The sequence below is a fragment of the Shewanella denitrificans OS217 genome, from assembly GCF_000013765.1.
Taxonomy (GTDB): Bacteria; Pseudomonadota; Gammaproteobacteria; order Enterobacterales; family Shewanellaceae; genus Shewanella; species Shewanella denitrificans.
In genome coordinates this window covers 2075242-2132912 of the sequence record NC_007954.1, presented here as the reverse complement: position 1 = coordinate 2132912, position 57671 = coordinate 2075242, and the positions used below count along the sequence as shown (strand labels likewise).

Here is a 57671-nt window from a genome sequence, read left to right as displayed (position 1 = left end):
CACTTTACGCCCAGAAGCAAGGAAGTGGCCAGAGGCGTAATATTGATCTATGTATGCCATGTGAGCTTGGATATGTTGTTCAACTTCAGCTAATTCTACTTTGTAGCTTAAGGTTATGATGAACATAAAAACTCCTGAAAGAGGTATTGATGAAATAACTGTGGGCGTTAACTTTTCTATTCAAACTCAAACTCAAACTCAAACTCAAACTCAAACTCAAACTCAAATTAGCCTACCTCTGCTATCCCCTTGAAGTAAAGCTCTGTTTCTCATAAATTTAGTTAATGGTTATACTGGCTTATGCATAGATGAATACAGCTTTCCTTATGCCATAATAAAACCAGCCTTTGTGACATGCTGGTGTAAGAAAACTCAATCCAATCCTATTGGGCCAATGAACCACTCATGCCGGATACGCCGCCAAACACTGGCGCGGTATAGTCATTTTTTTGCACCGTAAAGGGAAGTTTTGGCACGCCTACTGACAGGTGAATTCGCCCACTAAATGCCGCGGCCCAAGTACCTAAGGTTGGTATATTGCTAGTGTTAATCGCGCCTAAATTCAGTATTAAATTGCAGCCAACACCTACAGGAATGCCCCAGTCGGCCCATGGCAGTGGATAGTTTTCTGCAATGCTCTGCTGTGCTTTTGTTGGCAATTCATTCATAACGGGGAAAGTTTTTGCTGCTTGCTTGTTGTCCTAAATCGACATTATCTGCGGCATAAAATTGCTATCAAATAATAAAAGGTGTCTTGGGTACCTGAAACCTGCCCTACGACATAAATATAGACCGATGTTGTCGCTGCCAAATCCGTTTGATAAATCGATAATCAATTGCGCTTCAGGGACGCCTGAATTGCTGGGTTTCATATTGTTGGAACTTATAGTGCTGGAACTCATAGTTAACTCCATGTTGAACGTAGTAAATACATTGAAATATCATGAGCCTGTCCTAGCACTGCACTAAATTAGCATCCATTTCTAAATGTCTCTTGCCGAGTGCGTCTGAGGGCTATGGCTAGTTTTGCTTGTCTTTCACTTCATATATAACCTCAGCTCGGGATAATAAATGTATACCAAACAGCCCTTTTCACCGCTAACTGTGTTGAATTCACTTGCAATAGACTAGCTATTGACGCGTAAATTCGCCTTGTTATCGGCGCAAAGTTCAAGTTTGAACCTAAGCACTTAAAGTTTAACGGTTTTAATAACGTTTATTCATCTCTTAACCCGAGTTGAGGTTATATACGTAAATGTATTGTGCTGACCTCTCTTTGTTGCGCCTTGCTAGGCTTGCGCCGGCTGACGAGACTGCTGTTTTCTAAGGCTGACTTTGATTTCTTTTCCCGAGGTATCTTTTGTCATCAATACAATGGGGGTTGCTTCAACGGGCTTACTCATCAGATCTTTTTGCACCACCACTTGATTGTTATAAAATTCTTGTGGAACTTCCTCGTCAGTCACCTCGAACACTGGATAGTCTTCATTGCTCAATGGCCAGTCGATGACATCATTACCCGAATCGTAGGATTGCCAGTCCTTTGAAAAAACTGCTGGGCGATTGATGGTAAACACCTCTTCCAATGCTTCGAAACTGTGAGCCACACCTGGTGGAATGATTAAGTAATGTAAGGGGCTGGGGCTAAACTCCAACCGCTCTTTGGCGTGTAACGTGGCCGAGCCTTTTCTACAATCAACCAGATTAAGGATTATTTTCTTATTCACGTCACCGACAAAGGTTAACCTGTCTTGTTGATGCAAATGAATGCCATAGGCATCATGGGTATAGTTATCGCCGCCATGATCTACGATATAAAACGCGTGGGGGTCTAACATAGGAACTATCCCTGAGGCTGTGCCCGTTTGTAGTGCTAAATGGGCTTGCCATTGCAAACCTTGAATAGCCGATTGTGGCATTTTCTCTGTTTGCTGTGATTTTGATGGTTCTCTGAACGAAATCAGTGCACTGCTGCCGTCATCAAAATCGACATTTTCCGTCTCTGCATGCATAAAGTGATTATTTTGTAATGCATTTCGTTGCTGAGCCGAAATAATTTGGTAAAACAGATCTGAGGCGGGACATGAATTGGGAATAAGCTCAGGTATGTCATCATCATTAATATCCGTTGGGATATTAATGATATCGCCATCCATATCCCAGCGAGTCTTGTCTTCTAGCCAATCTTCTGGCTTTGGCAGATACAAGTTGTAATGATTGATGGTATTGATGTTTTCTAACCCTTCAAAGGTATGAGCTATGCCGGGAGGTATGCACAGCATTCTCTTTGAGCTGGGTTCAATTTCTAATATGAAGCGTGATTTAAAGGTGCGAGAGTTCACTCTGCAATCGATGAACATGGCGGTGACTGTATTACTCTTATTACCTAAAAAGACTAACCTATCCTCTTGGCCTAAATGTATTCCATAATGGCCATAATCGAATTTTCCAGAGCCATGATACACAAGATTTACTGGGTGAGTGGTGGCAAAAGGAATAACAAAAGAGTCTCCACCATTGTAGGCGAACCAGTTAGACAACAGGCATAGGCCTTCAATTTCTGCAAAGTAGATATCATTATCCATTTTATCTCTCCTTATAAACGGGTCCCCAAGAGGTCTCGAGGACCCAACTTTGCTTAGAACACAGCATGCTTAGATCACAGCACTTTTACATCATATCCAGCTGCCGTAGCAGCACAGATGAGCTCCTCAATATTGGCTTTGGGGAAGGACTTAGCGATGGAACTAATCGCCATTTGCTTAATTCCAGCCAGCGCCGCTCTCAAATTTTTGACCTCTTCGAGGGTGGTCGCATTTTCAGTCACAAAGTTCACCAACAAACTCTGCAGGGCTTGATCGCCAAACATGGTATTGCTGCCTGCCTTAACGGCTAATCTAGAGACGACGCGATCATATTCTGCAGATGGCATAACCTGCTCTTGTTCATACAAACTGGCAAAAAAATCCTTGCCACAAACATTAGATTTAGACATAAATTTCTCCTTTTTATGTATAAATGACGCCACATAGAACGACTTAGGTCTATGTACTTCGGCAATATTACTCAGCAGCCAATTCATTTAACTACTCAGTAAACACTTGATTAAATGTATGTTTCTGTATTTTTTATTGTGGGCATTCGTCTTTTTTAACCGACGAAAGCCGCACAGAGAATTATCTGTAGTGAAATTAGATGCTTAGAGTCTATTTACTGATTGATAAGCAATGGATGGCGGTTAAATTAATCTGCCAAGGGTTTGTTGAGGAAGGGACTCAGTCAGTTCCATCTGATGTGTTGCAGGGTTAATAACACAGCCACCGTGTATAACCATAGTTGTAGATTATGATTTTCGCTTTTGTCGATATAGGCGAACAATGAACAAAAATACTCAGTGAAAATGCGCATTTCACTGCATTTATCAGCGTAAAATTTCGAAGGATTAACTCACACATGTTGGTGAGTTGTTAAGATTTAATGAGTTGCGGCACAAGCTTAAGTGTCATTCGATGATGTTGAAATGAGATTAATATATTCGCAATCGTCAGTTTGAGTCACAATTTAATTGTTAATATACCACTTATGACTTACACCATAAGTGGGGTTAACCTTTCACTTGATTGTAAATTTGTGTTGTGTCAAAAACTCGCACTCGTGCTACCCACACCGCTACTTGGCGTGGTATAGGTATTATTGCCGCCACCTTGCCAAACCACCTCTGTTGCGGATTTTTTAATGCATTTCCACTCTATAGCCTTACTCATGGGTAGATTGATTGTCCCGCTCCAGCTGGGATAGCCTGTGGGTGATAATTTTATTGCTGCTGCCGTATTCCAATTGCCTAAATTGGCTTGATTACCCACTACATACACATCTTGGCCTGCATAGGTCACCCCATTATTGCAATTAAAGGTCACAGCTACTGTGCTTGTTGATGTTGCTTGCTCTACCCACACGGAATAAGAGCCGCCATTAACCGGAAATTGCCCCCATCCATCGGCATTAGTCGTCACGGTTTCACTGCGATGGCCTGTAATATCCATAAAACGGGTTGACGTTCGATTTACATTCATCCATTTAGTGCCGCTTGCGCCATCACTCATTATCACCGCCATGGCCTTGGGGTGGCTAGTATCGCCAAGACGCGTCCAACCTATGATGTCCCAATGATCCAGATAATCAATTTGCGGCCCATAGGCATAATCTTTACGGGCTTTTAGCAGTTGATCGATTTTCGTTTTATGGGACACCATAGTTATCACACTATTATTGCAACTATTGTCTGAGCTGGTGTAATTGGCGCCATAGTAGTCGGCATAAAACACATTGGGGTAGCCTTGGCTTCGAAGCAGAATAAAGGCATAGGCCAAAGGTTTGAACCAATCATTGACTGGAGAAGCCAGCGCCTGACAGGCTTGAGTATCATGGTTTTCCACTAAGGTTACCGCTAAATTGGGCTGCTCTTTCATCAAGCTGTTATCCCAAATACGGCGCATATCGTAATTGCCATTGGCGGTTGAGGCTTGATGAAAGTTTAAATGCAATGGCGCATCAAACAAGGACATACGCCCCGAGGTCTTGTTTATGTAATTATGCAGTTTTGCTGTGTCATAGCTCCAAAATTCGCCCACAGTAAACAGGGTTTTACCACTATTGGCGCGCATATAATCGAGCCAATCATTAAAAAATTCATAGCGAATATGCTTTATGGCATCCAGCCTAAAGCCATCCACTTGAGTTTGCGATAGATACCAATCGCCCCAATCTTTTAATTCTTGCACCACTTCTGGGTGATTAAAGTCGAGATCGGCGTACATCAGATAGTCATAATTAACATTCTCTGTATCGACTTCCCAGTCCCAGCCCTTGCCCGTACCGCGAAACTTAAAAATGTTACTCTCAGTCAGGTTCTGTGCCCAATCAACCCCATCAAAATGATACCAACGCCACTTAAATGCAGAATGCTGATTTTGCCTAGCGGTAAAATCGAATCGTGTCCAGGCATCGATTTGCACATCGGCGCCAAATTCCCTATCACGGTTATCCCGCGCCACCCTCACCGCCGTGACAGATTCGGTGGCATCCGCGCCGCCTCTGTGATTAAACACCAGATCGCCATACACTTGCAGCCCCTGTGTGTGGGCTGTATTAATGGCACTGACGTACTGAGATTTAGTGCCGTATTTTGTCCGTACAGCGCCTTTTTGATTAAATTCGCCTAAGTCGTACATATCGTATACACCGTAGCCCACATCTAAGGCGCCGGATGCGCCCTTGTAGGCTGGCGGCAGCCATAATGCGGTGAATCCCGCCGCGGCTAGTGCGCTGGATTCTTGTTGAACTTGAGTCCAAAGCTTGCCATCGGCTGGGGTGTACCAGTGAAAATACTGCATCATGACGCCGTTTTCGGCGCTGCTCGCACTGCTGCTAAGCCCTAAGGCAGACAAACCCGCCACGAGGGCGAAGGTTAGCCTAAAGCTTGTGCGTTTCTTGATTATTATTTTTGTATTTGAAGCCGCCATCAGGGATCCTTGCAAGTGTTGCTGTAATGTTAAAAGTTGATAATTAAATTAGCACAGGCTGAGGAATGACGAAGCTTAAGCACAATTTTTGAGGTATGAATACGTATGCATATCATGCTGAGCTCAAACTCAAGGCGTATTAATGCGGCAAGGATCATCTCGTGTTAACACTGTCAATCACAGGAAGGTAATGCTTATGTGGAAGGTTAGCAGCAACGCATTGGCGACTGTAAAACCTCAGTCGCCAGCGAATAGGCTTACTCGGCAGCTCGCCCCAACTGAGCAATAGCCTTAATCCATTTATCTCTTGCGGCCTCGCTTGAGTTAATGATTGGCCCAAGCATGTTGCTTTTAACCGATTTAAATCCACAAAACGCCAAGGTGGCTGTTTTTAATTGCTTGAGCGCTGGCGCGCCCTGCACTAGCCAATAATACCAAGGCGGGGTGTCCATGGTCATGATAAGTCTTGAGGTTTTCCCCTTGAGTAACTTTATCGGGATTGATTTACCCGCTTGATACTTAAAGGCAAAATTAGGTAACAATGTTCTATCGAAGAGCCCCTTCAGCTTGGCCGGAATTGCGCCCCACCAAATGGGGGTGATGATAACCAGATGTTCTGACCACACTAATGCCTGTTGGAACGCCAGCAGGCAAGGCTCTAACGCTTGTTTATCATGGTAACCAACGGCTAAATCTGGGTTGAACTGCATGTCGCAGAGTCGAAATAAACGCACTTCACAGTGTTTTTCAGCCGCGTTTACATACACCTTCGCAAGATGATTTGAAAAACTCTTATCCTTTGGGTTACCAACTAACACCAGCACACGTTTTGACATTATTGATCCTTGATTAAATGACACTAAGTCGAGTCTAGTGTCTCCCCTTAAGGGCAGAGTCAAGGGCCATATTCATTAACGACAGTTGGCAAGTGTTAATCAGTCACTCAGGCTGTGCTCAGTGTCTATTTGACGGCTACATTCATCAATATTGGCTATATTTGCCGTTAAATCAGCAATTTTTGCCTGCAACTGCACTCTAAGCTCCGCCAAAAACAGTTTTATTCTCAACCAATCAAGCTTACCGTCTTGGTAGACTATGACCCCCTTTAACTGAGATAAGCTAACCCCTAATTGCTTCGCTTGTTTAATCAGTATAAGCAGATCAACATCGGCGGCTTGGTAAACCCGATAACGCCCTAGCCGCTGGGGGGGATTGATCAAGCCTTTGGCCTCATAGAAGCGGATGGCCTTAATGGACAGAGACGTTTTTTTTGATACTTCACCTATGTACATAGGACTAATCTTCTATTAATGAATGCAAAGTGGATGAAAACAAAGTAAGCCATTAGCTTAGCTTATCTTGATGATCCGCTCCCTCAGGGCATGGACTTCATCTCGAAGCGCTGCGGCTTGTTCAAACTCCAGATCTCTTGCGTGTTGTAGCATCTGCTTTTCAAGCTTTTCAATGGCACGGCTCAGCTCAGAAATGCTGTTAAGATCGTCATATTGACCTGGTTTGCTGGCTACTTTGCCTGGCATAGGCGCGGTTTTCCGATAGCCTGTAGTGGAGTTTTCATCACCCACATCCATGACATCGGTAATGGATTTCACCACCCCCTTGGGAGTAATGCCATTGGCAAGATTATGCTGGTGCTGCTTTTCACGGCGTCGGTCAGTTTCTTCGATGGCCTTGGCCATAGACTTGGTCACCCTGTCGGCATAGAGAATAACCTTGCCGTTAATGTTGCGGGCAGCGCGGCCTATGGTCTGAATGAGTGAACGTTCTGAGCGCAAAAAGCCTTCTTTATCCGCATCTAAAATACACACCAGTGACACTTCCGGCATGTCTAATCCTTCACGCAACAAGTTGATACCCACTAGCACATCAAATTTGCCTAAGCGTAAATCGCGAATGATTTCCACTCGCTCCACTGTGTCTATGTCTGAGTGTAAGTAGCGTACCTTGACCCCGTGCTCATCGAGATAATCGGTAAGATCTTCAGACATTTTTTTGGTGAGTGTGGTGACCAAAACACGCTCATTAACTGCCACTCGTTTAGCAATTTCTGATAATAAATCATCCACTTGTATCGCTACAGGTCTTATCTCCAACACAGGATCTAACAGTCCTGTGGGGCGCACCACTTGCTCGGCAATCTCCCCTGCACTCTTATCGAACTCATATTGGCTTGGGGTCGCCGACACAAACACGGTTTGCGGCATCAGCTGTTCAAATTCTTCAAATTTAAGCGGCCGATTATCCAATGCACTGGGTAAGCGAAAGCCATATTCCACTAAGGTGGTTTTACGGCTGCGATCGCCCTTATACATGGCGCCAATTTGCGGCACTGTGACATGGGACTCGTCAATAATCAGCAAGCCGTCACTGGGTAAATAATCCAGCAAAGTCGGCGGTGCACTGCCAGGAGTCCGACCCGAGAGATAGCGGGAGTAGTTTTCAATGCCTGAGCAATAACCTAGCTCCACCATCATTTCCACATCGTATTGCACCCGCTCAGTGATCCTTTGGGCTTCAATTAATTTATTGTTATCTAGCAAATGCTGACGCCGCTCCCGCAGCTCTTCCTTGATGAACTCGGTGGCAGCAATTATTTTTTCCCTTGGGGTCACGTAATGAGTCTTAGGGTAAACCGTGGTGCGGGCTAGACGTTTTTTAATCTGACCCGTTAAGGGATCAAATTCGCTTAGCCGCTCAATTTCATCATCGAAGAGCTCTACCCTGATGGCATCACGCTCGGAATCTGCAGGAAAAATATCTATCACTTCACCGCGCACACGATAGGTGCCGCGGGATAACTCAATGTCATTGCGCTTATATTGCAACTCACTCAAACGGTGCAAGATATCACGCTGCCCCATGGGATCCCCTTGGCGCAGATGCAGCAGCATTTTCAAGTAAGAGTCTGGGTCTCCCAAACCGTAAATAGCAGAAACAGACGCAATTAACACCACATCTTTGCGTTCTAGCAGGGCTTTTGTGGCAGACAAACGCATTTGTTCAATGTGAGCGTTAACCGAGGCATCTTTCTCGATAAAGGTATTGGAGGCTGGCACGTAAGCTTCGGGCTGATAGTAGTCATAATAAGACACGAAATATTCGACGGCGTTATTGGGGAAAAATTCCTTCATCTCGCCATAAAGCTGGGCCGCTAATGTCTTGTTCGGGGCCATGATGATGGTGGGCCGCCCCATGGTTTTAATGACATTGGCTATGGTGTAAGTCTTACCCGAACCTGTCACCCCAAGCAAGGTTTGGCAGGCAAGTCCCGCCTCTAAGCCTTCGACTAATTTACGAATAGCGGTAGGCTGATCCCCAGCGGGTGGGAATGGGAAATGAAGATCGAATTTGGCGCTAGACACAGTAAAAATTCCTTACACAAGCAAAAGAAATAATCGATTCGTTGTTAAACCCAGCAAGCAATTTATCAATAAGGTTCGGTTGGAAATCGAGCCTGAGTATCCTAGCGTATTTAGCAGAAAAAGGCTGCATTTGACAGTATAAAAGCGGGATTGATTGAAAGTTTTCAACACTGCTCACTTTTAGCTTAAATGCACAAATTTCAAGCGAAATATCAGGGTTTCAGCCAATTTAATACACAAAAAGGCCACAACAGTACTGTTTGTAAGTCAAGTAAAATAATTGTCAGTAATAAAACTTGTTGCATTTAGTATCACATTGATAAATAAGTAAATAATTTTCCTTAGTTGAAATTATCAAATCTAAGTCCGAGCCAAGGATTACAGGGGTTTGCAGCCGATAAACAGGAGTAATTCACAGGTTTATCCACAGAAATAGTGGATAACTCATGCTAAGTCAATCAGGGTGCGGGATTTGGGCCAGAAGAAAATGACGCATGTTAATTATGCCGCAAGTAATAAACTTTCTTTTTGAGTTTTTTCAGGCAGTTTATTTGCTAGGGTGTAGCGCGTCACCGAGTTTGAGAAACGGATTCACCTAAAGTGAGAAATTTAATTTTGAGCTTAACGGCTGCAAACTCGCTAGTCCTATCTTTATAGGATAATTTTGCTAGCCAATTCATCCAAAATGAAAACTTATCGGCACAAGCTGCCTTTATATAGCGCTATGCTCTCGCGATCTTCGTTTACAGCCTAGTTGACTGTATAGGTATACCCTAACCTACCTATTAAACCAAAATCGTTTAAAAATTGCATTTTGAGCCCCTTAGTAAATGCTCATTAAACATCAGTTAATAGTCTAGGAATTTTGATAGCTATCTAGGTAGCACTTTTCTAAATAGTTATTTCTGAAAAAGGTAAATCAGCGGCCTGGCCTTGGATTTGGCCATCCAATATGTACACCTTTCCGCTGGGTATACTATCCCCCAACACCACTTGGTGGCTGCCATCGGCATGCTGTACTGCCGTGGTGCCATTGTTCACTGAAACCACAGTAGCAACCGCTCGTTGAGCCTTAGGGTTTAGGTTTGCTAAACGCTGATAAATATTACTCATATTGTGTTCTCATTTCGCAATAAACTGATGGTCTGATTAACCGTTACTTGACCATTAGCGCTATTAACATTGGCGGTAATGGTTGAGGCATCACAGACGGATTTAAACACTTCAGCGCCCTTCCTTACCCCTATTAACATGCCTGGCCGGATTGGTGGCAAGTCATGCAGAATTTTAGTGCGAATACTGCTTTGTATTTTGTTACCCGCATTGGCTAATTCAGTCGTGCCACGCATTCTAGCGGCTTGGTTATCTGTGATTAACTTATCGACTATATCAGCAGCAAAGTTATCGCCAGCGGTCCCGAAGCGTTTCACTTTCACTGCTACGCCTTGCTGCTCGCCACGAACAAACACCGCATTGGCTTCAGGGCGAATATCTAGGTGCTCAGTAAACTCTAAAATCACGCTGTCATGTAAGATAACATCAGGGATAGCACTGCTTGTATCCCACGGCACCACAGGCCATTGTGGAATGACATTTATGGTCCGAGTCTCATCATTTATATCGAGCATGGCTCCTATGGCACTTGCCATGAAATTAATTGCTTCAGCGGGCGTTTTGTTTGCATAGCTGAAGCTATTTGCAGGCACTGGATAGTCTGTTATCACGCCGGTTACTGTCCAGCCAGAGTTAGCAATGATATCGGCCATCAACCCCAGAAAGCTCCTTGTCTCATGGTTTACGAAGTTAACTAACTTCTTATAAGGGGTTGCAAGTTCGGCTAACCGGCCTCTTCCTGTTGCACTGTAGGTTTCTGCATTGAATATTTTTGATGATGAAGATGCCTCGCATAGCAAAAAGAACTCATAACCGTTAATGGACACTTTCAATAGCTCATTATTTGCATGCATAGCATCTAACCTAGAAGAAAACGAAAGACTGCAGGTACTGGTCCATTGACTTCTAGATGTAGAGATTGAAACAGAGTTTAATACCACAACCAAACCGTCTCGAACTCGAATACAACTCACCTGAGGTTCCATGAGATAGCTCCTTCTAATCTGGGGTTCAATGGGGATCTTAAAATCTATAGTGGGCAAGTTTGGATGTGCATCGATTAGGCCGCCGCCATCGTCAAAACGGCACACTTTGGGTTCAATGGTAAAGCTCAGCGCTAAAGGGCTCTGTGAGTTAGCCCACGGCTCACCAAAGCGCATAGTTATCTTGCCTGTTTGCGGAATATAGCGAGTCGAACAAATCCACTGCGGCTGATGCGGCCCCCAAGGCAGTGAATATTCAAACCCCCGTTGACCCTTATAACTGTATGCTATCCCTTGGCAAATTTGAGTGCCTGGGACTTGGCGCCATAGTAAGCTTGCTAGCTGCTCCTTTGGCTGTGATTGCGACCACCTGGCCACATTGACATTCATGCGCTGCAGCGGGGTACACCAATCAAGCTGAGTGTACATTAAGCTAATCACAGCCAATATCCTCAGCCTTCAGATCCTAATTTGGGTTATTCTCCATCTAGCTTGGTTAAAAAAACTCAAGCCTATGTTTTGATTATGTTGCAAATCTGCGATACCTCTTGTAATTTAATCAACCTAGATTAATAACAAAAATAATATCGAGTCTTCATATGTCAGTAAATCCGTTATTTAAAGTCATACTTCATCCCTTTATCAAAGAATCTATTGCCAGCCTTAAGGCCATGACAAATTTAACCGGAGTGGCCGGCGATCCTTTTATGGACAAGGTTGAAGATTTTCGCTTCAAGGGTTACGCCGTCTGTTCAGATGTCACCGGTAGCCTTGATGGTGTGATCATGATGCATCACTACCCAGAAACGGCGATAGCGATTGGTAATTCAGTTTGCCAAAACATGTTTAATGAAACCTATGCCTTTGATGCTATTAACGACGATTTACGTAATGCCTTAGCCGAATGGGGCAATACCATAGTGGGGCGTTCCACAGATTTACACAGTCGCCACAAATTAGAATATGGTTTCTCTAGCCCCTATTTTGTTGAAGACTTAACAGAAATGGACAAATATTTAGTTGGAGTAAAACAAGTTATCACTGTGCCTATTATGGTTGAAGGTATTGGCCGTTATTACTTTAACTTACTCATCAGAGATGTTGTTGAGCAGGTTGCTAATGTTGATATTGATGCCCAAAGTATTGATGTGGAAAATACCCACACAACTCCCCTGCCGTTAACCAGTACAGTGCTGGTTGTTGATGACAGTGCCATGATAAGAAAGGCAATCAGTCGCTTCCTCAATAACTTAGGTTATCACAATGTCATCGAAGCCGATGATGGCATAGGCGCCATTGAAGCAGTTAAAGCGGGTAAAGTGGATTTCATCTTCATGGACGTAGTCATGACCCGATTAAATGGCGACGCCGCGTTAGCCGAACTGCGCAATATGGGCTCACAGGTTCCTGTCGTCATGCTGTCTTCGGTTACAGACAACATCTTAGTTAAGCAATGCCAAAAACATGGCATTTCAGGCTTTATCTTCAAGCCAATCAACGCCAACAATGGTGCTGAAACCATAGCTAAGTACTTAAAAATCGCGGCAGCAGTAGCAATTTAGTTACAAACTAGAGCAACTTACCCGCTTTGAACACAAGCTTAAAGTGGGATTTTATTGCTCTATGTAAATTACAGATATAAAAAAGCCTCGATATAATCGAGGCTTTTTTGTATTAACATCATACAAGATGAATAATGGTACCCGAGGCCAGACTTGAACTGGCACGCTTATTCAGCGAGGGATTTTAAATCCCTTGTGTCTACCGATTCCACCACTCGGGCAAAAGTGTCGCCAATCTGTTAGCAGCGCTAACAAATCAACAAAATTGTGGAGGCGCGACCCGGAGTCGAACCGAGGTCGACGGATTTGCAATCCGCAGCATAGCCATTCTGCCATCGCGCCATGCTTTCCAAATATCAATAAAGATAGTTGGAGCGACATATCGGGTTCGAACCGATGACCTATACCTTGGCAAGGTATCGCTCTACCAACTGAGCTAATGTCGCCTATATTTTTAACATAAAACTTTGGTGCAACCGTTTCGAATAAAAAGCGGTTCGAACCGGTGACGCCGTTATCACTTCTAGCTTGGCAAAGTATCCCTCTACCAACTGAGTTAATGTCGCCTATCTTACTTTTAAAAAATCAAGGTAATAGACTTACTGTTCCTCCTTGACTTCGGATTGGCATTCTACCGTTTTAGCCCCTTCTGTCAATGCTGGCAGGTGAGTTTTTTACCTCACAGCATACGACTGCCGATAAAGCGATCAAATAGCCAAAAAAAAGAGCAGCTTAAGCTGCTCTGATTAATTTTATCTCAAACCTTTAGATTATGCTTTAGGCAATGACAAGGTAGTTAGACCAAGCATTTTCTGCATGACACCGACAACCTGGCAGCTATAGCCAAATTCATTATCATACCAAACATAAAGAATCGCACGTTTGCCTTCTGCAATCGTTGCTTGTGAATCAATCACGCCCGCATAGCGAGAGCCGACTAAGTCACTGGATACAATTTCTGTAGACTCAGTGAAGTCGATTTGATTTTGTAGCTCCGATAATAACGCCACATCTTTTAAGTATTCATTAAGCTCATCACGATTCGTCTCAGCATTTAAATTAACGCTGATGATGGCCATGGACACGTTAGGCGTGGGAACACGTATCGCATTACCGGTAAGCTTACCCGCCAATACTGGCAGTGCTTTAGCCACAGCTTTAGCTGCACCCGTTTCAGTGATCACCATGTTTAGCGGTGCACTGCGACCACGTCGGTCGGCACTGTGATAATTATCAATCAAGTTTTGGTCATTCGTATAAGAGTGAATCGTCTCAACATGGCCATTTTCGATACCATACTTGTCATTGACCGCTTTTAATACTGGGGTAATAGCATTAGTAGTACAGCTTGCCGCTGAGACTATAATGTCCTCAGCTAAAATATCGTTCTCGTTAACACCATAAACAATATTCTTGATGGCACCTTTAGCGGGTGCGGTTAACAATACCTTGCTGGCGCCAGGGCTCTTAAGGTGCAATCCTAAACCGTCTTCGTCTTTCCAAATCCCAGTATTGTCGACGATTAACGCATCATTGATCCCATATTGAGTGTAATCAACTTGATCAGGAGAGTTTGCGTAAATCACTTGAATATACGTACCGTTGGCGATAATGGCATTATTATCTTCATCAACTTCCACAGAACCATTAAATGGACCATGAACTGAATCGCGACGCAGTAAGCTGGCTCGTTTCTCTAAATCGCCCTTCTTACCACCACGTAATACGATGGCCCGAAGGCGTAATTTATTACTCTTACCGGTTTTTTCAATTAACAAACGGGCTAATAATCGACCGATACGGCCAAAACCGTATAACACCACATCCCGCGCGGGTGTATCATCACCATAATTGATACCGGCTGCTAATTCTTGCGCCATGTAGGCAGCAATGCCTGATTCATCATTATGATCGCGCCAATAGTTAACCGCTAACTTACCTATGTCCACTTTACAATGCTTAACAGCAAGCTTGCTAAGGGCAACAACGAATGGGAAGCTCTCACGTAATCTTAGTTTCTCGCCCACATGACGGCGGACTAAACGATGGGATTTAATAATTTCAATGGTAGATGCATTTAACAAAGGCTTGCCGTAAACTACGACCTCAACGCCTTGATTTCGATACAATTTACCAAGTAAAGGCTGCATAGCCTCGGCCATTTCGAAACGTTCTTGCCAACTTTGTAGGTGTTTATCAGCGCTCATTAACAAATCCTTTATCTCACTTTTTAGTAATTCTGACTAAAATGTTTGAGTAACAAAAAGAAAAGACCAATAATTAGAATCGGTGTGCAGGCTTACCTGCTTTTGGTCAGCGACATTGTAATGAAAAGCGAACAGTTAAGCCAGTGAGTTTCAGGCTTGTAAATATGTAATTTTATTAGATAAATCACCTCGCCGGAGTCCTTTTTGAACAAAAAATCAGTAATGTTTACATCATTTTGTTTCTGGATAGCTATTTTTGGTCTATTTGGCTGTGAAAATGACCGAAATACCGACGTGATATGTAAAAATAATCCTGAACTTTGTGTAGATTTACACAGAGACAGTTGGTGTTTGTACGAAAAGGCATCACTTATAAGACACAGATATGCGCTTAAACAAACAGAAGTGCATACTGGCAAACAGTTATACCAACAATTAATCATGCTAGAAAATTACAGCAAGTGCATCGAACTGGCGGCCGGTGTACAGCATATTATTCATACGGAGCGGACCTTAGACAGAAAAAGGGCCTTTGCTGTGAGCACACAAAATTTAGCCCAGCTGCAGGAGTTCACCAAGGACAATCAGGACATCTACCTCGCCTTTTATCGATGGATGCGTTTTGGTGAACAAGCCGCTTTTATGTTAGTGAACAATGCATTCAAACAAGGCGAAATACAAGAAGTCGAAATTTTGCAGCAATTAGCGGTGCACTATTTAAAAATTGATGCCAATATTTCCAAAGATATATATCGACAAATGTTTGCCGCAATTACTTCTGAGGATCTCATCCATAGTGACGACAACGAAATATCCATGGACTTAACTCATGAGTTCAATCCCGACTGGTTATTGGGACTTGCCAACGTGCATCAACAGCAGCAAAACTTTGCCAAAGTCTACTTGCTTACCAAGGTAAATTTGGCCATCACCCAAAAAAATGCCTCAGATGAGCAATTACTAGCATTGATAAACAGCGACAAAAAGTTAGCTATAAAGTTTGATGCTGAGGCTAAAGCTATCGCGCAAGCTATTATCAATGGCCATATTACCAAGCGTCAATTAGACGCGCTCTTTGGTTAATAATGCTGAGTTATTCGGTAAATAATCGACACATAGATGTTTTCAAACTCTAATGTCATTAGCATACCGATTAATCCCTAAAAAATTGCTGAAACGCGACTTATGTAGAAATAATACGAAATAAATGCCGTTCAAAGCCAAATTCAGGCGATAAAACTTGACTGCCGCTGTCAATTTGGTAATTTTACAACTAGATGAGGTTTCCCATCACCAAATTACAATTACCTGAGGGATATGAGATGACTATCCGCGTTGCTATTAACGGCTATGGCCGTATCGGTCGAAATGTTTTACGCGCACTATATGAAAGTGAAAAAGATTACCCCATTGAAATCGTCGCCCTAAACGATTTAGGTGATGCTTCAATTAATGCCCACCTCACTAAGTATGACTCTGTTCACGGACGTTTTAATGCCAAAGTCGATCACGATGAAGAAGCTATCTATGTCAATGGCGATAAAATACTCACCTTCCAAGAACGCGATCCATCGAAGTTACCTTGGGCTGAGTTAAAGGTTGATGTGGTATTTGAATGTACCGGTATATTCACTTCAAAAGCGGCGGTTCAGCCACATTTAGAGGCTGGCGCGAAGAAAGTTATCATTTCGGCTCCAGGTAAAAATGTCGATGCAACTGTGGTATACGGCGTTAACCAAGAAGTATTAACATCAGAGATGACTGTAATTTCAAATGCGTCATGTACCACTAACTGTTTAGCCCCTATCGCTAAACCGTTAAATGATGCCATTGGTATTGAATCAGGTTTAATGACGACTATTCATGCTTATACCAACGATCAACGTTTATCAGACGTGTACCACACTGATTTACGTCGTGCCCGTGCTGCTGCTATGTCAATGATCCCAACTCAAACCGGTGCAGCAGCTGCTGTAGGGTTAGTGGTACCTGAATTACAAGGTAAATTTGATGGTTTAGCGGTACGAGTGCCAACCGTTAACGTATCCTTAGTGGATTTAACCTTCTTAGCATCTCGTGACACTACGGTTGAAGAAATTAATGAGATTGTGACTCGTGCTTCAAAGCAAGGACCAATGTCAGAAGTATTAGCCATTAATGAAGAGCCATTAGTGTCTATCGACTTCAACCACAATGCTTTCTCTTCTAATTTTGACGCAACACAAACACGTGTCAACGGCCGTTTAGTGAAAGTCATGTCATGGTATGACAACGAATGGGGTTTCAGTAATCGCATGCTAGATAACGCTGTTGCATTGATGAACGCTAAATAAGCGTACAGCTACTCGTTGTACATTAAAGCCTCGTAATTGCGAGGCTTTTTGTTGAGTCTTTGAATAAGGTTTTTAGATTAACACTGATAAAGCTAGCTTAGATACACGTCCTGCTAATTAAGTCCGTCTGCACTTCAATTTGTGCTTCATTGTTATCGGTAAGTGCCATGGCTAAATCAACTTTCGCTTTCATGCATTGATCGGTTAATTCTTTTTTCATCAAGTAACTCTGATCTTTTTGCAACTGCACCAAACCTTCAGCCCCACTGTATTGGTCCCTGTCTTCGGGTTGTCTGTCTTCTTGAAAAGCAGGGCTTTGACTATTACTGCAAGCCGATAGCAAAAGAATAAGGGCGGAAGGAATTAATTTAGTAAACAATGCTTGATACTCCTTGTATCTGTATGTCTGTCACGGGCCAACTGACCACAATCATAAACTACAACATATTGATTATTTTATATTGCTTCGTAAGATCCTACATTTCATTCATTGCCGCTGTAAAGCTGTTTGTCCTTATCATGTGTTAGCAATGAATAATAATGATCACTTGGCGGCGTTATTGGATCCTCTACCATAAAAAAACCTCGCTAATGCGAGGATTTTTAGACTATTCACAATAAATCAATATATTACGAGCTTGCCTACTAGGCATTGCCCTTCACTTTCATGTTCAAGTCTTTGGCAAAATCCAGCATACGGGTTAATGGAATAAGGGCTTTTACCCTCAAGTCATCATCCACAAAAATTTCATGCTTAGATTTATCTACATCAGTAAGGGATGCGGCAATCGCTTGTAAGCCGTTCATTGCCATCCAAGGGCAGTGTGCACAGCTCTTACACGTGGCTCCATTGCCACCTGTAGGTGCTTCAATTAAGGTTTTACCGGGCGCCGCTTGTTGCATTTTATAAAAAATACCGCGGTCGGTGGCAACGATAAAGGTATCGTTTTCCATGGTCTGCGCCGCTTTTATTAATTGACTGGTTGAGCCTACGGCATCGGCCAGTTCTACCACACTTGCCGGAGATTCTGGGTGCACTAAGATGGCTGCATTGGGATGAATTTTCTTAAGTTCGCGTAATGCCTTAGCCTGGAACTCGTCATGAACAATACACTCCCCCTGCCATAACAACATATCGGCACCAGTTTGATTGTTGATGTATGAGCCTAAATGCCTGTCTGGCGCCCAAATAATTTTTTTATCTTGGCTATCCAAATGCTCAACAATCTCAAGGGCGATACTTGAGGTAACAACCCAGTCAGCACGGGCTTTTACTGCTGCTGACGTATTGGCATATACCACCACAGTATGATCGGGATGCGCATCACAAAACGCACTGAATTCTTCTATGGGGCAACCTAAATCCAACGAGCAGGTCGCTTCAAGCGTTGGCATCAGAATGGTTTTCTCAGGGCTTAAAATTTTTGCTGTTTCGCCCATAAACTTAACCCCAGCGACAATCAGGGTCTTAGCTGGGTGGTCACGGCCGAAACGTGCCATTTCTAGCGAGTCAGAAACGCAGCCGCCAGTTTCTTCTGCAAGGGCCTGAATTTCAGGATCAGTATAATAGTGCGCCACGAGTACGGCATTCTTTTCTATCAATAACTGCTTGATTTTATCCTTATACGCGCTTTTTTCAGACTCAGACAATAATGCTGGTTTCGCAGGAAATGGATATTCAATGGTTTCTATCTTAGGTGCAGCTAGGCTCATAGTACTTCCAGTGGTATCACTCTATTCGGGGGATTATACGAAATCAAAGCAAAAAACAAAAGGACGCATAAGACGTCCTTTTGTTGTTTTTACTCAAACTATGACTTTTATAACATCAAAGCTTAACGCATAGCCAACAGCATGTGTTCTGGCTGCTCAAGATAGTGCTTCCACAGATTACAGAATCGGGCTATGGTGCCGCCATCTATGACCCTGTGATCCCCTGACCAACTGACTTGCATTATTTTGCGTGCTTCAACCTCACCTTTCTCATTGAAACGTGGCAATACTTGTAGCTTACCTAACGCAACAATTGCCACTTCAGGCTTACTGATGATAGGCGTGGCCACAGTACCACCAAGGGCACCAATATTAGAGATGGAAATAGTGCCTTCTTTAAGGTCTGCAGGACTCACACGGCCGCTGCGAGCAGCCGCCGTTAAGCGAGTAATTTCAGCGGCTATCTCTAAAATACTCTTATCTTGCACATCTTTAACGTTAGGGACTAATAAGCCCATCTTTGAATCAACCGCCATGCCTATGTTATGACGCGACATATAAGTCAGCTCGGTACAATCGGCGTTGACTTGGCTATTCAAAATCGGGAACTCAGTGATAGCCAGGGACATGGCCTTCATAAAGAAAGGCATCATAGTCAATTTTACTTCATCGTTTGAGTACCGCTGTTTCATGCTTTCACGTAATGTGACTAATGCCGTTAAGTCAAACTCTTCACAATAAGTAAAGTGCGGTATGGTCGATACCGACTCCTGCATTAATTTGGCCATTACAGCCTTAACACCCTTAATCGGCTCTACTCTATCTGCTGCCATTACCTGGTTTGCGAGCGTAGTCGTAGATGCGGCACTAACTTGTGGGCAAACAGCTTGAGTGGAAGCAACGGGTTGAGACTGTTCAACATGCTGATAACGCTCTATATCTTCCTTATAAACTCGACCGTTTTTACCACTACCTGGTACTAGAGCAATATTAATATCCAGCGCCCTTGCCATACGTCTTACCGCAGGGCTTGCTAAGGCTTTACCTTGAGCCACAGGTGTATCAGCAGCACTCGCTCCCCCACTCACCGCTTCATTTACTGTAGCCTTCTCTGTATTAGGGCTTGCTTGTACAACTTCTTGACTGCTTTGCACTTCGATTGCAAATAATGGTGAGTGCACTCTTGCAAGCTGCCCTTTACGATAATATTGCTTAACGATGCGCCCGGCTTTCATGGCTGGTATTTGCACTAGGGCTTTATCTGTCATCACATCGGCAATGGGTTGATCTTCCACCACCATGTCGCCTTCATTGACTAACCAGTCGACCAACTCACATTCGACAATGCCTTCACCGATATCTGGCAATAAGAAGTCTTCAATTTCAACTCCTGATCCTTGACTAACTTGAGCACCCTGAGGGGCTTGGGTTAACTGCATGGTTTCAGGGCTAACGTCAGGACCTGGTGCTTTCGAGTCAGCGGCTTGGACTTCAGCTGAAGCTGTTTCACCTTGCACCTCAACGGCATACAAGGGAGCATGCACTAAGGCAATTTCACCTTTAGCATAATATAACTTAGTGATAACCCCAGGATGGGGCGCAGGAATTTGCACCAGCGCCTTGTCGGTCATCACATCGGCGATGGGTTGGTCTTCAACCACCACGTCGCCTACCTGCACTAACCAATCCACTAACTCACACTCAACCACGCCTTCGCCAATATCGGGCAATATAAAATCTTTAATCATACCTAACTCCTAAAATGCCATTGAGGCCTTGATGGCTTCAAAGGTCTTTAGCTCATCTGGCATGTATTCTTTTTCGTGAATAAGTGGGTAAGGCGTATCTAGACCACACACTCGGCTAATGGGAGATTCTAAGTGTAAGAAACAGGACTCTTGTATCGTGGCCGCTATTTCACCAGCGAAACCGCCGGTTAATGGCGCTTCATGATTAATCAACAAACGCCCTGTTTTCTTGACCGATGCCGCTATTGTGTCTTCATCCCATGGGGATAAGGTACGAAGGTCGATAATTTCACAGGAAATCCCTTCGGCTTCAGCCCGTGCGGCAGCTTTCTCGACGATTTCCATCTGTGCGCCCCAGGCCACTAAGGTAATATCCTTACCTTGTTTGACAACTTCGGCTTTACCTAGCTCAATTTCGTAATCCCCCGCAGGTACTTCGCCCACTGAAGCACGATAAAGGCGCTTAGGTTCGAAGAATATCACTGGATTTGGGTCGCGAATTGCGGCTAATAGCAAACCTTTTGCCTGCTGTGGATTACGCGGCACCACCACTTTAAGGCCTGGTGTTTGGGTAAAATAAGCTTCAGGAGATTGAGAGTGATAATGACCACCGGCAATACCTCCACCATAGGGCGTTCTAAAGGTTAAACCACCTACATCGAATTCATTACCACTGCGGTACCTGAATTTGGCAGATTCATTAACGATTTGATCGAATGCTGGAAAGATATAATCGGCAAACTGGATTTCAGCCACTGCGTTCATGCCATTTGACGCTAAACCGTTGGCAAAACCTGCAATACCTTGCTCCGTTAATGGCGTGTTAAAACAACGATCACGGCCAAACTTTTCTTGTAAGCCAGACGTCGCCCTAAAAACGCCACCAAAATGGCCCACATCTTCTCCGAAGATCACTGTGCGCTCATTAGTCTGCATGGCAATGGATAACGCCTCATTGATGGCGTGTAACATGTTCATTTCTGGCACGATTTATAATCTCCCAGCACTTTTAGGATAAGACGTTGGATACTTGGCAATATGCTGTTTAAGTTCAGCGAGTTGCTTCTTGAGGATAGGCGTTGGCTTGTCGTACACATCTTCAATGATTTCATCTAAATGTGGTACAGGGATCTTTTCAGCAACTTTCACCGCAGCGAGTACTTCTTCGCGATACTTTTCGTACATCTTGACGTCGGCGGCCTCGTTTATCCAACCCTTGTTTATCATCCACAACTTAAAACGCTGCACAGGATCGTGTTGTTTCCACTTAGCTTCTTCTTCTTTTGAGCGGTAACCCGATGGATCGTCCGACGATGAATGCGCACCTAAACGATAGGTCATGGCTTCAATCAGTACTGGCGCGTTATTGGCAAGTGCAAATGCACGGGCCTGTTGAGTCGCAGCCAATACGGCTAACATATCATTGCCGTCAACACGAATAGTGTGCATGCCGTAACCCACACCACGACTGGCAATACCATTACCTGCGTATTGCTCTTCCGTAGGGGTAGAGATAGCGTAGCCATTGTTTCGACAGAAGAAAATGGTAGGAGATTTTAACACTGCAGCCATGTTCATACCGGCGTGGAAGTCCCCTTCCGAGGCGGCGCCTTCACCAAAATAACAGATAGCCACATTGTGTTTTTTCTGTAATTTAAGGCTGTAACCAACACCGGTTGCCTGAGGTATTTGAGTCGCCAAAGGCGACGAGACTGTCTGGTAATGAAGTGCCTTGCTGCCATAATGAATGGGCATTTGGCGACCTTTGCCTAAATCTTTTTCGTTGCTGAACATCTGGTTCATAAACTGTTCAGTGGTGAAACCGCGATAACGCAGCGCCGCATGTTCACGGTACTGAGCTAAGATCACATCTTCATCATCTAAAGCGGCGGCGCTACCAATCACAGCGGCCTCTTCACCGGTACAAGTCATATAGAAGCTTATCCGGCCCTGACGCTGCGCACCCAACATACGCTCATCTAACACTCGGGTAAACACACAGGTGTCGTACATTTTCTCGGCCAGTGCTTTATCTATCACAGGTAACACCGCCTTTTCATAGGTGGTACCATCGGCTTGTAAAATGCGCAAAATTGGAATGTGCAATGACGCTTTGTCTAGGAAGCTGACACTGTGCACTGTCTCGTTGTTCAGCGGTGCTTTGCTCATATTATGCTCTTGTTGTGTGTGACCAGTATCGAGACTAGTCAATTTATTATTTATATGCCAATGAACATTACGTTAACGTAAACTACCTATCAACTCTTGTTCATGCTCCTAGGTGAAATTGCCTTGTGGTTACTTGTATAATTTGCTTTACGCTTAGCGAATGTTTTCGTTAGGCGCAGGCACTAAACACAGGACTGTGCGTTGGCCAACGGGGACTTTGGCATTCGGGAAAACAATGGCTTCCTGAGGCTGCTCTACCAAGACTTGCTCGCCGCCTTCAGTGGCTAGCACCTCACCTTTTGTAAAGGCACTGAAGTTTTCGGCTTGATCTGCGAAATTAAACGCAAAATCCTCGAAGCGTTTGTTAATAGAGCGGCACACCTTATACAAATTCACTTTTTCTGCTGAAAACGCACTTAAACCGAGCGCTTCACCGCTAACGAGTTTAGTGAGCATAGTTTGCGTTTGCTCAAAGCGGCTCATGTCATTCTGTCCAAAGGGCATCACCTTACCTAGCTCGACCGTGAAGGCATCGGCGTTAAATTGTTCAGAAGAATAATAACTAAAGGTAGTGGTCGGCTCATGGTGGAATAAAATAGTATCGACGCCGCAAGCGGCTAGAAACATGATCTGCTCGCCACTGTAAGCGCGCCCTGGGCGATAAGGATAAATGGCAAACTTCTCATGCTTTGATGGGCGAATGGCTGTGTGTAAATCATAATGAATACGCTGTTCGTTGGACGGTGCCCCCAGATAAAACTCGGCAACATAGTCTTCTAAGGCTTTAGCCCTAATACGCTCAGCATGAGTTAAGCCTTCCCCTTTAGAATGGGCGCCGCTAAAGAGACGATTCATATTTTCTTCGATGAAACGAGTTTGATTGTGAATCGCGGGCGGATTGCCAATTAAAAATAAGGTTCTGTGTTTAGCCTGAACTTTTTCAGTCAGTAACTCAGTGATCAATCTATTACAAATTTCTATGGGCGCGGTTTCATTGCCGTGAACCGCACAAGATAAAATGACCTGTTTCGGTGCTTGAGCGGTATACTTTTCTTTTGGTAAGAAGGCAATCACACCTGTATCCCATACTTCAACCTGAGTGTGTTGCCCCAGCTCGAAACTAAAGCGCTGCGCTATTCCATGGGGATGGGCCAGAGTAAAAGCCAAAAAATCATGATTGTCCATAAGCTCGTGTTGCACGGGGTACTCCTTAAACAGGCAAAAAAGGATTGGATAACATAAGGGTACTGATTCTAACACAAGTGGCAAAGAAGTAACTTCAACCAAGAAAATAGTAATAATTTTAAAATGACCACTTAATCCACTTGCAATTCAGAGTTTGACATATCAGAATAACAGACGTCTAGACTTCTACTAAATGCGTATTGGATTTCCATATTAGGGCATAGAAGCAGTGATAGCAGTCCAGAGTCCCATTTATAAAATCAATCAGTGAAGGAATAGTCATGGCGTTAGCAACATTTGGTGCAGGTTGTTTTTGGGGTGTAGAGCATTTCTTCCGTGAAGTCGAGGGAGTCACTCAGGCGACTTGTGGTTACATGGGGGGGAAAGACACAGCAGTCACCTATAAAGAAGTAAAAACCGGCACCACAGGCCACGCCGAAGTGGTGCAAGTGGAATTCGATCCCGAACGTGTAAGCTTCAATGCACTGCTTGAATTTTTTTGGAAAAATCACAACCCGACTATGCTTAACATGCAAGGGGGTGACATAGGCTCACAATACCGCAGTACTATCTTTTTTCATGACAAAGAACAAAAACAGCAGGCAGAAGCTTCTAAGCTTGCCCTAGCCCGCAGTGGCAAATGGGGACTTAGGCCAATAGTCACTGAAATAGTGCCCGTACAAACCTTTCATATCGCCGAAGAGTATCACCAAAATTATTTAGAAAAGAACAACCTACCTAGTTGCCATTTAACTTATTAATCAAGCTGAAGGGGTACCTTGTTAACCCTGAGAGGAATAATCAGGGTTAACAGCGCCTTAATCTAACGACCTGCATGACTTCTATTTGCATTCCTGCAAGTGATTCTGTAGCGGGATAGTAGCTGATGTTGACCCTTTGATCATTGAGGTTTTTGAACCGTTTTGTGCGCTTATATTTAAAAGGAACATCATAGCCTTTTAACATGAGGGTATTCAAAAACCATTCACCTTGTTCGCGCTGAACATGGGACACAACCTGCAAGCCTTCACTGTGGATAAGATCTGGGTGTTTTTTGAGCAACTCGTTGGCTGAAATATCCATCTATTCCTCATTATAAGTCATTGATTGCACATCTAACTTGATGAAAGCCTTGCTCTGAACAGAAACCAAAACCTGCAAGTTTTGTAATGCCACTACGGCTAAATGCAGGCATGCTCAGTCCCATCAAATACTTAGTCTGCATACTAACAGATAAGGCGTGAGAAAAACCTTGTCCCTCGGCCCAAATTTGCAAGTCTTTTAAATGAGCAGCCAGTACCTCCTTGGGTGGCATAGGTGTAATTGAGCTTGCGGTTAACTGAACACTTTTTCCAAGACAGACACTGCAATTCATGCAGTATGCTGGGCTGTTCATATCATCAAAATATCGTGCCAAGGCGTGGCTTAAGCAAGTGTTTAATTCAAAAAAGCGAATTAACTGTGCAATTCTGGCGATTTCTTTAGTTTCTTTATCCTCAAAATAGCCAAGCAATTGTGATGTTAAGGCCTCAATATCAATCTCATTGACTGTAAGCTCAAAAACTTGCGTGAGTTGCTTAGTCTCAAGTTGAATATGTCCCTGTTCACTGAGATAGTCCAGTGCTTTAAGCCCCCTTTGCCTTTCATGCCCGAACGCTTGATAGAGGCCATCAAAATCCACTGTGCCCCACACTTTTTTAAAATGAGTATGGGCAAACACTTGCTTGAGAAACTCACGTCGCTCCTCGGTGAATAAGGCCAACACTTCAGCTTCTGTACTAATAAATTTAAAGCGGCAATCGGCATAGTAGGCATGACTGGGTTTAAGCAGCCCAAGTAGCTCTAACTGCACCAGTAAGGTTTTTAGAGGGAGCACACGTATGTTAGTGAGCTTGGACAAGCTTAACTCTTGCATTTCCCAGCGGTTACCTTGCCGTGTGCTCTGCATATGCTGCAATAAGATCCTAATACTGCCGGCTTCAGGGGTATCACCGTAAACAAAATTTTCTACTGTACTTAGGCCATCAAGGTTTGCAAGGGTAATGCATTGGGAAGGCAAGTTGTCGCGCCCCGCACGGCCAATCTCCTGACTGTAATTTTCGATGGATTTAGGTAAGTCATAATGGATAACAAAGCGAATATCGCCTTTATCTATGCCCATGCCAAAGGCAATAGTGGCAACTATGATGTTCACAAGACCTGACATAAAGTCCTGTTGAACTTGTTGGCGTACTTCTTGATCCATCCCCGCATGATAGGCTTTAGCATTAAAACCCTGGCGCTGTAAAAAATAGGCTATGTCATCAGCGGTATGCTGCAAGGTGACGTAAACAATCCCTGCACCTGCCAATCCCTGTAATTGCTTTACTAACTCAGTATTTTTCTGTGCTTGCGGGATGCTAAGCACGGTTAATGCTAAGTTGTCACGATAAAAGCCTGTCTGAACGATATGAGTCTCTGCTATCGCAAAACGCTCAGTCATATCTTGCTTAACTTTTCTGGTTGCTGTCGCTGTCAGCAATAGTACCTTGTCGATAGCAAAGTCTTGACAGTACTGAGGGATTTTTAAGTAATCGGGTCTAAAATTATGGCCCCACTCAGAAATACAGTGGGCTTCATCGACCACTAATAATGAAATCTCTATTCCTTGCAGAAAATGGCGAAAACGCTCGTTATTAAACCGCTCTACTGACACCATTAAGATTTTTATTTTGCCTTGTCGTATATCCTGCATCACTTGGCGGGATCCTGCCGCAGTCAAACTCGAGTCTATGCTTGCTGCCGCTATGCCTTTACCATGTAGAAACGCCAGTTGATCTTTCATCAAGGCCAGTAAAGGAGATATCACTAAGGTCACATGGGGTAATTGCAGGGCGCAAAATTGATAGCATAGAGACTTGCCAGAACCCGTTGGGAAAATGGCCAATGCGCTGTTGTTTGATAAGATGGAATCGATGACCTGCTGCTGTCCATCACGAAATGCATCGAAACCAAACTGGGCCTTAAGCTGGGGTAGATAACTGCTCTGTATCACGAAAACCTTCTTTGCTTATCCATCCATGGCTTAGGCAGGCGAAGAAAACTCACGTTGAACAAGCTCATGTCTATTGCGACTAATGCTTACGCGCAATATATAAATTAATTAATTGTGTGAGTTTATCTTCAAATTTTTCTTCGAAGTTACCCCACTCTCTGTGTGCAAGGAGTAAATACTTTTTCGCCTGTTCCTTAGTCAATAACTTTCCCTTCAAACCATACTGGAATTCTTCAAGACTTTTATTAAACCTTGGCTCTAACAACCAGTGACAGACGTCTGACTCGTGGGTGACTAACGCTTTTTGGGCCATAACACAAAAGGTTTCAATATGTTCAATACCATCAGGCCCTAGGCATCCAGGCTCTAAACGGCATAAAATAACTAACTTATTGTCTATTATTTTGGTCGGATCTTGACTCATTAATAACACCCTATCAGGAAAGCCCCTTAGCGGGAAAAGTAATGACCGCTCAAATGCCACTCGGACAATGATGATCCCTAAATCGCTCTGTTGGAGAAAACATAATGCTTACCTTATCTTAGCCTTATCGCATTTTTTTTCAATCACAGAAAGATAAAGTTAGTCGCTTTGGGCCATTTGCGCTTGGTATGAATTCGCTAACGCCGTTGTGAATTTTTGTTGGAATGCCTCAATGGGAATAATGTCTTCCTTACAACGACGATTACGGCCCAACAGTGACGACTCAACAAATAAATCAAACCAGGTGCTTAATACCAGTCCATTTAACGCTTCCCCAGCGGCTTCAATCGCAAGTGCTGCCACTTCCGCTGTCCCTAACTGAAAATCATGGCTGCCCTTACGTAATGCGTAAGTGGCAAGGACTTTAGGATCAAAGGACAGCAACGGCAAGTGATGTAAATAAGGGCTTTTTCTAAACATCTTAATCGCTTCTCGCCAACTGCCATCGAGCATGATAAGTAACGGCCGTTTAGCTTTGGCATCTGCAATGCCATTGCTTAGGTCAGAGCCATAACCCGTCTTAGCATCCCGTACTTGCGAGAGGATTTCTTGCCCAGGATTGGCGTATTGACCAGGAAAAACCAAATAAGGCTGATAATCGTCATGGGCCAACAAGGCTAACATATCCGCATCTGTTTGTGTTCGGGACCAGATATAGGCATGAGTATCAGGCACAAGATCAGCAATCAAGCGGCCACTGTTGGTGGGTTTTAACACTTCATCATCATACATGATCAGTAAAAAACTGACATTCGTCTTTAACTGTCGACGAAATTCACAGGTGCAAAATTGTTGCCCCAATAAGCAGGCATGGCAACGAACAAGCTTCTTTCCCCTAGCACCAAAAGGCTTTGTCGATAAAGCTTTACGCTGAACATATAATTTATGGACAGCGTGAGGGCCTAGCTTATTACCACTTTCAGCCAAAAGTACTTTTTCTTGTGATTTTTTTTCATCAAAGACTTCAGCCACTAGAGTATACGCCTTAACAGGAAATCGGCCTTTAAACGACGAATGCGTGTCATGACCTTTTTCACAGGTGCTGGATATTTTTGTAAGGTCTCTATTTGGCTATAGTGATACAAGCGCTCAGTGTGCTGTAAAATATGGGCTTGCTCCTGCTGGAATTTTTCTTGCCAAGCACCTGACTCATCTTGCAATAACAAACCGTTTTCTAAATCCAGCGCCCACGCTCTTGGATTTAAATTAGAACCTGTGATTAAGTGACACTTGTTGTCAGCGCTTATGCCTTTTAAGTGATAGCTGTTTCTGTCATGTTGCCATAAATAGATATTCAGTTGGCCACTATCTATGGCCCATTGCTGACGTTTAGCAAAGGCTCTCAATGATTGCTCATACATGTAAGGCAAGGCGCCAATGGTAGAAAAATCTTGCTCTGGGGGAATATAAAAGTCATTGGCTTTTTTATCACCCACTACAATATCGATTTTCTTGCCGTTGCGTAAATGCTTAGCCAATGCGCGTGTCAAAGGATTAGGCGGATTGAAATAGGGAGTACAGATAAACAATGATTTTTGAGAGGAATCCACCAGCTTAAGTACGGTCTGATTGAGAAGATTTTTCTTGCGGCCAAGACCGACTATAGGCGTAACCCTGTTACCAATGCGAGTCGAGGTAAATTCATATTGTGCCTGACTCAGTCTATGCTTAAAACTGCGTATATCGCTCTTTTCAGGGTTTACATCGCACTCTGCTAGCTGCGTGAGTGAGCACACAGCGGGATCCGCCACTAAATGTTGCTTTATGTATTCACGCATACTGCGGGCAAGCTCAACTGATTCAATGAGATGGTAACGGTCAAATCGATATTTGTCTTGCTGCTGCAAATAAATATTATTGATGCTGGCGCCACTAAAAATCACTGCGTCATCGAAGATAAACCCTTTAAGGTGCAATACCCCCATAAATTCACGGGACTTAACGGGTACACCTAAGATCTCAATGGCGATTTGAGCTTGTTCCATGGCTCGGCGGTACATCCTGTCGTTACCGCCATCATCTTTTTTGCCTATGAGTCCACGGCGAGCCCTGTGATAATCCACCAGCAGCTTGATATCTAACTCAGGCCTCGCCGCTTTAGCGTCCAATAAGGCCTGCAAGATTTCTCGTCCAGCTTCGTCATCTTCTAAATACAAGGCAGTGATGTAGATACTGTGGGCTGCATTGCGGATCCGACTAAGGAGTTCTTCTTTAAAGCGCACAGGATTAAGTAACCAAGTCAGCGCATCGGCATTGAGTGCAATACCACCTAGCTTATCGAGCAAGGCATCCTCCTAAAATTTGTTGGCCCATTTGGGTAATATGCTTGAAGTCCAAGCCATCTAAAACTAACTGCCATGGATAGAGTTGTTATTATTTAAAACATGCAGCTTTGTCATCATAGGTATTCTATGCTTCCAGTAATCTTTACTGCGCATTCGCCCAAGTTTAGCAATTGCATTGATTTTCTCACATTGCTGTCGATTTGGAATGATGTTTTATCATTAATTCAGCATTTGAGGCGGTTTAACTGAGGTAATAGCTGAAAAAAACACCGAATGAAATGATTTCGCTGACTTAATTGTCCTATTAAGGCTTATGTTTGGTTATCAGTTCATGCTTTTAAATCTGAAATAGCGTAATTTAGTCTGGACTTATTCATTCTCTTAGTAAAAGCCATGAGTTCATTATCAACAATGAAGTTTTATTTCGGCTCTCTCTCAATGCCGATTATTTCAACCCTCAAATTTTGCGTCATTATGATGACCTTGAGCACATTTCAAGCTTTTTCTGCTAACAGTCACCTCGATAGTGGTGATACCAAAATTGCGTCAACAACCACAGCCAATGTAACGCAATCCCAGCAAGTAATGGCACCCACTGAAATAAATAAGCTGAATAAAAAGATAGCAAAAGCCGTACAGTCTTTAGTCTCGCCCTACTCTCAGCTTGCTATTGCTATATGGGATCCTCAGCAGCAACGAAGTTTATTTGAGTTAAATACTCAAAAATTAATGCAACCTGCCAGTGTGATGAAGCTTTTTACCGCGGTAACCGCCATTGCAGAGCTTGGCCATGACTACCGCTACCGAAGCCAAGTTTTTATCAAAGGGCCTATCATTAACAAGGCATTAGAAGGCGATGTTTGGATTAATTTATCTGGCGATCCTAAGTTAACCACCCAAGACTTATCTCGACTCATTGCGCAATTTAAATATGCAGGCATAGAGAAGATAAATGGCCAGGTACAGCTGCTCACTACAGCTAATGAGCAAGTCAGAGCACCAGGTTGGGTGTGGGATGATTTAGGTATTTGCTACGCAGCGCCAGTATCACGGCTTATTCTTGATGGGAACTGCATCTTGGCAAAGCTTATTCCGAGTCAAAACGGCATTAAAGGTGAAACTCGACTCTCAATCAGTACATCTTCACCCATTAAGGTTTTCAATCAAGCACGTTTCATCCCAACAAGCAGTAACAAGCAAAGCCGCGACCTGTGTCAATTATCCTTAGCGCGTTTCGATAATAATCAATACAAATTGAGTGGCTGCTATCCCAGCGATGGTGGTATTAATCTTGCTATCGCCGTCAATGATGTTGAACCCTATATGTTAGCTAAACTTGAGGCACTTTTTAAGCAACACCAAATAGTGCTCAAACATGCCATTAACTTGCTCACTGATGATGACTCTGCATTAAGCGCACAATTCAATGAGGCGTCATCCTCAAAAGATGAGCCCTCTCTTGTCTCTGATGATGAAGAATTACGCCTTATAGCCAGTCACAGTTCAGAATCGCTAATGGCTATGCTAGATACTATGTTAAAGGATTCCAACAATCTGATTGCCGATCGTGTATTTAAAACCATAGGGCGTTCCTTTTATCAGACTACTCACCCTCAGGTTTCAGATAATTTTACACATGCGTCCAAGGCACAATTGGCAAGGCTTAATGAAATGGGAATAAAGCTTGATTCCGCTAACCTAGTGGATGGCTCTGGACTTTCCCGCTATAACGCCATTTCTGCAGCCCAGCTAATGTCGCTGATTAAATTAATTTACTCTGACGAGCGATTTACGTCCCTAGACTCGGCATTACCTGAGGCGGGTGTCAGTGGCACCTTAGCCTACAAACGTGGTTTTCAAACGAAATTACGAGCAAAAGTTAAGGCAAAGACTGGCACTATGCTAGGTGTCGCAAATTTTGCTGGCCGCATGCAGACAAGTCAAGGCGACTTGTACTTTGTGATCTTAGAAAATGGCATCAATCCCCACCAACAAGCTCAGCATCAAGTGAGCAGTGAACTGCTTACAGCGATAATGGCAATCTATGAGACAAATGAGGAACTACAAGCAGATTAAGTCATTGAGGAGGGAGTGGTCAAATTAGATAAACGTTTGATTATTTAACGATTGAGAAGCTATCAATAGATACATCAGAAAGCACACTTATGCAAACACAAGGCTTAAACATAAGCGTTAATATTGCTCGCTTGTTGCCCTTGGCGGGTAACACCTGCATTAAAAGCTTGATAGGCTAACGTTGCATTCGATTGAACATTGGCGTTTGTGACGCTGCCAGTTGATGTGTCTGAAATTTTCTCAATGCCATCGACACTGATGTTAGCTTCGTTTGCACTACGCTTAAAAGGCTCAAGTTGTGACACTTGATTGTCATCCTGAGCGTTTTTGATTTTAGCACCTAGACCAATAATATGATCGGCATCATCCAGTTGTACCACCCCTTGCTGACGCTCGATAGATAGCGCTTCTCGGGCTTCATTCATTTTTTGTAATGCTTCGGCCGCCACACGAATGTCGGCCATGGAAGGCTGTACCGGTGCCATTGCGGCTGCATACACTTTCATCATTTTATTCAGTGTGGCTTGGGCATCGCCATTCACCACCGACACATCGATTTGTACCTCTCCATCGACTGCATAACGTCGACCATCGGGGCCTTTTTCATAGGTAAAACTGGGGCTTTGGGCATGGGCGCCACCAACTGAGGCATGTGCCTGCTCATGGCTTTTCACTTCTGCATCACGCTTACTTAGCTGATTGATCTGAGCCGCTTGAGCTAGTTCGGCTTTTTGTGCGCTCTGTTGCTCTTGTTGTCTGATGGCATCTTGACGTTGCTGTTTAGCGATGTCTTGTTCAGTTTGTGCTTGCTTTGCATTGGACTCATCAGTGGTAGAGGCGTCTACTTGAGATTGCCCGCTTTCTTGAACCTGCACTTCCCCCTCATCAGTACTTTCCTCTGTCGCAGTCCGTTGCTCTGACGCGTCATCACCAAAAATACTGGCAAAGTTTTCCGCAACCGAGGGTTTAATGGTATCGCTAACATTACCTTGTTCTGGCTGCGCTGCACTTGCTTGAGTATTGATTGCCGTACTCGTTTGCGAATTCGTACTAGGCGCATCAGCTATCGAAGCCGTTACCGTATTCGAGATTGGTGTGCTGGAAACGCTAGCAATAGAGTTGGTCCCTGACGATACCGTCTCTAGCTTATTACTGCTGAAACTTTCATGGCCAAGAAGGCCTTGAACACTCATCGCGCCTTGTTTCAAACTGAATTGCGGACTTTCAACCGATGCTGGGTTAGGCAAGGATGGAGCTTGCGCTACCTTGGGAGATATCGGGGTAGAAACCTGAATCACTGTCGATGAGGATGAAACAGATATCGGAGTAGCAGAAGATGCTGATGAAATTTGTGGGGCAGGAGTCGCTGACACAGTTTGGCTACTAACCGAAGCTCTATTGACAGCACTAGGGCGACTTGAGGCCGTAAGCCCCGAGCTGGTATTGTTAGCCTGCGACGTCTTTGGAGAAAAAGACGTCATCATAGCTGTCGCTGACGTCATTTCCATAATTAGACTTCAATATCAATCAAGCTGCCTATTGTTTCATTCGCCGCTTCAATAACCTTTACCGACGCTTCGCCTTGTTGCTCAGATTGAACTGCAGACACTAACGCTGAAGTTTTATCTGTCTGAGCCGTGGCATTTGCGCTTAAGGTCACTGTATCTTGAGTGGCTTGAGCCTGTGCAGGCTTAGGTTGCTCAGGTGCGGCGACGGCGGTAGTGGCTTGTGCCAAACCAGATTGTGCGCTACTTAAGCCTTGTAAGCCTGATGCATGAGCGGATTGGATTTGCATAGATAAACCCCTTGGGTTAATAGGTACAAGCGTGCTGCACCGAAACGGAACTAGATTAATTATTAATCAAGCTGGCCATAATGTACAGCAGTAAATCATTAATATCTGCCGTCAAGCTCAGAGTTTGCCTGATGTCGTGGCCATTAATGCCAACCCGCCTCCCAGTCTTTCCACACTGGGTTCAATCCCTGTTGTTGTATTTGTGCAACAACGGCATCCACGGGACGGCCATCGCTAATTTCAAATTGATCCAGCTGAGTTTGAGGTGCTTGATACCCCCCTGGTTGTGTCGAGCTCCCCGCACTTAAATGTGTCACCCCAAGGGGCAATAAACTGTCCCGTAAGCTGGGGGTTTCACGGGTAGACAAGCTAATTTCCAGCTGAGGATTAAACAATCTAAAGGCACAAATCAATTGCACTAAACCAAGATCAGTCAGCGGTACTTTAGGATTAACGCCTCCAGTGCAAGGGCGCAGCCTAGGTAAAGAAATACTGTAACGGCTTCGCCAATAATTTTTTTCCAAATAATCAATATGATGCCCCATTAACAAGGCATCTAATCGCCAATCATCTAAACCCAATAATACGCCTAGGCCCACTTTATCGATACCCGCTTTTGCGGCTCTGTCAGGGGTTGTTAGCCTATGATGAAAATCCTTCTTCTGACCTCGGGTATGATGCTTAGCGTAAGTTACTGGCCGATACGTTTCCTGATAGACCATCACGGCATCGACACCCAACTCTTTCAGATGACTATAATCAGCTTCACTTAATGGCTGCACTTCTATGGCTACATAGCTAAAATGGGCCTTAACTATAGGGATCGCCCAAGAAAAATAACCCATACCCACTTTGCTTTCATGTTCACCGGAAACCAGCAAGATAGAATCGAATCCTCTGGCCTTGATAATGCTTATTTCTGCCAGTAACTCAGACTCGTTTAATGTTTTGCGCTTTATTTTATTGCTCATGGTAAAGCCGCAGTAATCACACTCATTGGCGCACAAATTTGACAAATACAGTGGCAAGTAGAGGCCTAAGTTATTGCCAAAACGCTGCCGAGTTAACCTCACCGACTCTGTAGCCATCGTTTCGATAAATGGCTCTGCTGCAGGTGACAATAGTGTCATTAGGCTTTCAAGCTTGCCTTGTGGGGCGATTAACGCCCGTTCTACATCGGCAGTATTTTTACTGTAAAGCTGCAACAACAAATCATCTTGTGAAATTGCTGAGAAAACATCAGTGAAACTCATAGCGGCTCCACTGTATTGGTGTTCTCAGCCGGCATTTGCTGTAAAAAACCCGTTAAAGGACTGGTGTGACTGGCATGGGGTTGTACTTGACCTAAACCAGCAAGATAAGCTTCACGCCCCGCTTTGACGGCATCGGCAAAGCATTTTGCCATTATGATGGGCGAGCGACTGCTAGCAATAGCCGTGTTGACCAATACCGCATCTGCACCCATCTCCATGGCACGACAAGCCTGTGATGGCGCGCCCAGTCCAGCATCCACAATCACTGGTACTTTGGCTTGCTCTATGATGATTTTTAGAAAGGCTTCAGTTGCAAGGCCTTGATTACTGCCGATGGGGCTGGCTAAGGGCATCACAGCTGCGCAGCCCACCTCTTCAAGGCGACGGCAAAGCACAGGGTCTGCATGTACATAAGGCAATACCTTAAAGCCCATTTGGCATAACTTTTCTGCAGCCAGCAGAGTTTCAATGGGGTCTGGCATCAAATACTTAGGATCTGGGTGGATCTCAAGTTTAAGCCAATGTGTATCGAGTAAATCCCGAGCAAGCTCTGCGGCAAAAATCGCTTCTTTGGCATTTCTAGCACCAGAGGTATTAGGTAATAAGGTCAAGCCTTGGGCTAATAGAGGCGTTAAAATATCATCCTGACCCAGTTTCAAATCGATGCGTTTCATCGCCAAGGTCACTATTTGGCTTTCACTGGCAACTATGCTCGCAAGCATAGTGTGAGAATTAGTGAATTTTCCTGTGCCCGTGAGAAGTCGTGATGAAAATGTGTGGTCTGCGAGTGTGAACATGGTTAACCTCCTGCAACAGCAGAAAAAAACTCAACTTTATCTTGATCCTGACACACTGTGTGTTGCCAGCGACTGCGAGGCACGACTTCGGCATTGATCACCAAGGCAATCCCTTTGGCATTAAGCGCTTGCCTGCTAACTAATTGAGCCAGGCTGGTGCTTTCATTCACTTGAATAAATTCACCATTAACTTGTATTGAAATCATATTTTTCTCATTCATGTCATGTACTGGTTTCTTTAAACAGCAAGGCTTGCTCTGTTATCGTCAATGCGGCTGGCACAAACTGGACAACTAGGGTCTTGGCTCAAACCATAGCGGCTCCAACTGAGCTTTTTGGCATCAAATTTATGCAATACTCCGCCTTGAGGACTATTAGAAAGCAAGACATTGAGCCCCATCATGGCCTGCATGGCGGCAAGCGTTGCCACAGCAGGACCTAACACCCCTGTGTGACTGCAAGACTGTTCTATTTGGGTGTCCCTTGGATACAGGCAGTGATAACAAGCTGGAGCACTGTTCTCGGTATCTCTGAAATTAGCGGCACTCTTGTTAACGCTAGGGTTCGACGAACTCTTTTTAGGGATGTTGGGTTTAGGGATATAGGAAAAAAGTTGACCATTAAAATTGGCTACAGCGGCGCTTATCAGCACTAAAGAATGATGAACACACAGGTCATTGATCTTATGACGTGCGATGAAGTTGTCAGTGCAATCAAACACAAGATCTGGCATTGCGCCCAATAACACTTCAAGCTTATTGCCCCCATGGCCCGTATTGAAAAAGCACTCATCAAAATAATCATTAACGGCAATAAAATGACTATCAGGATAGGCAGTTTCAAGCTTACTCAGTGCTGCGTTAACCTTATACTTACCAATGTCATGAGCATCATAGAGTAACTGGCGCGGCAAATTGGAAAGCTCAACCTTATCAAAATCCATAAATAGCACAGTACCGACGCCAGCTGCAGCCAACAACTGCACTAATTGCTGTCCTAGTCCTCCCATACCGACAACAAACACCTTGGCATTAAGCAAGTTAATTTGCCCCGCCTCATCCACCTCTGACAGCATGATTTGTCTGCTATAACGAATGAATTGACGATCAGTTAACTCTCTAGTCGCTGTTTTACTCTTAGGGTGCATAACTCACCTCAGTCACTGAAGCCTGCATGTGCCCCTTTTTATGCTCAAGTTCAAGCTTAGCGTTATATTGCTCGGCCTTATTGCCATTCCAGAGGCGAGTTAGATTATCAAAAGCAAGCGTAGGATCTGTTGCATTAGTCAATGCCCGCACTACTGCGACATTCGCCACGCCAGTGGCTTTTATCTCCTTTAGACGTGTCTCATCTATACCGCCAATGGCCACTGTGGGGTAATGCTTATTTAATAGCTTTGCATAATGCTTAAGCTTCTTAAGTCCCTGAGGTTTAGATGCCATGGTTTTGGTAGGTGTAGGAAAAATATGCCCAAGGGCGATATATGAAGGCCTAAGTTGGTGGGAAAGCAGGATTTCAAAATAACTGTGACTCGATAGCCCAAGGGCCATGCCTGCAGCTTTGATTGCCTTAAGGTCCACCTCGAACAAGTCTTCTTGCCCTAAGTGCAGCCCAAAAGCTTTGTGCCTCAGTGCCAACTGCCAGTGATCATTAATAAACACCTGCGCATTAAAGGTTCGTCCAAGCTCGATGGCATCGATAATTTTCTGTTCTAACTGCTGCTTTTTTAGCCCAAATGCTTCTTTGCTATCAATTTTGAGCCTGAGCTGAATGGTGCGGCAACCGGCCTTAAGCAGAGTCTTAAGTAGTGCTAAGCTATCGACCACAGGGTAGATCCCAAGATCTTTTTCTATTGGCTTAAATCCCTTTGAATGTAAGCTTATACATTGTCCTAAATTTGGCAGCGGAGGTTCAATTGAGTCAGAATTGGCCTTCATTGAACCGTTAATGTCAGCGTCATTCACGGGCCAGATCTGAGGAAATAAAGCCAAGTCATCAGGCCAGCCTGTTCTTGCCAGTGTGCCAGGGCCTGAACCTGGCTGATAGCTTTCGATCAAACCTTGAGTCACATAGGCTTTAGCGAGCACTATGGCATCATGGAGTACAAAGTCCTGTGCCATAAAACTTGCGATGGCCATTGATAGTGTGCAACCCGTGCCGTGATTGTTGCCCGTATTCACTCTGCAGCTTGATAGTAAATAAGTGGCGTTATCATGATGAAGGCTCGCGCCTTCAACGTGATGACACACATAACAATCTATGGCTGCATCGCCTTGCCAGTGCTTGCCATCCCCGCCTTTAGCTAAGACATGACAGCCAAAGGCGTTAGCCAGCATTTCTGTTTTAGCAATAAAATCTGCCTGACTCTCGATTGAAGTGCCGATCCCTTGACTGTGACGATTATGGCTATTATCAGTCTTGCTGAGTTGCAGGCCTGACACTAGATACTGCAGTTCCTGTTGATTGGGAGTGATTAAACTAACGACCCCAATAAAGGCGCTAAAATCTAAGCCTGAACCTGAGTTAAAACCAGAGCCAGTACCTGAACTCATACTAGAGCTCATACCAGAGCTTATAGAAGGACTTATACTTGGATTTAGGTTAAGCCTATCGCCACTGCTGGCGACCATCACGGGATCTAAAATCACCGCAAGTTGACCCTTAGACCGGCGTTGCTGAGTCAAACGCTTCAACCAGTTAGCGACCACATCGACTTGCTGCTGTGATGCCAATAAACCAATTTTAATCGCTGCCGGCGGTAAATCACGGGCGAGACTATTAAGTTGAGCTAACAACATGGCAGCTGATACGCCTTCAACCAAACTCACGCAGACAGAGTTTTGTGCCGTCACTGTGGTGATAACGGTAGCGCAGTGACACCCCAAGTCCTGCGCCGTTGCCAAATCAGCCTGTATTCCCGCCCCACCGCCGCTATCGGAGCCCGCTATGGTCCAGACAATTGTTGGAGGTGTATTCATTTTTAGCCCTCAATTTCGAGGCTTGGGACTCGGACAACACTTGCATCTTGTTGATCATTTTTGTTGTCGTTAATTCCGCTGCTGTCAATGCTGTGATACAGGGCTGAGCCTTGGGATTTAAACTCAGCCGACTTTTGTGCCATTGCCTTAGCAAGATCTGCTTCTGTGGCTTGGCGCGCCTTATACTCATCAGGACTAATAAGTTCAACATCCTGAATATTAGCTTGTGCTAACGGTGCTTGTGCTAACAGCGCTTTCGCTTCTTGATCGGCGGCGTATTCTCTGACTTCTTGGGTGATTTTCATCGAGCAAAACTTAGGCCCACACATAGAGCAAAAGTGCGCCACCTTAGCGGATTCTTGGGGTAAAGATTCATCGTGGTACGCACGAGCAGTATCTGGATCTAACCCTAGGTTGTATTGATCCTCCCAGCGGAACTCAAACCTAGCTTTCGACAAAGCATTGTCACGCACTTGCGCCCCCGGGTGGCCTTTGGCAATGTCAGCGGCGTGAGCAGCAATTTTGTATGCGATAAGCCCTTGTTTAACATCTTCTTTATTGGGCAGCCCCAAATGCTCCTTTGGGGTGACATAGCACAGCATGGCGCAGCCATACCAAGCCATTTGAGCGGCACCTATGCCTGAGGTGAAATGATCATACCCAGGTGCAATATCTGTGGTTTGCGGGCCCAAGGTATAAAACGGCGCTTCATCACAGTGCTCAAGCTGCTTTTCCATGTTCACTTTAATCAAGTGCATAGGCACATGACCTGGGCCTTCGATAATGGTTTGCACATCGTATTCCCAGGCAATTTTCACTAACTCACCTAAGGTTTCAAGTTCTGCAAATTGGGCTTCATCGTTAGCGTCAGCTATGCAGCCTGGGCGCATACCATCACCAAGGGACAGCGACACATCATAGGCGGCGCACAGTTCACAGATTTCTCTAAAGTGCTCATATAAAAAGCTTTCTTTATGATGGCTCAGACACCATTTTGCCATGATAGAACCGCCCCGAGACACTATGCCCGTTAAGCGTTTTGCTGTCATGGGGACGTACCTGAGTAACACACCAGCATGGATAGTGAAGTAATCCACTCCTTGCTCGGCCTGTTCAATTAGGGTATCGCGAAACACTTCCCAGTTAAGATCTTCGGCGACCCCATTTACTTTTTCTAACGCTTGGTAGATGGGCACAGTACCTATGGGTACAGGAGAATTACGAATGATCCATTCACGGGTTTCATGAATATAGCGCCCGGTGGACAAGTCCATCACAGTATCTGCGCCCCAGCGGGTAGACCAAACTAGCTTCTCCACTTCTTCTTCGATGGAGGAAGTCACTGCAGAATTACCGATATTGGCATTCACCTTAACTAAGAAATTGCGACCTATGATCATAGGTTCAGCTTCTGGGTGATTGATGTTTAGCGGGATAATAGCGCGGCCCCGAGCCACTTCGGAGCGCACAAATTCAGCCGTGATGGGCTCTCCTATGCAAGCACCAAAGGATTCACCAGCAGATTTTTGGGTTAACACCCCTTCTGGGACATGTTCACGGGCCATGTTTTCACGTATGGCAATATATTCCATCTCAGGGGTAATGATCCCCCGTCTTGCATAATGCATTTGGGTCACGCATCGTCCGGCTTTAGCTCGTCTTGGTTTGACAAGTGCATCAAAACGCAAATGATCTAGACCATCATCTGCTAAACGCTGCTGGGTAAATTGTGAGCTCACCCCCTTAAGCAGCTCAGTATCTTGACGCTCTTCAATCCAAGACTGCCTAAATTTTTCAAGACCTGCATGGACATTAATATCGGCATTGGGATCAGAATATGCACCAGCGCAATCATAAACCATGATAGGCGGATTTTGCTCCCGCAGCGTCTCACCATTGGTTTTTGCGTGCAGAGTGTCGGTCTGATGAATTTGACGCATGCCCACCCTAAGATCTGGGCGGCTTCCGCTAAGGAATACCTTCTCAGAATTGGGGTGTTGTAAAGGTTTTAGATTTTCAATAAATGTTTGTGCACTAGCACGGGTTTCACGACGCGATGACATAAGCAACCTCACTAAAAAATGAAAAGTGTTGCTTGTCTGGAGAAATTGTTGAGGACGAGCGAATAACTTAGATATCAGTTACTTAAGATATTAGTTATTAAAATAATCATGCCGCTATTTTAACTTGGGTGAATCGCCAAATTTTGCCAAAACATTAAGCAACACCATCAAGGTTGCAGGTCTTGACATAAAATTTTAGTTCTATGGCAATCACACACTAAGTGCACAGTTAAAAAGCTTAATCAAAGCCACTTAAAATAATAAGTAATAGCTTGATATACAACAAGATTATCATGCTTGTTTCCTTCGCAGGTGTTAGCCTGATCAGGTTCAACGGATCCCGAATAAACGGTCTCAGCCATAAATGGCACTCCGACAAGAGGTTTTTAGTATAGGCAGTATATTCATGTTAATTCAAGCATTTATTAACAGCACATTCTAATCAAAGTCATATCAAGAAATGATGATAAAAGTTTAGGCTGGAGTTTAAAGTGAAAGTATTTGATGCGATAAGTAACTGTAAATATTTAAATAAACAACAAAATGCTAACTCAGAAAAATATTAAAATCTAAATTCCTCATATGAATTCCTATTCACTTAGCGTAATTTAGCAGCTAAAGATGTCTAACAAGGCCACGATATTATGAGACGGATCACTCGATGCTGGTTTGAAAATATCAAAATCCTTTGCCACTTTTTACTTTGTGACTATCTAAGAAGGTGTCTCTCTGATCTTATTCGAGTTTTATTTAAGCTTCATTTTAGAGAGTCGATTGCTGATCGCAGCATCTAATGATCGTTTTGTAGCAGATACAGGATCGCAAGGCTCTGCAAAGCCAAGCCCTTCACCATGAGGATTTATTTGGGTGCTGAGGTTAACCACTTTATAGCAAGTGTCACCAATTTTGACTCTTCGATTTGGATCTAATCTGTGATTTGAGGTCGTTGGCTGAGTTTTATCTTCGATAATTTTAACTTGATAGCGCGGCATTTCTGGGGTCATTTCACTTAGACTGGCACCATAATGTGAGGCTTCCCTTACGCGAGACTGACTCATAGCTTCAAAATTTTTATCTGCTTGCCCATGTAAATAGCGCTGTGTTGCCTCTAGTAACTGACTAGCTGACACTTTTGGACTGTTATTTTTAGCACTTGTTTTAATATTTTCACTACTGCCAAGCTGTGATGATATTATTTTATTCGCTTTTTGGTATTGCTGTTTGGGTTGTTGAATAAGCTTGGGTGTTGATTGTTTTTTTGGCTCTGATGTTTTTTTTGGCTGATTCTTTAAGTTACCGTCATCAAGGGTCTCAGTTAGCGTCTGTTGTGTCGTCTTTATAATTACAGCCATTGGCTCTTGCTCTGGGGTGGCTTGTTTTTTTTCTTTAGACATTTGGGCATTGAGTTTACGTTCACTGATAAAGTAGGCATTTAGCTTCATTGCAGGTTGTGCGTTGTTGACTACAGCAAGTTGTGAAAGGATATTTTTAGGATCTTGCTGCCAACTCATCAGCAATATAAAAAACACACTAAGATGTATTAACACGGCTATCAGCACAGTAATACCATGGTTAGAGAGCATCAAAACAACTCTTACATTAAAAGGCTGTTCTCTTACATTGATATACCTGTCATGTGGATCTAGGGGCTGTAACATCGGTTAATACCTTCCCCTAAGAGATGCCTTGTTCCTTGACATCGAAAAATTACATTTCATTTATACCCACTTCCCTATCGAATGACACTTATTATGTTCTAATGACCTTTCAAGATGTACCTTGAAGCAATTTATAGCTATGTTCTACAAGGAAAACTCACCTTGAAGATTAAACTTATATTATTGATTAACTTTGAAATGTCAAAACGGAAAAAGTTCAATTTCTAACAATGTTAAACCTAAATCATTAAATAAAAACAGTATAAGATATTGAATAATGTCGGTTAGTAGCGCCAATCAATTCAGCTTACACGCGTACGCTAAATTGATAGTCTTCTCGATATAGAGCTGGTAGACTCCAATCACTCAAGTCTAACAAGTCATTATCATGTCTATAGAGTTATCCGAAACTAACTCCAGTCCCAAATGCCATACTGAAATCGAATTTACGCAACCAAGTAAAATGTTTGATTATTGCCGTAAGGAAGAGGCGGCGAATGTCTACACCCATGCTCTTGGCGTATTTTTGGGACTAATTGCACTCTACTTTATGCTGCTTAAAGGCTATCAGCAGCAAGTGGGCAATATTAACTTGTTTGGTTTAGGCGTGTATGGCACTAGCATAGTGCTCTTGTTTCTAGCATCGACCCTGTACCATGCTAGCCGCAGTGAACTGTGGCGCAAGCGGTTAAAAATTGCGGATCATTGCGCTATTTATACTTTGATTGCGGGTACTTACACTCCGTTAATGTTATTGACATTAAATACCAGTAAAGCCGGTAGTGTATTGCTCGTTATTTGGTTAATAGCATTAGGCGGCATTATTTTCAAAACCCTGTTCATTGGCCGCTTTAAGGCCTTTAGCGTCATCTTATATCTAGTCATGGGTTGGATGTGTGTCACCGTCATGGATGATTTAGTCAGTGCGATGTCACCATTGGGATTTAAGCTGTTATTGGGCGGCGGCATACTCTATAGCCTAGGGGTTATTTTTTATGTGACGAAACGCATCCCTTATAATCATGCAATCTGGCACTTATTCGTCCTCGGCGGCGCCTTGGCCCATTTCCTGTGTATTTACCTAACGGCAATTTAACTTATATAAAACCACTCATATAAACCTTTGTCTCAGGCTGGCCTATTCCCAGCCTTCACTTTACAACTGTCCGCAAACTGCTTACTTTAGGGTTTTCAAATAAGCATCTTTTGAGCATAGCTTCTATATTCAGGTTTTCATGACTCAGTCTCTATACCCAAGTTCGCAACCCCATAGCCTCACAGCAAAGCAAAAGATCTGGTTTGTGGTGGCGTTGATCCCTGAAGGAAAAGTCGCCTGCTATGGAAAAATTGCCGACTTAGCAGGATTACCAGGGCGCGCGCGTTACGTCTCTCGCGCCTTAAAGGAGGCACCTGAAACGTTAAGTTTACCTTGGCACAGGGTAATCAATAGCCAAGGAAAGATTTCATTCGACAAATTTAGCCAAATGTTCCAACATCAAACAGAGTGTTTGCGCATTGAAGGTGTAGCGGTGAACTCTGGCAAAATTGCCTTGTCTGAGTTTGAATGGCAACCGGATATGGCAACCTTAGTGATGTCTCTGCCCTTTTAACTATTAGTTTGGTTTGATATATAAGGAACAACATTGGGAAAATTCGTACATACTGCCGCCACAAGTTTATCGATGGCGCTTATTGCCCTAAGTCATTGCACTATTGCAGCACCCGTCGCGGCGCCAGTCTCACCACTAACCCCTAGCGACGCCCAGGGTCAAGCTCAAAGCACTCTGGCAGTCGAGCTATTATCTCCTTCTTCATCGGTCGTGGATGACGTCCCAACACTCACGCCGCTCACGCCGCACAAGGCCCAATACCGAGTATTTTATGGCAGCATAGAGTTAGGGCTGGCCAATTATGAATTGCCTCGCCATGATACTGGTTTATATCGTTATGAATTTGATAGTAATGTCAGCTTATTAATGATTTCTGATCAGCGGCGCATAAAAAGTGAATTCATGGTCGATGGCAATCGTTTACAGCCTTATCGTTACACTCATGAGCGCTCTGGTACAGGCAGCGATTATTCTGAGCACACCTCCTTTTTTAAATCACAGCACAACATTTTTACCATATATAAAAATGAAAAAACCGATCTTGCCTATGAAGGCGCTATTTTCGATCCCTTAATGGTACAGCTACAGTTTCGCTTGGATTTACATTCTGCCGCAGCTATCGATGCCTATAAAATGGTTAAAGAAAAGGAAGTGGATGAATATAAGTTCAAAATTGTAGGCGAAGAACGGCTAACCATAGACAGCGGCACCTATGACACCATTAAGATTGAAGTGGTGCGGGACAGTACAAAAAGACAAACCTTTTTCTGGATGGCACCAAAACTTGCCTACTTACCGGTACGCCTGAGTCATTTTTCTAAAGGCAGCAAGCAATTGGATATTCAACTGGATACTTATCAATTTGAATTGCCAAAGCAAGTCTTAATTGAGCAATTGAAGGGTGAGATCTTGATGAACAACCCAACGGAAAATCAGTCTGAAGAATAAGTCCCTTTCGCAATCAACTTCGAGAGTTAGGCCGTTGCGATAGTTTGTCGTTCAGTGCCTAACTCTCAGTAGCAAACACGTAGGATCCACACTCAAGAAATATTAACAATGCGCCTTACACAAGGCGCTTTAGCCGTTAACTAATTCCCCTAAGGCAAATAGCTTCCATTCACCCGAAGTTAACACCTGCCATTGTTCATTGTCTGTCAAAGGTCGAGTTGCTATCACAGTCACCACATCATTAGGGGTGGTTTCTTTTTTGAAATCGATCACCACATCGGTATCAATAAGCTTAGCCTCGCCAAAAGGCGCGCGGCGGGTAATGTAACTTAAGTTATTGGTGCAATAGCACATCAAGTAATTGCCATCACTTAAGATCATATTAAATACCCCCAAGGCGCGTATCTCATCCGCAAGACTTGCTATAAAGACAAAAACGGGTTTCATATCTGCCGGCGCTTTATCGCCAAACTCAGACAATACTTGTTCCATTATCCAACAAAAGGCTAATTCGCTATCGGTGTCCCCCACGCTTTGAAATCGAGAGACAATAAATTTATCTTCATAATCAGATAATTGACCATTATGAGCATAAGTCCAGTAGCGGCCCCATAGCTCACGGGTAAAAGGGTGGGTATTTTCAAGGGAGACGCAACCTCGATTGGCTTGCCTGATGTGACTCACCACTACTTCACTTTTAATGGGATATGATTTTATCAACTGTGCGATATGTGACTGGCTGCTTGGGCTTGCGTCTTTAAAGGTACGACTGCCTTTACCTTCGTAAAAAGTGATCCCCCAACCATCAACATGAGGACCTGTCACCCCACCACGCTCTGCTAAGCCTGTAAAACTAAATACGATATCCGTAGGTACATTGGCACTCATCGCCAGTAATTCACACATGTATCTTGCCTTAATGCTCGTGAATTCGAGCTTAAACTAATCACTTAGCCTATTGTACCTAGCGCCTTTAAATAGTGGAACATTTGCCTTTCACAAAATTTTAAACAATTGTTTGAAAATTACTTGTATTCGATGCCAGTTAGGTTTAACTTTTATGAGACACAGGTCTGACCACGGTCTATACTTGTGAATAGGATCATCATAATAAAAGTCACTCCATATGTTGGGTGGCTTTAAGGAGAAAAACAGTGACTACCCTACTTTGGATCATCGCCATGATCTTGGTGTTAGGTGCCATGGCTTACCTTCGGGTATCGTTACTCACAGCCACCTTAGGTGCGCTAGTAGTAATGGCAGTTGGCAGCGCAACTGAGATAGTAAATACCACAGCTTGGATCGTTTTCTTAGTCGTGGCATTACCTTTTAATATCAAATCATTTAGACAGCAGTTTATCAGCCGTCCCTTAATGAAAGTTTACCGCGGCATTATGCCTGAGATGTCTTCGACCGAAAAAGAAGCCATCGAAGCCGGTACGACTTGGTGGGAAGCTGACTTATTTGCCGGTAATCCAAATTGGAGCAAGCTGCATAACTACCCGCAAGCCCGTTTAACCGCTGATGAACAAGCCTTCTTAGATGGCCCGGTAGAAACTGTGTGTGCCATGTTGAATCAGCATCAGGTCTCTCACCAATTAGCCGATCTTCCACAAGATGTGTGGCAGTACCTCAAAGACAATGGCTTTTTCGCCATGATCATTAAGAAAAAATACGGTGGTTTAGAGTATTCAGCCTATGCCCAGTCTCGCGTTTTGCAAAAATTGGCCGGCGTGAGCAGTGAATTAGCATCGACCGTAGGTGTACCTAACTCATTAGGCCCAGGCGAGCTTCTGCAACATTACGGTACCACTGAGCAGCAAGATCATTACTTACCTCGTCTTGCTAAAGGCTTAGAAGTCCCTTGTTTTGCATTAACTAGCCCTGAAGCTGGCAGTGATGCAGGCGCTATCCCAGATTTTGGTATTGTGTGTAAAGGCGAGTGGGAAGGCGAAGAAGTGTTAGGTATGAAACTTACCTGGAACAAGCGCTACATCACCTTAGCCCCTGTTGCCACAGTGTTAGGTTTAGCCTTTAAACTGCGCGATCCTGATCATTTACTCGGTGAAACAGAAGAGCTAGGCATCACCTGTGCGCTTATCCCTACGGATGTTGAAGGCGTCATTACAGGTCGTCGTCACTTCCCGCTTAACTGTATGTTCCAAAATGGTCCAACTCAGGGTAATGAAGTCTTCGTTCCGTTAAGCTTCATTATTGGTGGCCCTAAAATGGCTGGCCAAGGCTGGCGCATGCTGGTTGAGTGTTTATCGGTTGGCCGAGGTATTACCCTGCCGTCAAACTCAGCTGGTGGTATTAAGACCGCTGCGCTAGCAACAGGTGCTTATGCTCGCATACGTCGCCAGTTCAAACTGCCTATCGGTAAGCTTGAAGGTATCGAAGAGCCAATGGCGCGCATCGGCGGTAACGCTTACCTGATGGACGCGGTAACATCGCTAACGACTACAGGGATTGATTTAGGCGAAAAGCCATCGGTTATCTCTGCAATCGTGAAATTCCATTTAACCGATAGAATGCAGAAATGCGTCATCGATGCCATGGACATTCACGGTGGTAAAGGCGTGTGTCTTGGCCCGAACAACTATTTAGGCCGTGGCTATCAAGCTGCCCCTATCGCGATTACCGTTGAAGGCGCTAACATTTTGACTCGCGCTATGATCATCTATGGTCAAGGTGCGATTCGCTGCCATCCTTATGTATTGACAGAAATGGAATCAGCATTTGATACCGAATCGGGTCAAGGCCTTGCAAACTTCGATGCGGCTATTTTTGGTCATATCGGTTTTGCTATCTCAAACTTTATCCGCAGCTTCTGGATGGGTCTGACATCGAGCCGTTTCACTAACTCACCTTATTCTGATAAAACCAAGCGTTATTATCAGCAGATGAACCGTTTCAGTGCCAACTTAGCGCTATTGTCTGACTTGGCGATGGCCACCTTAGGCGGTAACCTTAAGCGTAAAGAACGTATCTCAGCCCGTTTAGGTGATTTATTAAGCCAGTTATACTTAGCCTCTGCAACGCTTAAGCGTTATCAAGATGAGGGTCGTTTGGTTGAAGATTTACCTTTAGTTCAGTGGGCTGTTGAAGATTCGCTGCACAAGCTGCAAACAGCATTAGATGAGTTACTGGATAACTTCCCTATGGGGCTTGGTCCTGTGTTACGTGTGGTCATCTTCCCATTCGGTCGTCCGCTTAAGCGTCCATCAGATGTGTTAGATCATAAGGTTGCACAAATCATGCAAACCCCTTGTGCAAGTCGTGAACGTCTGGGTCAAGGCCAATACTGGACTGCATCACAGTACAATCCTGTGGGCATTCAAGAGCAAACCTTCAAAGACATCCTAGCCGCAGAGCCACTGTACGACAAAGTGTGCAAAGCGTCTGGCAAACGTCTACCTTTCATGTGGTTAGATAAAGTGGCTGCTGAAGGTCGTGCCCTTGGTGTGTTAAGTGACAGCGAAATCGCCTTACTTGAGCGCGCAGAAATTGGCCGTATGAAGTCGGTTAATGTGGATGACTTTGCCCCAGAAGAGCTTCAGGCTCAGGTGGTAAAAGCGGCCAAACAAGTCAAAGCGGCTTAACAGTTAAAAAATTGGTCAACAATAAGGGTAAAGCTAAGGCTTTACCCTTTTTTTATCTGTCAATTAACCATCAACAACTACTTGGTGGGATTTAGCCTTGTGCTCGCTTCCCATTGCGCCGACCACTCCCTTAAGGGATCGAGTGTTACCATTAATGACAAGCCTAGGTCAGTTAATTGGTATCCTTGAGGGGTTGAGCACAGTAACTCAGCTGTCGTTAGCTGTTTAATTCTGGTGTTTAATACTGACGGTGACATGTCGTCACAGCATGCTTGTAATCCTCTAAAGCTCAAGCTTCCCCTGTTAAGCTCCCAGAGTATTCTCATGTTCCATTTCCGACCTAGAAGGTCAAATACTGCCATGATGGCGACCCCTGAGTTGGAGCCTCTCACCTGTGTTTTGGGTAATGGTGTTTTCATAATTGTTGCGCTTCTGAAAAAGTAGCGATATTATTCGCTGCGAAATAAGTAGCAACTGTATATTAATTCATTAAAAAAGCGAGCGATAAATGTATTTAGTCGACATGAGCTTTACCGATCTTGAAAAAATCACCCCAGAATTAACCCAGCAACATAAGTCTTATTTAGAAAAAGAATACCAAGTAAACAAGCTGATGTTTGGAGGTAGGAAAGTGCCTAGGACGGGAGGGATTTTGATTTCACAACATGACAATGAAGAGGAGCTTAGGCGAGTATTAAACTCTGATCCTTTCATTAAAAGTGGCGCCGTCAGCTATGTGATTACAGAGTTTATCCCTGTAATGGCTGCTAAAGACTATCAAGCTATCCTAGGCTAACTGTTTAAACACCAACAAAAAAGCACTGCCATAATAGCAGTGCTTTATTTAGTAAAGGATAAATCAAAAATTAGAACAACTCTGCTGGCATTCCCATGATGCTGCTGTCACCGGCATTCACTTGGGCCAAATGGTAATCGGCTTTATGCAATAGTTTATTGATGTAAAAATCAGCAAGGTATTGCTTAGTGGCGGTGAAGTTTTTATCTTCTACCTTATGAGATTGCTGCGCCATAGCAAGCCAGAAGTATCCGTATAAGGTGTAACCAAAGGCATCGAGGAAGTCGACTGCTGAAGCATTGAGCAATGCCGGATGCTGCGCCTTATTATCATTGACAAATTGTGCCGTCTGCATCAAGGCATCAAGTCTTGATAATACCGCCTGTTTATCTTCAGGCTTTATCTTGTCAAAACTAGCCAACTCGACTTTGATATCATCAACCAATAAGCTTAAGGCATGTAAATCATCACCTGTCACTTTGCGGCCTATAAAATCAAGTGCTTGAATACCATTGGTGCCTTCGTATATTTGTGCAATTCGGGTATCGCGGACTAACTGCTCTATGCCTGTTTCACGAATATAACCATGACCACCGAACACTTGCTGGGACATAATAGTCGCATCAAGACCGCGATCGGTTAAGAAGGCTTTGGCCACCGGCGTTAATAGCCCGACGTATTTAGCGGCTTTTTGCTGAATGTCACCAGTAGCGTATTTGGCTAGATCTAACTGCTTGCCAGTCATCACGGCTAATGCTCTACCCGCTTGGGTCATGGCATTAACGGTTAATAGCATGCGGCGCACATCGCCGTGGACAATAATTGGATCGTTTCGCTTTTCGGTGGCATCTGCCGCCGTGCCCTGAATTCGCTCATTGGCATAATCCCGCGCCATCTGATACGCCGCTTGTGCGCTACCAAGGCCTTGAATACCAATGGCGAGACGCTCGTAGTTCATCATGGTGAACATGCAGGCTAGACCGCGATTGGCTTCACCAATTAAGAAACCTCTGGCGCTATCAAAATTCATTACACAAGTTGCCGACGCTTTAAGGCCCATCTTGTGCTCAATTGAGCCCACAGTGACGCCATTCGCCTCACCTAAGCTGCCATCGGCATTCACCGCGATTTTTGGCACTAAAAACAGTGAAATACCATTCGAGTCTGGCAATTTTGCTAGCACTAAGTGGATAACGTTTTCCGTTAAGTCTTGATCGCCACCTGTGATAAATATCTTACTGCCAGTAATTTGGTAACTGCCATCTTCCTGTGGCACAGCTTTAGTGCGAATGTTTCTTAAGTCTGAACCCGCCTGAGGCTCAGTCATGTCCATGGCACCCGCCCAATGGCCAGAATATAAATGAGGTAAATAAGTGGTTTTCAATTCATCACTGGCGTGGGCATGAATACACAAGGCCGCACCAGCTGTGAGCGAGCTATAAAGCGTAAAGGAGTTATTGGCACTGTAGCCCATTTCATCCACTAACACCCCAAGCATCTTTGGCATGCCCATGCCGCCAAACTCAGGATCGCCACATAGCCCAACCCAACCACCTTGAGCGAAGGTATCGTAAGCCGCTTTGAAGCCATCAGGCGTTATCACTTTACCATCAACAAAACTCACCCCTTGCTCATCGCCACTGCGATTCAGCGGGTGCATCACATCACGGTTGAGTTTGGCCGCCTCTTCTAAAATGGCACTGGCCGTGTCCATGTCGAGCATTTCAGCGATGGCTGGCAGTTGCTCCCAAGTGTTTGGGGCATCAAAGACTTGAGTGAGTAAGAACTGCATATCTTGCAATGGAGCTTGGTAAGGATTCATAGTGGCTCTTAAACGATTAATTCAAACATGTGTTTTAATTTATACTAAATAAGTGATAAAAGCCAATGAGAAACACGCATAGCGTTCAAATTTAGTGCTAAGTACTTCTGTAATCGAGCAATATGATATTGAGTCGTTGAATGTAGGCGACGCTGTTCTAAATTGGTGCTTAAGTGGGGGAAACTAAATCCTGTTGGCGTTAACCTTTTGAAATTAATTCTCTGAATTTACTTGCAACTAAGCCATTATTTATACCTAAACACGGAATGCCGCCGACAATGGGGTAGACCATTAATGACTCAGGACTGAATAGCATGTTTTCGATATTTTCTAGGGGGGTTTTATATTTTGGACAGGCTAAAATGTGTTTAGCCGGTTCGAAACTAGGCGGTTTTTCGATTATGGTGATCACTGTGGGGTTGAGCGGGTTTACACTACTGGGGAAAAATTCATGAAGCAGTATTCTATAGCCTAATGATTGCGCGATACTTTTTATATTCCTGCAATAGCCATGTTGCTCCATACGATGTTTTGCATCTTTATTTGCTAATTCGTATCCCGGCTCCAACAATACTAAAAACTTACTGGTTACGCGATATAACTCTTTTAAAATTGCAGCCTCGTTGCCACCATTTGGCTCTAAAGAGTGGGAGGTATAAACCAATTCAACCGCATTATCTGCAAAGGGAATATGGCACAAATTCCCGGTACAAAGCACGGTATTGCTTATACCTTGTTGTTGCAGCCATTGTTTGCCATAAGCCACTCTAGACCAACTGATATCGAAACCATAACTCGAAATTTTTTTGCTCAAATGTGGCAATAAATCGGCAAGGGTCGTTGCCTCACCGATCCCAGCTTCTAGAATAGAGTCCGGATTGCACAACGAAAGGATCACTTTAGCTAATTGCTGACAATATTCGGCATTATGCTCAGCCATCCATGCCTCTCCCATGGATTCAATATAGCTTCCAGCTTGTAAGTCATAGGAGATTTCGATAATTTCATTTGAATTATGAATAAGACCCCGTTCATCTCGCATTAGCTGAGTAATATTTTTACCTTGACGATACAGTAAAGCAAGTTCCCGTGGGCTGTGCATATCCATAAATCCTTCTAAAGCAGCCTAAAAATAGCTAGCTAGATCGCCTTACCACATCAAGTCATCTGGAATGGCGTAATCTGCGTAAGGATCGTCAGCTCCACTCACCTGCTCTACTGAATCAATCGCCGATTTATCCCATAAATAACCGCACCACTCGGGTACGAGTAAGTTAACCCGTTCGGCAAGCTTGTGAGGAACCAAGTAACTCTTGTCTTCATAGCGCACTATGCCTAAGGTGCCATTGAGTAGATCACGCTGAATACTTTCCGTGATATAAACAGATAAGATCTTGTTATCCAAGGTAAAATTAAACTTGAGTTCAGCATTGGTTGGCAGCTTAATCGCAAAGCGAGTGAACTCGTTGATCAACCCTTTCACTTGACCTTTTTCTGCTGCCTCTGCAAAACGTGCTTCATTAAGTGCTTTATCTTTTTCAGCTTGAATACGTTTCTTCTCAGCAATTTCTAACTTTAATGCGGCGCTGCCATCATCCACTTTTGCCTTTTTGTCACGACGCTGCTGGGTTTTTACATCACGTCCTTTCTGCTTACTGGCAAGCCCTGCTTTCAATAATTGCTCTTGTAACGCATTAGCCATCTTAATCTACCTTTACTTTCAACACATGTTCTAAGTTATAGCCCTTGCTTGGCTGCTAACTCACCTAATTCAGTCATGGCAATACTGGCGCCGCCCAATGCCCAGCCACCATCCACGGGTAACACCACACCGGTAATATAAGATGCCATATCTGAGGCTAAAAATAACGCCGCATTGGCAATGTCTTGGCCACGACCATTACGCTTAAGGGGAACACTGTTTGCCACTTTAGCTTGCAGTGCATCGCTCGGTGCTAAGCGATTAAAGCCTTCAGTATCAGCAATGGGCCCTGGTACTATGGAGTTAATTCGTATGCCTTCAACGCCCCACTCTAAGGCTAAGGTGCGGGTTAGCATATCTACGCCAGCTTTGGCGGCGCACACATGGGCTTGCAGTGGCATGGCCACATAGGCCTGCGGTGCTGATATTTGAATTATGCTGCCACTTGGACGTGCCATTAATGGATAAGCTTGTTTGAGCACTTGAAAACTACCCAATAAATCGATATCCATCACAGATTTAAAGCCGTTGGGTGAAAGTTTGGCGGCACTTGCGGGGAAATTACCGGCTGCGCCACTGACCAGCACATCAATCTGGCCCATGTTGGTGGCTATCAGCGCAAAACCTGTGGTTAAGGCGTCGTTATCACGCACATCGAAACTCACCCCAAAGTGTTTACCTTGTGGGTTCGCCATTTGCAACTGACTGACTGCGGCGTCGACCTTGTCTTGATTGCGACTCGCCACGGCCACATTGGCGCCAGCAGTTGCAAAGCTCAAGGCGATTTGCAGGTTAATGCCACTGGTACCACCGACTACCACCACATTTTTGCCTGTGTATTCAAACATAATCCACTCCTTTATTCTTAATGAGTTAAGCTACGGCAGATTTCATCGGCTTAAACCAATGATTCATGGATTGCTTTTAGTGCCGCTAAGGGATCGCTTGCCTGAGTAATGGGTCTGCCTATCACCAGAAAATCAGAACCTGCTTGCAGTGCTTGAGGCGGCGTCATCACTCTGTGTTGGTCGCCGATTTCGCTGCCAACAGGGCGAATACCTGGGGTCACTAAGGTAAAATCGGCGCCAAAATTGTGCTTAAGCAGCTTGGCTTCTTGAGCCGAACATACTACGCCATCAAGACCTGCATCTTGGCTGAGTTTTGCAAGTCTCAGCACATGCTCAACTGTGGGCACATTAATCCCAAGCAAGGCTAAGTCTTCATCACTCATGGACGTCAGCACAGTAACTGCAATCAACAAGGGGGCTTTATCGCCATAGGGCTCGAGGGCTTTTTTAGCCGCCTGCATCATGGCAAGTCCACCGCTGGCATGCACATTAGTCATCCACACCCCAAGTTCTGCTGCGGCGCTCACGGCTTTGGCCACGGTATTAGGAATGTCATGAAATTTAAGGTCCAGAAACAAATCAAAACCTCGATCATGGATATCACGCACTAACTGAGGACCAAACAGGGTAAACATTTCTTTACCAACCTTTAAACGGCAAAGACTAGGATCTAACTGGTCAATTAAGCGCAGTGCAGCGGCTTTATCATCAAAATCTAGGGCGACTAAAATTGGGTTGGTGTTCATCTGCTCTCCACTGTATTGCCAGTCTGGGTTGATACTATTCTAACTAAAAGTGTTACTTGAAACCTAACTTAAGCTAAGGTCATTCACCATCAAGGCCTTTGATGCGCTTGATGCTACCCCACTGCTTGCAGGAGGGACAATGCCAATAGAGTCCATGAGAAGGAAAACCACAGGCATGGCAGCGATAACTAGGACGATATTTAATTTGTTGTTCCACTAACTTCCCAAGCATAGTCAAACTCTGCTTCGCCTGACCGTCTTCCGCCTGCTTTATATGCGCCTGCATTAAATGCTGGAAGCCTTTCATGGTCGGATGGCGATAGAGATTATCCAGCACCAAGGTTTCGGCGCTTTCAATATCCTGTTGGGCTATCTTTAATTCAGCCAGGGCGATGACAACACTGACACCAGCCCCAGCCTCTATGGCTTTAAGCAGCAGTTGTTGATATCCGCTTTCATCTTGGCTATCACGGTATACTTGCTTGGCGACGCTCAGACCATCGGCAAACAATTCAATATCGCCGTCTAGTAAGGCGTATAGACTTTGTTTACATTCGCTTTGTTTGCCGCTATCGAGATATATTTTGCTTAGGCTTAACCAGGCACGGCCGCATTGGGGGTCTAATTTTACCGCCTGTAGCAGTTTCTTTACCTTCAGTTCTTCTGTAGTGGCTTCATCACTTAACTGGCAATAGAAATGCGCCGTGATAGGTTTTAAACATTGCTGCCGCTTGCGACTTAAACGTTTAGTGGTATCGATGGCGTTTTGCCATTCTTTGGTAATTTGGTAGATGGAGATTAGCTGAGTTTCAGCCTCTTCACTGTGTTCATCTTGGCTAACTAAATTAGTAAAGATTTCTTCGGCTCTGTCATAAAAACCTGCCGCCATATAATCTTTGCCCAGCTCCATCATGGCGATATCACGTTGTTCTGTGGTCAGACTTGGACGGGCAATTAAGTTTTGATGAATACGTATTGAACGGTCAACTTCACCGCGCTTTCGAAACAGCGAACCTAAGGACAAATGGGTATCTATGGTTTCATCGTCCACATCCAACATGGTAATGAACAAATCAACGGCTTTATCAGATTCATTAGACAGCAGAAAATTAAGCCCAGTGAAGTAGTCTCGGCTTAACTTATTTTGTTTTTGATGCTGGCTCTGGCGAATACTGCGCCTACCCATGTACCAACCATAGGCGGCTGCAACGGGTAATAGCAGAAAGAGGATCTCTAGCATCTAAACTGTTTTATCCTGCACAGGTTTATTACTCAGGCCTTGCTTACTCAGGAGTTTATGGGCTTTTCTTAAGGCCAATTTAAGCTTAGCGATATAGAAGAAGGCAAATAACCAACTGAGCATAAACCCGCCAAAGAAGACAACAGCAAGCACTAATGGCAAGCGGTATTCGCCTTCAGCGATAAAATAACTGACAGTCACCAATTGTTCATTTTTAGCACCAAAGATTAATGCTAAAACAAAACACAGGCCAACCAAGATAATGGCGATAAAGGATCTCACGTGATACTCCATACTAGGACGTTTATGATATCAATGGTCTGATTATCCAAGAAATTTGCCGAGCTGACCAGCTTTGCTGTGCAATAGATATAAAAAAGCCCCCTGACGGAGGCTTTTTTCATGGGTTAATTAAACATTAACCGCATCGACACGTTCGCGCAGTTCTTTACCGGGCTTAAAGTGCGGAACATACTTGCCATCCAATTCAACTGAGGTACCAGTTTTTGGGTTACGGCCAGTACGAGGCGCACGATAATGAAGTGAAAAACTACCAAAGCCACGGATTTCTATTCGATCACCGCCTTCTAATGTTGTCGCCATTTGCTCTAACATTTCTTTGATTGCACTTTCCACTTCTTTCGCCGACAGTTGCGACTGCCTAGTGGCGAGTTTTTCGATAAGTTCAGATTTTGTCATCCTAGCTATCCCCTATTATCAAGCCAAACACAGTCGCCTATAAGGGAGCGAACTCCCTTTACAACAGGCGATTTCGATTACTTGCGAGCTGCTTTAAATGCTTCAGCCATTGCATTGCTGATCACAACGTCATCTTGCTTGTTCAGAGTAGCAATCGCTTCTTTCTGTTCAGCTTCATCTTTCGCTTTGATAGATAGGCTGATAGAACGGTTCTTGCGATCAACACCCATGAATCTAGCTTCGATTGCATCACCTACAGTGTAGACAGTAGATGCATCTTCGATACGCTCAGCTGAAATGTCTGCTACGCGAACGTAACCTTCAACTGTGTCAGCTAGTTCAACAGTCACGCCTTTTGCATCAACAGCAGAAACAGTACCGTTAACTACGGTGCCTTTCTTCTTGTCAGCTAGGTATGCGTTGAATGGATCATCTTCAGTTTGCTTAACGCCTAAGCTGATGCGCTCACGCTCTGGGTCTACTGAAAGAACCACTGCATGGATTTCGTCGCCTTTCTTGTACTCAGATACTGCGTCTTCGCCAGTGCCGTTCCAAGAAATGTCAGATAGGTGAACTAGACCATCTATGCCGCCGTCAAGACCGATGAAGATACCGAAGTCAGTGATTGACTTGATCTTACCAGAAACCTTGTCGCCTTTATTGTAACGAGTTGCGAAGTCATCCCATGGGTTAACTTTACACTGTTTCAGGCCTAGAGAAATACGACGACGTTCTTCGTCTATGTCTAGTACTAACACTTCAACTTCATCACCTAAGTTAACAACTTTAGATGGGTGAATGTTCTTGTTAGTCCAATCCATTTCAGAAACGTGTACTAAACCTTCCACGCCTTCTTCGATTTCTACGAAGCAACCGTAGTCAGTTAGGTTAGTTACGCGACCAGATAGCTTAGTGCTTTCTGGGTAACGCTTGCTGATTTCTAACCATGGATCTTCGCCAAGTTGCTTAAGACCTAGTGACACACGAGTGCGCTCACGATCGTACTTAAGTACTTTAACGTTGATTTCGTCACCAACATTAACGATTTCAGATGGGTGCTTAACACGCTTCCACGCCATATCTGTGATATGCAGTAGACCGTCAACGCCACCTAAATCTACGAATGCACCGTAGTCAGTTAGGTTCTTAACGATACCCTTAACTGCTTGGCCTTCTTGTAGATTTTCAAGAAGTGCATCACGCTCAGCACTGCTTTCTGATTCGATAACAGCACGACGAGAAACAACAACGTTGTTGCGCTTCTGATCAAGCTTGATAACTTTGAATTCTAATTCTTTGTACTCTAAGTGAGCGGTGTCG

The 57671-nt window shown here is 44.2% G+C and carries 51 protein-coding genes, 3 tRNA genes, 2 pseudogenes and 1 riboswitch (2 of these 57 only partly in view); of the genes and pseudogenes, 10 read left to right on the top strand and 46 right to left on the bottom strand.

Features of this window, described 5'->3' with window-relative positions:
- The 10 genes from SDEN_RS09405 to SDEN_RS09360 form a co-directional block, all read right to left on the bottom strand.
- Nucleotides 1-126, bottom strand: partial view of a YciI family protein gene (locus tag SDEN_RS09405; protein ID WP_011496245.1) — the start only. 207 nt of this gene lie to the left of the window's left edge; the window shows 126 of its 333 coding nt (coding positions 1-126); it begins with the start codon at nucleotides 124-126; the stop codon falls past the left edge of the window.
- 257 nt (nucleotides 127-383) lie between these two features.
- Nucleotides 384-668: a hypothetical protein gene (locus SDEN_RS09400; RefSeq protein ID WP_011496244.1), complete on the bottom strand. Its 285-nt coding sequence runs from the start codon at nucleotides 666-668 to the stop codon at nucleotides 384-386.
- 621 nt (nucleotides 669-1289) lie between these two features.
- Nucleotides 1290-2585, bottom strand: coding sequence for a dTDP-4-dehydrorhamnose 3,5-epimerase family protein (locus SDEN_RS09395; RefSeq protein ID WP_011496243.1), 1296 nt, complete (start codon nucleotides 2583-2585; stop codon nucleotides 1290-1292).
- A gap of 74 nt (nucleotides 2586-2659) precedes the next feature.
- Nucleotides 2660-2995, bottom strand: a complete 336-nt coding sequence (locus SDEN_RS09390) for a hypothetical protein (protein ID WP_011496242.1) — start codon at nucleotides 2993-2995, stop codon at nucleotides 2660-2662.
- 643 nt (nucleotides 2996-3638) lie between these two features.
- Nucleotides 3639-5522 (bottom strand): alpha-amylase, encoded by a 1884-nt coding sequence (locus tag SDEN_RS09385; RefSeq protein WP_011496241.1) that lies wholly within the window; start codon nucleotides 5520-5522, stop codon nucleotides 3639-3641.
- A gap of 257 nt (nucleotides 5523-5779) precedes the next feature.
- Nucleotides 5780-6358, bottom strand: coding sequence for an NAD(P)H-dependent oxidoreductase (locus tag SDEN_RS09380; RefSeq protein WP_011496240.1), 579 nt, complete (start codon nucleotides 6356-6358; stop codon nucleotides 5780-5782).
- Nucleotides 6359-6457: 99 nt separating this feature from the next.
- Nucleotides 6458-6814, bottom strand: a complete 357-nt coding sequence (locus SDEN_RS09375; protein WP_011496239.1) for a MerR family transcriptional regulator — start codon at nucleotides 6812-6814, stop codon at nucleotides 6458-6460.
- 57 nt (nucleotides 6815-6871) lie between these two features.
- Nucleotides 6872-8902: an excinuclease ABC subunit UvrB gene (gene uvrB, locus SDEN_RS09370; protein WP_011496238.1), complete on the bottom strand. Its 2031-nt coding sequence runs from the start codon at nucleotides 8900-8902 to the stop codon at nucleotides 6872-6874.
- A gap of 891 nt (nucleotides 8903-9793) precedes the next feature.
- Nucleotides 9794-10015, bottom strand: coding sequence for a hypothetical protein (locus tag SDEN_RS09365; RefSeq protein ID WP_011496237.1), 222 nt, complete (start codon nucleotides 10013-10015; stop codon nucleotides 9794-9796).
- Complete coding sequence (locus tag SDEN_RS09360) at nucleotides 10012-11439, bottom strand: hypothetical protein (protein ID WP_232279941.1); 1428 nt, start codon at nucleotides 11437-11439, stop codon at nucleotides 10012-10014. The genes SDEN_RS09365 and SDEN_RS09360 overlap by 4 nt, the downstream gene beginning before the upstream one ends.
- 158 nt (nucleotides 11440-11597) lie before the next feature.
- Here SDEN_RS09360 and SDEN_RS09355 point away from each other — a divergent pair, with 158 nt between their 5' ends.
- Nucleotides 11598-12560: a response regulator gene (locus SDEN_RS09355; protein ID WP_011496235.1), complete on the top strand. Its 963-nt coding sequence runs from the start codon at nucleotides 11598-11600 to the stop codon at nucleotides 12558-12560.
- 135 nt (nucleotides 12561-12695) lie between these two features.
- Here SDEN_RS09355 and SDEN_RS09350 read toward each other — a convergent pair.
- The 4 genes from SDEN_RS09350 to SDEN_RS09335 form a co-directional block, all read right to left on the bottom strand.
- Nucleotides 12696-12781 (bottom strand) — tRNA-Leu (locus SDEN_RS09350).
- Nucleotides 12782-12828: 47 nt separating this feature from the next.
- Nucleotides 12829-12902, bottom strand: a tRNA-Cys gene (locus SDEN_RS09345).
- A 28-nt stretch (nucleotides 12903-12930) separates the two neighbouring features.
- A tRNA-Gly gene (locus SDEN_RS09340) sits at nucleotides 12931-13006 on the bottom strand.
- Between the two features lie 324 nt (nucleotides 13007-13330).
- The gene (locus SDEN_RS09335; protein ID WP_011496234.1) at nucleotides 13331-14767 is read right to left on the bottom strand and encodes a glyceraldehyde-3-phosphate dehydrogenase; all 1437 of its coding nucleotides are present in this window, start codon (nucleotides 14765-14767) and stop codon (nucleotides 13331-13333) included.
- Nucleotides 14768-14989: 222 nt separating this feature from the next.
- Here SDEN_RS09335 and SDEN_RS09330 point away from each other — a divergent pair, with 222 nt between their 5' ends.
- The gene (locus tag SDEN_RS09330) at nucleotides 14990-15850 is read left to right on the top strand and encodes a DUF2989 domain-containing protein (RefSeq protein WP_011496233.1); all 861 of its coding nucleotides are present in this window, start codon (nucleotides 14990-14992) and stop codon (nucleotides 15848-15850) included.
- 239 nt (nucleotides 15851-16089) lie between these two features.
- On the top strand, nucleotides 16090-17100 hold the full coding sequence (gap, locus tag SDEN_RS09325; RefSeq protein WP_011496232.1) for a type I glyceraldehyde-3-phosphate dehydrogenase: 1011 nt from the start codon (nucleotides 16090-16092) through the stop codon (nucleotides 17098-17100).
- Between the two features lie 97 nt (nucleotides 17101-17197).
- Here the strand turns inward: gap and SDEN_RS09320 are convergent, their stop codons facing one another.
- The 7 genes and pseudogenes from SDEN_RS09320 to astE form a co-directional block, all read right to left on the bottom strand.
- Nucleotides 17198-17479: a hypothetical protein gene (locus tag SDEN_RS09320; RefSeq protein WP_011496231.1), complete on the bottom strand. Its 282-nt coding sequence runs from the start codon at nucleotides 17477-17479 to the stop codon at nucleotides 17198-17200.
- A 266-nt stretch (nucleotides 17480-17745) separates the two neighbouring features.
- Entirely contained in the window at nucleotides 17746-18813 is a 1068-nt protein-coding gene (gene nadA / locus SDEN_RS09315) for a quinolinate synthase NadA (RefSeq protein WP_011496230.1), read from the bottom strand.
- Between the two features lie 122 nt (nucleotides 18814-18935).
- A pseudogene (locus SDEN_RS21040) lies at nucleotides 18936-19643 on the bottom strand (2-oxo acid dehydrogenase subunit E2); the annotation flags it as partial.
- A 98-nt stretch (nucleotides 19644-19741) separates the two neighbouring features.
- Nucleotides 19742-20561: pseudogene (locus SDEN_RS21035) on the bottom strand (biotin/lipoyl-containing protein); the annotation flags it as partial.
- A gap of 9 nt (nucleotides 20562-20570) precedes the next feature.
- Nucleotides 20571-21548, bottom strand: coding sequence for an alpha-ketoacid dehydrogenase subunit beta (locus SDEN_RS09305; RefSeq protein ID WP_011496228.1), 978 nt, complete (start codon nucleotides 21546-21548; stop codon nucleotides 20571-20573).
- 3 nt (nucleotides 21549-21551) lie between these two features.
- Nucleotides 21552-22730, bottom strand: coding sequence for a thiamine pyrophosphate-dependent dehydrogenase E1 component subunit alpha (locus SDEN_RS09300; RefSeq protein WP_011496227.1), 1179 nt, complete (start codon nucleotides 22728-22730; stop codon nucleotides 21552-21554).
- Between the two features lie 153 nt (nucleotides 22731-22883).
- Complete coding sequence (gene astE / locus SDEN_RS09295) at nucleotides 22884-23930, bottom strand: succinylglutamate desuccinylase (protein WP_011496226.1); 1047 nt, start codon at nucleotides 23928-23930, stop codon at nucleotides 22884-22886.
- Between the two features lie 266 nt (nucleotides 23931-24196).
- Here astE and msrA point away from each other — a divergent pair, with 266 nt between their 5' ends.
- Nucleotides 24197-24676, top strand: a complete 480-nt coding sequence (gene msrA, locus SDEN_RS09290) for a peptide-methionine (S)-S-oxide reductase MsrA (RefSeq protein WP_011496225.1) — start codon at nucleotides 24197-24199, stop codon at nucleotides 24674-24676.
- Between the two features lie 46 nt (nucleotides 24677-24722).
- Here msrA and SDEN_RS09285 read toward each other — a convergent pair whose 3' ends face one another.
- The 5 genes from SDEN_RS09285 to pssA form a co-directional block, all read right to left on the bottom strand.
- A complete protein-coding gene (locus SDEN_RS09285) occupies nucleotides 24723-24998 on the bottom strand; it encodes a hypothetical protein (protein WP_011496224.1) in 276 nt (91 codons plus the stop codon).
- A 10-nt stretch (nucleotides 24999-25008) separates the two neighbouring features.
- Entirely contained in the window at nucleotides 25009-26949 is a 1941-nt protein-coding gene (locus tag SDEN_RS09280; RefSeq protein ID WP_011496223.1) for a RecQ family ATP-dependent DNA helicase, read from the bottom strand.
- Nucleotides 26950-27028: 79 nt separating this feature from the next.
- Complete coding sequence (locus tag SDEN_RS09275) at nucleotides 27029-27373, bottom strand: hypothetical protein (protein ID WP_011496222.1); 345 nt, start codon at nucleotides 27371-27373, stop codon at nucleotides 27029-27031.
- 159 nt (nucleotides 27374-27532) lie between these two features.
- Nucleotides 27533-28360, bottom strand: coding sequence for a tRNA-uridine aminocarboxypropyltransferase (locus SDEN_RS09270; protein WP_041406190.1), 828 nt, complete (start codon nucleotides 28358-28360; stop codon nucleotides 27533-27535).
- A gap of 44 nt (nucleotides 28361-28404) precedes the next feature.
- Nucleotides 28405-29718 carry a CDP-diacylglycerol--serine O-phosphatidyltransferase gene (gene pssA / locus SDEN_RS09265; RefSeq protein WP_011496220.1) on the bottom strand — a complete coding sequence of 438 codons (1314 nt, stop codon included), beginning with the start codon at nucleotides 29716-29718 and terminating at the stop codon, nucleotides 28405-28407.
- Between the two features lie 393 nt (nucleotides 29719-30111).
- Between pssA and dacB the strand changes: the two genes are divergently transcribed.
- The gene (dacB, locus tag SDEN_RS09260) at nucleotides 30112-31794 is read left to right on the top strand and encodes a D-alanyl-D-alanine carboxypeptidase/D-alanyl-D-alanine endopeptidase (protein ID WP_011496219.1); all 1683 of its coding nucleotides are present in this window, start codon (nucleotides 30112-30114) and stop codon (nucleotides 31792-31794) included.
- A gap of 104 nt (nucleotides 31795-31898) precedes the next feature.
- On the opposite strand, the gene SDEN_RS09255 is transcribed toward dacB, so the two are convergent.
- From SDEN_RS09255 to SDEN_RS09215, 9 genes are all read right to left on the bottom strand, one after another.
- Nucleotides 31899-33302 (bottom strand): putative metalloprotease CJM1_0395 family protein, encoded by a 1404-nt coding sequence (locus SDEN_RS09255; RefSeq protein ID WP_011496218.1) that lies wholly within the window; start codon nucleotides 33300-33302, stop codon nucleotides 31899-31901.
- 2 nt (nucleotides 33303-33304) lie between these two features.
- Nucleotides 33305-33589: a hypothetical protein gene (locus tag SDEN_RS09250; RefSeq protein WP_011496217.1), complete on the bottom strand. Its 285-nt coding sequence runs from the start codon at nucleotides 33587-33589 to the stop codon at nucleotides 33305-33307.
- A 143-nt stretch (nucleotides 33590-33732) separates the two neighbouring features.
- The gene (thiH, locus tag SDEN_RS09245; protein WP_011496216.1) at nucleotides 33733-34842 is read right to left on the bottom strand and encodes a 2-iminoacetate synthase ThiH; all 1110 of its coding nucleotides are present in this window, start codon (nucleotides 34840-34842) and stop codon (nucleotides 33733-33735) included.
- Nucleotides 34839-35639, bottom strand: a complete 801-nt coding sequence (locus SDEN_RS09240; protein ID WP_011496215.1) for a thiazole synthase — start codon at nucleotides 35637-35639, stop codon at nucleotides 34839-34841. Before SDEN_RS09240 ends, thiH begins: the two co-directional genes overlap by 4 nt.
- A gap of 2 nt (nucleotides 35640-35641) precedes the next feature.
- Entirely contained in the window at nucleotides 35642-35845 is a 204-nt protein-coding gene (gene thiS / locus SDEN_RS09235) for a sulfur carrier protein ThiS (RefSeq protein ID WP_041405743.1), read from the bottom strand.
- 32 nt (nucleotides 35846-35877) lie between these two features.
- Complete coding sequence (locus SDEN_RS09230; protein WP_011496213.1) at nucleotides 35878-36786, bottom strand: HesA/MoeB/ThiF family protein; 909 nt, start codon at nucleotides 36784-36786, stop codon at nucleotides 35878-35880.
- The gene (gene thiE, locus SDEN_RS09225) at nucleotides 36776-38617 is read right to left on the bottom strand and encodes a thiamine phosphate synthase (RefSeq protein ID WP_011496212.1); all 1842 of its coding nucleotides are present in this window, start codon (nucleotides 38615-38617) and stop codon (nucleotides 36776-36778) included. The genes SDEN_RS09230 and thiE overlap by 11 nt, the downstream gene beginning before the upstream one ends.
- Before the next feature lie 2 nt (nucleotides 38618-38619).
- Complete coding sequence (gene thiC, locus SDEN_RS09220) at nucleotides 38620-40680, bottom strand: phosphomethylpyrimidine synthase ThiC (RefSeq protein WP_011496211.1); 2061 nt, start codon at nucleotides 40678-40680, stop codon at nucleotides 38620-38622.
- Nucleotides 40681-40964: 284 nt separating this feature from the next.
- Nucleotides 40965-41065, bottom strand: a riboswitch (TPP riboswitch).
- Nucleotides 41066-41426: 361 nt separating this feature from the next.
- Nucleotides 41427-42338 (bottom strand): hypothetical protein, encoded by a 912-nt coding sequence (locus tag SDEN_RS09215; RefSeq protein WP_011496210.1) that lies wholly within the window; start codon nucleotides 42336-42338, stop codon nucleotides 41427-41429.
- A 388-nt stretch (nucleotides 42339-42726) separates the two neighbouring features.
- On the opposite strand from SDEN_RS09215, the gene SDEN_RS09210 reads away from it, so the two are divergent.
- The 3 genes from SDEN_RS09210 (at nucleotide 42727) to SDEN_RS09200 (ending at nucleotide 44896) form a co-directional block, all read left to right on the top strand.
- Complete coding sequence (locus SDEN_RS09210; RefSeq protein ID WP_011496209.1) at nucleotides 42727-43434, top strand: PAQR family membrane homeostasis protein TrhA; 708 nt, start codon at nucleotides 42727-42729, stop codon at nucleotides 43432-43434.
- A gap of 139 nt (nucleotides 43435-43573) precedes the next feature.
- The gene (locus SDEN_RS09205) at nucleotides 43574-43948 is read left to right on the top strand and encodes an MGMT family protein (protein WP_011496208.1); all 375 of its coding nucleotides are present in this window, start codon (nucleotides 43574-43576) and stop codon (nucleotides 43946-43948) included.
- Nucleotides 43949-44020: 72 nt separating this feature from the next.
- Nucleotides 44021-44896 (top strand): DUF3108 domain-containing protein, encoded by an 876-nt coding sequence (locus SDEN_RS09200; RefSeq protein ID WP_011496207.1) that lies wholly within the window; start codon nucleotides 44021-44023, stop codon nucleotides 44894-44896.
- Between the two features lie 129 nt (nucleotides 44897-45025).
- Here the strand turns inward: SDEN_RS09200 and SDEN_RS09195 are convergent, their stop codons facing one another.
- Complete coding sequence (locus tag SDEN_RS09195; RefSeq protein WP_011496206.1) at nucleotides 45026-45802, bottom strand: class II glutamine amidotransferase; 777 nt, start codon at nucleotides 45800-45802, stop codon at nucleotides 45026-45028.
- 248 nt (nucleotides 45803-46050) lie between these two features.
- Here SDEN_RS09195 and fadE point away from each other — a divergent pair, with 248 nt between their 5' ends.
- Nucleotides 46051-48498, top strand: a complete 2448-nt coding sequence (gene fadE / locus SDEN_RS09190) for an acyl-CoA dehydrogenase FadE (RefSeq protein WP_011496205.1) — start codon at nucleotides 46051-46053, stop codon at nucleotides 48496-48498.
- A gap of 77 nt (nucleotides 48499-48575) precedes the next feature.
- Here the strand turns inward: fadE and SDEN_RS20225 are convergent, their stop codons facing one another.
- Complete coding sequence (locus SDEN_RS20225) at nucleotides 48576-48917, bottom strand: winged helix-turn-helix transcriptional regulator (protein ID WP_011496204.1); 342 nt, start codon at nucleotides 48915-48917, stop codon at nucleotides 48576-48578.
- Between the two features lie 89 nt (nucleotides 48918-49006).
- On the opposite strand from SDEN_RS20225, the gene SDEN_RS09185 reads away from it, so the two are divergent.
- On the top strand, nucleotides 49007-49294 hold the full coding sequence (locus SDEN_RS09185) for a YciI family protein (protein ID WP_011496203.1): 288 nt from the start codon (nucleotides 49007-49009) through the stop codon (nucleotides 49292-49294).
- Between the two features lie 70 nt (nucleotides 49295-49364).
- Here the strand turns inward: SDEN_RS09185 and SDEN_RS09180 are convergent, their stop codons facing one another.
- From SDEN_RS09180 to rpsA, 9 genes are all read right to left on the bottom strand, one after another.
- Entirely contained in the window at nucleotides 49365-51116 is a 1752-nt protein-coding gene (locus tag SDEN_RS09180) for an acyl-CoA dehydrogenase family protein (RefSeq protein WP_011496202.1), read from the bottom strand.
- 199 nt (nucleotides 51117-51315) lie between these two features.
- Nucleotides 51316-52224 carry a methyltransferase domain-containing protein gene (locus SDEN_RS09175; protein WP_198134634.1) on the bottom strand — a complete coding sequence of 303 codons (909 nt, stop codon included), beginning with the start codon at nucleotides 52222-52224 and terminating at the stop codon, nucleotides 51316-51318.
- Nucleotides 52225-52266: 42 nt separating this feature from the next.
- Nucleotides 52267-52818 carry a DUF2058 domain-containing protein gene (locus tag SDEN_RS09170; RefSeq protein WP_011496200.1) on the bottom strand — a complete coding sequence of 184 codons (552 nt, stop codon included), beginning with the start codon at nucleotides 52816-52818 and terminating at the stop codon, nucleotides 52267-52269.
- A gap of 35 nt (nucleotides 52819-52853) precedes the next feature.
- Nucleotides 52854-53666, bottom strand: coding sequence for an SDR family oxidoreductase (locus tag SDEN_RS09165; RefSeq protein WP_011496199.1), 813 nt, complete (start codon nucleotides 53664-53666; stop codon nucleotides 52854-52856).
- 50 nt (nucleotides 53667-53716) lie between these two features.
- Nucleotides 53717-54412: an orotidine-5'-phosphate decarboxylase gene (gene pyrF / locus SDEN_RS09160; protein ID WP_011496198.1), complete on the bottom strand. Its 696-nt coding sequence runs from the start codon at nucleotides 54410-54412 to the stop codon at nucleotides 53717-53719.
- 79 nt (nucleotides 54413-54491) lie between these two features.
- Complete coding sequence (gene lapB, locus SDEN_RS09155; RefSeq protein WP_011496197.1) at nucleotides 54492-55652, bottom strand: lipopolysaccharide assembly protein LapB; 1161 nt, start codon at nucleotides 55650-55652, stop codon at nucleotides 54492-54494.
- Nucleotides 55653-55934 carry a LapA family protein gene (locus tag SDEN_RS09150; RefSeq protein WP_011496196.1) on the bottom strand — a complete coding sequence of 94 codons (282 nt, stop codon included), beginning with the start codon at nucleotides 55932-55934 and terminating at the stop codon, nucleotides 55653-55655.
- A 129-nt stretch (nucleotides 55935-56063) separates the two neighbouring features.
- Nucleotides 56064-56351 carry an integration host factor subunit beta gene (gene ihfB / locus SDEN_RS09145; protein ID WP_011496195.1) on the bottom strand — a complete coding sequence of 96 codons (288 nt, stop codon included), beginning with the start codon at nucleotides 56349-56351 and terminating at the stop codon, nucleotides 56064-56066.
- Nucleotides 56352-56428: 77 nt separating this feature from the next.
- Nucleotides 56429-57671, bottom strand: partial view of a 30S ribosomal protein S1 gene (gene rpsA, locus SDEN_RS09140; RefSeq protein ID WP_083759648.1) — the 3' portion only. It continues 461 nt past the right edge of the window; only the last 1243 of its 1704 coding nucleotides appear in the window; its start codon lies beyond the right edge, outside the window — the gene reads right to left on this strand; it ends in the stop codon at nucleotides 56429-56431.

Excerpts from the sequence above, each read along its gene's own strand:
- SDEN_RS09400 (WP_011496244.1), bottom strand. The coding sequence starts at position 668 with ATGAATGAATTGCCAACAAAAGCACAGCAGAGCATTGCAGAAAACTAT.
- SDEN_RS09395 (WP_011496243.1), bottom strand. The coding sequence starts at position 2,585 with ATGGATAATGATATCTACTTTGCAGAAATTGAAGGCCTATGCCTGTTG.
- SDEN_RS09390 (WP_011496242.1), bottom strand. The coding sequence starts at position 2,995 with ATGTCTAAATCTAATGTTTGTGGCAAGGATTTTTTTGCCAGTTTGTAT.
- SDEN_RS09385 (WP_011496241.1), bottom strand. The coding sequence starts at position 5,522 with ATGGCGGCTTCAAATACAAAAATAATAATCAAGAAACGCACAAGCTTT.
- SDEN_RS09380 (WP_011496240.1), bottom strand. The coding sequence starts at position 6,358 with ATGTCAAAACGTGTGCTGGTGTTAGTTGGTAACCCAAAGGATAAGAGT.
- SDEN_RS09375 (WP_011496239.1), bottom strand. The coding sequence starts at position 6,814 with ATGTACATAGGTGAAGTATCAAAAAAAACGTCTCTGTCCATTAAGGCC.
- SDEN_RS09365 (WP_011496237.1), bottom strand. The coding sequence starts at position 10,015 with ATGAGTAATATTTATCAGCGTTTAGCAAACCTAAACCCTAAGGCTCAA.
- SDEN_RS09355 (WP_011496235.1), top strand. The coding sequence starts at position 11,598 with ATGTCAGTAAATCCGTTATTTAAAGTCATACTTCATCCCTTTATCAAA.
- SDEN_RS09335 (WP_011496234.1), bottom strand. The coding sequence starts at position 14,767 with ATGAGCGCTGATAAACACCTACAAAGTTGGCAAGAACGTTTCGAAATG.
- SDEN_RS09330 (WP_011496233.1), top strand. The coding sequence starts at position 14,990 with ATGTTTACATCATTTTGTTTCTGGATAGCTATTTTTGGTCTATTTGGC.
- gap (WP_011496232.1), top strand. The coding sequence starts at position 16,090 with ATGACTATCCGCGTTGCTATTAACGGCTATGGCCGTATCGGTCGAAAT.
- nadA (WP_011496230.1), bottom strand. The coding sequence starts at position 18,813 with ATGAGCCTAGCTGCACCTAAGATAGAAACCATTGAATATCCATTTCCT.
- SDEN_RS09300 (WP_011496227.1), bottom strand. The coding sequence starts at position 22,730 with ATGAGCAAAGCACCGCTGAACAACGAGACAGTGCACAGTGTCAGCTTC.
- msrA (WP_011496225.1), top strand. The coding sequence starts at position 24,197 with ATGGCGTTAGCAACATTTGGTGCAGGTTGTTTTTGGGGTGTAGAGCAT.
- SDEN_RS09285 (WP_011496224.1), bottom strand. The coding sequence starts at position 24,998 with ATGGATATTTCAGCCAACGAGTTGCTCAAAAAACACCCAGATCTTATC.
- SDEN_RS09275 (WP_011496222.1), bottom strand. The coding sequence starts at position 27,373 with ATGAGTCAAGATCCGACCAAAATAATAGACAATAAGTTAGTTATTTTA.
- dacB (WP_011496219.1), top strand. The coding sequence starts at position 30,112 with ATGAGTTCATTATCAACAATGAAGTTTTATTTCGGCTCTCTCTCAATG.
- SDEN_RS09255 (WP_011496218.1), bottom strand. The coding sequence starts at position 33,302 with ATGGAAATGACGTCAGCGACAGCTATGATGACGTCTTTTTCTCCAAAG.
- SDEN_RS09250 (WP_011496217.1), bottom strand. The coding sequence starts at position 33,589 with ATGCAAATCCAATCCGCTCATGCATCAGGCTTACAAGGCTTAAGTAGC.
- thiH (WP_011496216.1), bottom strand. The coding sequence starts at position 34,842 with ATGAGTTTCACTGATGTTTTCTCAGCAATTTCACAAGATGATTTGTTG.
- SDEN_RS09240 (WP_011496215.1), bottom strand. The coding sequence starts at position 35,639 with ATGTTCACACTCGCAGACCACACATTTTCATCACGACTTCTCACGGGC.
- thiS (WP_041405743.1), bottom strand. The coding sequence starts at position 35,845 with ATGATTTCAATACAAGTTAATGGTGAATTTATTCAAGTGAATGAAAGC.
- SDEN_RS09230 (WP_011496213.1), bottom strand. The coding sequence starts at position 36,786 with ATGCACCCTAAGAGTAAAACAGCGACTAGAGAGTTAACTGATCGTCAA.
- thiE (WP_011496212.1), bottom strand. The coding sequence starts at position 38,617 with ATGAATACACCTCCAACAATTGTCTGGACCATAGCGGGCTCCGATAGC.
- thiC (WP_011496211.1), bottom strand. The coding sequence starts at position 40,680 with ATGTCATCGCGTCGTGAAACCCGTGCTAGTGCACAAACATTTATTGAA.
- SDEN_RS09215 (WP_011496210.1), bottom strand. The coding sequence starts at position 42,338 with ATGTTACAGCCCCTAGATCCACATGACAGGTATATCAATGTAAGAGAA.
- SDEN_RS09210 (WP_011496209.1), top strand. The coding sequence starts at position 42,727 with ATGTCTATAGAGTTATCCGAAACTAACTCCAGTCCCAAATGCCATACT.
- SDEN_RS09205 (WP_011496208.1), top strand. The coding sequence starts at position 43,574 with ATGACTCAGTCTCTATACCCAAGTTCGCAACCCCATAGCCTCACAGCA.
- SDEN_RS09200 (WP_011496207.1), top strand. The coding sequence starts at position 44,021 with ATGGCGCTTATTGCCCTAAGTCATTGCACTATTGCAGCACCCGTCGCG.
- SDEN_RS09195 (WP_011496206.1), bottom strand. The coding sequence starts at position 45,802 with ATGTGTGAATTACTGGCGATGAGTGCCAATGTACCTACGGATATCGTA.
- SDEN_RS20225 (WP_011496204.1), bottom strand. The coding sequence starts at position 48,917 with ATGAAAACACCATTACCCAAAACACAGGTGAGAGGCTCCAACTCAGGG.
- SDEN_RS09185 (WP_011496203.1), top strand. The coding sequence starts at position 49,007 with ATGTATTTAGTCGACATGAGCTTTACCGATCTTGAAAAAATCACCCCA.
- SDEN_RS09180 (WP_011496202.1), bottom strand. The coding sequence starts at position 51,116 with ATGAATCCTTACCAAGCTCCATTGCAAGATATGCAGTTCTTACTCACT.
- SDEN_RS09175 (WP_198134634.1), bottom strand. The coding sequence starts at position 52,224 with ATGGATATGCACAGCCCACGGGAACTTGCTTTACTGTATCGTCAAGGT.
- SDEN_RS09170 (WP_011496200.1), bottom strand. The coding sequence starts at position 52,818 with ATGGCTAATGCGTTACAAGAGCAATTATTGAAAGCAGGGCTTGCCAGT.
- SDEN_RS09165 (WP_011496199.1), bottom strand. The coding sequence starts at position 53,666 with ATGTTTGAATACACAGGCAAAAATGTGGTGGTAGTCGGTGGTACCAGT.
- pyrF (WP_011496198.1), bottom strand. The coding sequence starts at position 54,412 with ATGAACACCAACCCAATTTTAGTCGCCCTAGATTTTGATGATAAAGCC.
- lapB (WP_011496197.1), bottom strand. The coding sequence starts at position 55,652 with ATGCTAGAGATCCTCTTTCTGCTATTACCCGTTGCAGCCGCCTATGGT.
- ihfB (WP_011496195.1), bottom strand. The coding sequence starts at position 56,351 with ATGACAAAATCTGAACTTATCGAAAAACTCGCCACTAGGCAGTCGCAA.